Here is a 57671-nt window from a genome sequence, read left to right as displayed (position 1 = left end):
CAGTTGCAGGTTACTATCTGTTCTTGTCCGTTGTTCAGCAAAGTCACCTCGGTGTTATCAGCATTGTGCACAATACTTTGCAGGGTAGTGTTCCAGTATACTGGGCAACAGTTTAGGGTAAGGTAGTCCAGCAGTACGCGTTCGTTTTTGCTTTGCGGGTACATAAACACATACGGAAACGGCGTTAAACCTACGCCTGCTTTGCTCAGCGATAGTTCGGCCGCCGGTTTGCCCCAGATGTGTATAGCTGCTCCTGCGGCTGGTTTACCTTCGCTGACTACCCGATCTGCAAGGCCCATTTGCCGGTATATTTCCATAGAGCGGGCCTGTACCGCCAAAGCCTTGGACTGGTTGGTTGGCCCTTGTTTGGCATCAACAATAACCGGGATGATGCCATAACGCAGCAGCTGCGCCGCCATCATCAATCCTGATGGACCGGCGCCTATTATCAGCACGCTGGCATTTGCGGGTAGGGTCATGCAATTATTTATCCATGAAAGAGCAGGAAGATAGCCGGACGCTTACGTAAGTCGGGCACTTCTTTTTTCCAGGCAGCAATGGTTTTTGTTTTGATGAATTCGGTAGCTGCTGTAATATCACAGGCGATACACAATTTTGTTTGCGGCTTGCAGGTTTTCAGCACATCATCCAGCATGCTGTCGTTACGGAAAGGTGTCTCAATAAACAACTGCGTTTGCTTGGCTTTTTCTGTAGCGCTTTCCAGCTCTTTGATCTTTTGATTGCGGTCAGTTTTATTTATGGGCAAATAACCGTGAAAGGTAAAGCTTTGTCCGTTAAAGCCCGATGCCATCAGCGCTAGCAAAATAGAGCTTGGCCCAACCAGCGGTACTACGGTAATGCCCTTGCGGTGTGCTTCAGCAACTATATCGGCGCCAGGGTCGGCTATGCCGGGACAGCCTGCCTCACTCATCAGGCCCACATCTGTGCCTGCCAGCAGGCCTTTAAACAGCTCTGCCATGTTAGGGCTTTCACGGTGGTGTTTGCCATAGTCGTGAATGATCAGTTCGCTCTGCGGCGTTTTAAGCCCGGCTTCCTTTAAAAAACGCCTTGCTGTTTTTTCGTTCTCAACAATATACTCTTTAATGCTGTTAATCGTATTAACAAGATAGGGCGTGAATGACTTAGCCGCGGCATCATCGGCAAGTGGTACAGGTATTAAAAAAAGCGTTCCGTAACTCATTATGCAAATTGACGTTTTTTATTTAATTTAAGCTATCACTAAATTGATTTAAGTATGGCATCACTAGGCATAAATTGGTTTATAGAGGGCCGGATAGATTTTGAGCATAAGAAATACATCCTGCTGGATTACCTGCAAGAAATAAACCGGCATTTTGATAAGAGCCGCTTATACCCCAACCTGAGCGATCTTATTTTTCACTACAACAACTTACTAGATTTCAAGAACAATAAATCGGCCCTGCAGCAGGCGTTCCCTCAACGTCTCACTAAAGCAGATATAGAGGCGGTGAAACTCACCTATAAGAAGATTGTGGAAGATGATGAATCTATGAAAGAAATAGAAAGCATCATCTACTACGCGTTGGGTAAGATTAACCCGGCGATACAAACTGGCAAGGAGATCTACGATTTTGTGGAAAGCCGCCTGAACATTGACCCGGTGGGTGTGGTGCCATTGCTGCCTTACCACGGCTACTTTTCTTTACGAAACGGCAATCTTACCACCAATTACGTATACGAGTACCAGGTAAGTATTTTTGAGAATAAGGATGATAAATTCAGGGGAATAAATGTGCAATTTGTAGAAACTTACGAGCAGAGCATCAGCCATACACCCGAAGCGGTAAAGCTTGACCTGATCCGCCGCCGCAGGCACCTGCCTAACCCGGCATTATATCATGTAAGCAGCGACATTACTTTCCCGCTAGAGCAAACCTTGTTGCCGGTTGCAAAGCGGAGTTTGATAAAGTATATATCCAGCGCGGCTTAGTAAAGGGACTTAGAAGGTTGGTCGACTGTTTCGCTTCTGTTTGTTTCGCTTTAGGGCTTTAAAGACAATAGAATTTTTAAGCCATGTAAGATCAAGTGTTTACCTTTTTTAGCTAAAGTTTTTGTAGTGTTTTGGGTTGTTTCGCTTCGTTTTGGTAAAGCTTGGTAAACAGCTACTTAGGTAAAAATACTGTTTCGGGTGTTTCGCTTTACACAACCGAAACAGTACTTATATTATAGGCTTAGCTTAGCTTTTGCAAAGCAGCTTTAACCCTTGGCAATAAAGCCTCAATATCCTGCAGAGTACTTGCACCCACAGATGCTCTGAACCAGGCAACATCTTCACCTGTACCAAAAGCTGAAAACGGTACGAACGCTGCACCGGCTTCTTTGATAAGGTAGAAGTTTACATCTGCTGAATTGTTCAGAACAGTGCCATGCGGTGTGGTTTTACCGATGCAGTCAACTTTGATGGTAAGATAAATGGCACCCATAGGCTCAATGGAGTCAACGTTTAAACCTTCGGCCTTCATTTGCTGAAAACCCTGGTGCAGTGTGTTTAAGCTCGCCTGTATGTTGGACTTTAGCTGCTCCAGATAGGTGTCTACTGATGCTTCGTCTTTCAGGTATTCCGCCATAGCTACCTGTTCGGCTTTAGGTGCCCAGGCACCCATGTGACCTACAATAGCTTTCATATTATTGATGATAGCTGCAGGGCCAAATCCCCAGCCAACACGTACACCGGTAGCTGCAAAGCATTTAGAACCGCCGTCAACAAAAACAGTATAATCCTTAAGTTCCGGGCGGAGTGTTACCGGGTTGTAATGCTCGTGCTCACCAAACGTTAGCTGAGAGTATATCTGATCGTACAGTAAATACAATGGTTTTTGATCTGCTGAACGGCTTTTGTTTTCTTCAATCACCAGATCACAAATTTCCTCCAGGTCTTTCCTGCTGAACATGGTACCCGTTGGGTTTAACGGCGAGCAAAGTGCGAGCAGTGTAGCACCTTTTAAGTGCGGCCTTAACTCTTCTGCGGTAGGCATGAAGTTGTTTTCGGCACGTGTTTCTACAATGATGGGTTCGGCGCCGGTAAGATCACAATAGTGGTTATTGTTCCATGATGGTGCCGGGAAAACCACCCAGTCACCGGGATCAACCAATGCTAAATATGCCGAATAGATGAGTGGCCTTGAACCACCTGAGATTAGTATTTGGTTGGCAGCATACTCCAGGCACATACGGCTTTTTAGAAAGCCGAAAACGCTTTCGCGCAGGTTCAAGATGCCATCTGCAGGAGGGTAGTTGGTTTGGTTTTGATTATAGGCATTAACAATACCATCCTTTAGTTCGGCAGGAATAGGGTAGATATTGGAGTCAAAATCACCTATAGTTAGGTTAGCAATGTTCTGGCCCTGTTTTTTGAGTTCGTTTATCTCGCCTGCTATCTTTATGATCTCTGAGCCGCTTAAATTCTGCGCCAATATGGATACTTTCATCTGTAGAAATTTAGAGGGGCAAATATAGTATTTAGAATTAAGAGGCAGCCCATTAACAAAAAAGCCGGCATGAATTAACATGACGGCTTTAAAATATTTTGCATCCTGATTTCTAGGAGACGTAAGCTTTTCGCAGGCGTATGATCCGCATCCAGTGCATCATTTTCATTACTGGATATACCGGGTCTATCTCGAACCATTTAGCACCGAAGTTTGCGTTGTTCGGGCGCTTATGGTGATTATTCTGGAACAACTCGCCGAGCATTAAAAAGTCAAAAGGTGTTGTGTTTTTTGATTTGTCGTTATTATCAAAGTTTGCATAGCCATACTTGTGACCACACCAGTTTACAACCGCTCCGTGAATTGGACCCATCAATAAATGGATAGGCAGCAAAAGGAACATCCACCATTCAGTAGCAAATTGGACGTAAAAGGCGATGTACAAACCACCGAATATTAAACGTGATATAACCGAAGATCCTACATAGTCCAGAAATTTCCATTCCGGATAATTTCCTTTGAAGCGTTCCTCAGGGTCTTTCAGTCTTTTTTCATGCATTTTGTAGCTGATTGCTGTATACCACATCATCTGGAAAACATCCTTAAAAAAATGCGGTGAGTGCGGGTCTTTTTCGGTGTCACTATAAGCGTGGTGCTCTCTGTGCATAATTGCATAGGCACGTGGGTTCAAAAATGAGGACCCCTGGAAAACATAAGTCATTACATAAAAGGTGCGCTCGAAGAACTTATTAGTAGTGAACATTTTATGCGAGGCATACCTGTGCAGGAAAAATGTTTGAAAGAACAACGAGAAGAACCAGTGGCAAAGGAAAAAAATCAGTATGATCACAGTATGGGTATTTGGTAGTAGTTATTTATAATGATTACAAATATAACGATAAAAGCGGCGCAGTAGTTTCATAAACTTCAATTCTAATAAATAAAAAAGCCGCTCCGTATTAGGAGCGGCTTTTATTTATTAGATCAGAGCTGATTATACCTGTGCGTCGCGAAGTGCCTTAATGGTATCATGACCTTCGTTAATCAATTGTTGCTGTTGTGCAAGCAAGTGGCTGTGCTCTGGTAGTAAGCCGTTGTTTTCTGTTAATGCATCACGGTATGCTTTTTTGATAGCATCCTCGCCGCGTTCGCATTCTTCAAGAATTGATTTACGATCATGGCCGCTGAAAGTAGCTTTCACGTCCAACCAGGTACGGTGGATTGTACCAGTTACTGAGTTACCGGTTTCCAGTTCGCCACCAATTTGGCCAACTGCCTGGCTAAGCTCCTGTACAAAACGGCGGCTATCACCTGCAAAGCTTTCAAATACGGTTTTCAGATCGGCATCGCCTTCACCCAGGTCTTTAGACGCGCGGGTAAAGCCATCTACACGGTCATTATTAATCTCTATAAGGTCATTTAGTACTTCAACTGATTTTTCTGTAGTTTCCATGGTAGTTTATGTTGTTTGATGATTGTTATGCAACCACCATGCCATAATTAATTTGGAGTTAAATTAATTAAGAAAAACTTACTCCCGCAAGCTTTTACAAAGTGCAAACTCAAGTTAGAGCTTAACCAAAATAAGTGGTGCTGCGCGGCTTTAAAATGGGTTATCAGGAATGACCAGCAGTCCGATTTTGTTCAAAAGTGTTCAGCTTTTTTTGTTTCGAACGTATTTTGAACGCTTTATGAACACTTGTTAGCGGTAACCGAAAAACTGTGTAAACAGCATCAATATGCTTGTTTTTGGCCGATAATCTATACAGGATGCTTTAAAAACCACACCATTTCACAACGCTAAATGAAAATAAATTTGCAACCAATAGGGTAAGTTACAGGTGTAAAATCAATCTGCTGGAAACAAAAAACGGACGCCCGATAATGGCGTCCGTTTGATATTATATTGCTCGAGTTACGGCCTGCCGGGACGACCCGGGCGCTGGCCTTGCGACTGTTGTTGTTGCTGGCGCTGCTGCTCCTGTTGCTGGCGCTGTTGCTCTTGCTGCTGTTGCCTCTGCTGCTCTTGTTGCTGGCGCTGCTGATCCTGTTGTTGACGCTGTTGCTCTTGCTGCTGGCGTTGTTGATCTTGTTGTTGCCTTTGTTGCTCCTGCTGCTGGCGTTGCTGGTCACGCTGTTGTTGCATCTGCTGGCGTTGCTGCTCTTGTTGCTGCCTTTGCTGCTCGCGCTGTTGTTGCATCTGCTGCCTTTGCTGTTCCTGTTGTTGCTGGCGGGCTTGGTCTTGCTGCTGGCGTTGTACCTGCTGCTGTTGCATTTGGTCGCGCTGTTGTTGCATCTGCTGCCTTTGCTGTTCGCGTTGTTGCTGCATTTGCTGGCGTTGTTGATCCTGTTGCTGGCCTTGCTGCCCCTGCTGCTGGCGTTGTTGTTGGCGCTGCTGCTGCCATTGTTGCCTTTGCTGTTGTTGCTGCTGGCGTTGTTCGTCCGTTACCTGTCCACCCTGTTGCTGGCGTTGTTGCTGCCATTGCTGGCGCTGCTGCTCGCGCGCTTGTTGCTGTTGCTGGCGCTGCTGGTCGGTTTGTTGGCCTGGCTGTCCCTGCTGGCCCTGCTGCTGGCGTTGTTGTTCGCGCTGCTGCCGCCATTGTTGTGTTTGCTGTTGCTGCTGCTGGCGCTGTTCATCTGTAAGCTGGCCGCCTTGTTGCTGGCGTTGCTGCTGCCATTGTTGGCGCTGTTGCTCACGAGCCTGTTGTTGCTGTTGGCGCTGCTGGTCTGTTTGCTGGTTGTTCGTATTGTCGCCCGGGCGGCTGTTGCGGTATGTGCCCCCTTGCTGGCCGTTACCGTTGTTCATGCCGGGGCGGTTTATGTTGCCCGGGCTAGCCATTCCCCTGCGATCATTATTGATCCTGACATACCTGCTGTCCGGGTTGTTAGACCGTGCGTCGTTTGCCAGCCTTTGTGCGTTCTGGCCCTGTGTTACGGCTCCGAAGCGGCCGTCGTTCCGGCCAATACGCTGACCCGGATTCTGCTGGCGGTAAGCTGCTCCGTCCACTACTCGTGTTGGGCGTGCATTGCCGTTGGTGCGGATGTTAGGCCGGTAAAAATTAACCGAATTGTTGTTAATAACAGTACTGCCAGGGCGGTTAACGTTGGTTACATTGTACATACGTACCGGCCTGTTGGTGCGGCGTTGTATATCCTCACGGCGCGGCCCGCTAAAGAACTGACGGTTATTGTACCTGTAGGTGTCATGTATATAGCTGGAGCGTGCGTATATGGTACGTACCCTGGTATAAGGCACACAGTAGTTGTATACGTTAGGGGAGTTAATGTACGCGTACGGTGCAAACGACCAGTAATTGTCTGGTATATAATAGTTACTGCTATAAGCCAGATCAAAGCTTACCTGTGGTGTAAGCGGTGCCCATCCATAGTAGCCCTCGCTTTCGCGCCAGTCTACCCAGGCAGGTGCCCATTCGTTACCCGGTATCCATTCCCAGCCGTAATAGTCGTCATAGGTCCAGCGGCCGTAGTGGAACGCTGCCCAGCCCCAGTCATAGTCAGACACCCAGGTGTTACCATATTCGGTATACACCCAATGCCCGTTTGTTGCATACGGCCGAAAGTCCTGGTCTACATCAGGTACCCAAACATCGCCATACCTGGCATCATTAACCCATGTGCCGTAGGGCGATAGCTCATCGTAAAATTCCTGGTTAGATATATATCCGTTATTTTGGGTTTGGTATTCATCGTCCTGCGCCATGGTAACCGCAGGCGAGCAGGAAGAGAGCGCTAACGCTACAATGCCAAGTCCCAGTAATTTATTTAAGTATTTCATAATAGTATCTCGATAATAGAAGGTTTACAACATTAGGACTTAACTAACCTTAAAACGTTTAAACAATAAATAGTTTTCGGCCTTATTATCAGGAAGAAACAAACACCGGGTAAATTTTAAGATATTTCCCTGTCATCCGTATTTAAATTGAATATTTTTGCAAGCATAAATCTGATATCATGAGTACTGTAAACATTCCGCGCCTTGATCTGAACACCTACATCAACGGCTCTGCCGAAGAAAAGAAACAATTTTCTGATGCTATTGGCAAAGCCTTTAATGAAACCGGCTTTGTTACCATCACCAACCATGGCTTAAGCAAAGAGCTGATCGATAAATTGTACGAGCAGGTTAAAGCGTTATTTGCCTTACCCGAGGAAACTAAATTGCAGTATGAAGTACCAGAACTGGCAGGACAGCGCGGCTATACCGGTAAAAACAAAGAGACCGCTAAGGGCTTTAAAGTGCCTGATTTGAAAGAGTTTTGGCAGATAGGCCAGTTTTTGCCCGATGATGCTCCTGAAAAGGCAAGCTACCCGGATAATATGCAGGTGAAAGAATTACCTGATTTTAATACGATTACCGAAGAGGTTTATAAAAAGCTGGAAGCAGCAGGCAAGCACCTGTTGCGTGCTATTGCGGTGTACCTGGGTTTAAGCGAGAATTACTTTGATGATAAGGTGGAGCACGGCAACTCGATATTGCGTACGCTGCACTACTTCCCAATAACAGATCCGGATAGCCTGCCCGATGATGCCGTACGCGCCGGAGCGCACGAGGATATAAACCTCATAACCTTATTGATAGGTGCAAGTGCCGACGGGCTGGAGCTGCTTACCCGCGATAATACCTGGTTTCCGGTTACTGCCTTTGGCGAGGACTTGGTAGTGAACGTTGGCGATATGCTGCAAAGGCTCACTAACAACAAGCTAAAATCTACCACGCACAGGGTGGTGAACCCGCCACGCGAGCAGATGAAGAATTCGAGATTTTCTGTTCCGTTTTTCCTGCACCCAAAATCAGGTATGGACCTTACCTGCCTACCGTCGACAATTGATGCCAACCACCCAAAAATGTACGAAGATATTACTGCCGGCGAATACCTTGACGAGCGCCTGAGGGAGATAGGATTAAAGAAGTAAAAACAATATGATATTTGTAAGCCGGCCTACCAGCCGGCTTTTTTTATGAACATACTTTTACGGAGCAGCTATGTTCAGTAAAGTATTTGGCAGGTAAACCCCTAGAAATACTTGTCCAGTGTGAGCCCGTAGGTGAAGTTGAGGTTATCACTCCGCGTAATGTTCATTTTATTATAGTTGAGCGATGTGGTCAGGCTTATCCATTTACGCAGCTTAATGCCCAGCGTAGTGGTGGACCGTATGATGTAATCGTCGCCATTGGACAGTGAGCTTTGCAGGAAACTGCTTTCATCAAAGGTGAGCAAGTCTTTAAGCTGTAGGTGAAACTGCAGCCGGAGCGAATTGCGGTAAGTGTGGTAGATCAGGTCTGCAAGCAAATTGCTTTTATCGTACAGGATACCGTCGCTTAGGTTAAGATAGAGGTCTTTCTTGTCTATAATCTTATAGGCAATACCTGCCCCTGCTAAAAACTGGTTGTTAATGCCTAACGAGTAGCTTGTATTATAGTTAACCAGCCCCCAGTAGTAGAAATGCGGAAAGGTTTTGTACAGGTCGAAGTTTAAGGACGAAGAGAAATCGTTGTTGGTAAGCTCCCTGTTTTGTTTGCCATAAATCCAGGTGCTGCTTGAGTTTAAGACGATGCTTTTCTTTTTTACGCCGAAACCAAAGGAATTATTAAGCAGGTAGGCTCTGTCGTTATTGGTTTTGTTGATAGAACCTGTAGAAGCCAGAATAGCGTGATAGTAGGTGGAATCGTTGAATTGGGCATAAACCGCAGGGCACCAAAAAATGAACAGAGCCATTATCAACACCTTACTTGCCCGGCCCCTGCATACGTCTGCTTTAGTCATATAAGGGGTAACGCACGTTTATCGTGTCTGTTTGTAAACATCCTAAATGTACATTGGGCCGTATACCGTTAACGGCCTTAAATAATAAACCCGGGTTGCCGCAATGCAGCCCGGGTTTATAGGATGATGAGTGTTCCCGAACGATTAACTTTGAAAATACGTTCCGTTTTCCAAGTCTTCTAACAATGATACATGGGTAGGCTCCCAACCCAATGTATGTTTTGTTTTCTGGAACGAAGTAGGGTTGTCAATAGCAACAAAGTGTGCTATCCAGTCGAAATGCGCCGCGGCTTCTTCGGGTGTTTGCGATACCGCAGGCACGTTAAGGTGTTTGCTTATAACCTCCGCTATTTCACGCATGGGTACACCTTCTTCAGCAGCACCATGATATATTGCATTGGCAGCGCCTTTTTCCAGCGCCAGCCGGTATAAACGGGCAGCATCAAGGCGGTGCACAGCCGGCCAGCGGTTAGCGCCCTCGTTAACATAGGCTACAATACCTTTTTCCCTGGCAATATTAATAAGCGTAGGTACAAATCCGTGGTCGCCATCGCCGTGTACAGATGGCGACAAGCGCACTACTGATACGTTTACGCCGCGTGCCGCTACTACCGCGGCAGCTTCATCAGAAGCAAGGCGCGGGATGATGTCAGAAGTAACCGCCGGCTTGCTGTCTTCCGTAGCAATACCGTTGCCTGCTACTAAAGCGGTACCTGATGTAACAATAAGTGGGCGTTGTGAACCCTCTAATACCGAGCCCATGGCAATGATGATGTGGCGGTCGGCCTCGCAATTGGCCTTGTACTTAGAAAAATCGTGATTGAAAGCGGTGTGGATAACGCCATCGCATTGTGCTGCCCCTTGTTTTAGGCTTTCCAGGTCATCGATGTCTCCCCGGTGCGCATCTGCGCCCGCTGCAATAAGCGCCTGTGCAGAGGCATCTGAACGGGCAAGGCCAAGTACCTGGTGCCCTGCCGCTATAAGTTCCTGAACAACGGCTGAGCCTACAAAGCCCGAAGCGCCGGTTACAAATACTCGCATGTTTAATGTTTTTAGTTTAACAGATAAATTACCATGCAAAGGTGCGCTATGGCAGGTGCTATAGCGAGGACATTTGTCACCGTTTTAAATTACCGTTTAACTTGCGCGTTGCGGACGCGGCTTAAGGTTTCGCGCGATAAACCAAGGTAACTTGCTACCATATGGAGAGGTACGCGTGCAAATACGCCGGGGTGGGTACTGATGAATTCGTCGTATTTTTCTTCGGCAGATGAACTGATGGCACTGAAGATACGCTGCCTGCTGATACTAAGGCTGGCCGATTTAACTTTTTCTGAAAAGAGCTTGAGCTCTGGCATTACAGATAAAAACTCGTCAAAATCCTTTTTGGTCCACAGCAAAATACGGCTGTCTTCCAGCGCATCTACAATATAGTTTGATGGCGTTCGGTTTTCATAGCTTTCCGGATCGGTGGTCCAGTGGTTCTCGGGTGAAAACTGTATGATGTATTCCGTACCGTCCTCTTTGGTGCGATAGGTACGCAGTAGCCCTTTAATTACAAGTATCTTATAGCGGCAGATCTCGCCTTTACCCAGGATGATTTCCTTTTTACGCACAATGCGTTCCGTTGCACGGGAATACAAAAGCTCCAGCTCACTTTCAGAAAGCTCGGCATGGGTTTTCATGTACGATAGAAATTCATCAAACATCATGTCAAAAATACAGGCTTTTAGCTGCTCTTTTTAAACAATCTGGTAAGAAAGTTCCCCTCATCGCTTTTTTTCTCCCGCGGCGGACCAATCAGGAAACCAATATCATTTAATGGCTCGCAGTTGTCGCAAACGATCTTGAAGATGCCCAATAAAGGCACGGCTACCACCATGCCGGCTATCCCCCAAACTTCCTCGCCGACGACAATTATGAGAATGGTAAAGACGGGATTAATGTTGAGCCTGTCGCCCACCACTAACGGTTCCAGTATATAGGTCTGCAACAGCTGTACGCACCCATAGGTGATGAGAATGCCAGCAATAGTGCCGGAATCGCCACCCTGTGCAAGTGACATTAACACCGTAATGGATGTGCCTGTAACGTTACCGGCAAACGGAACCAGCTCCAGTATACCGCATAAAATAGCAAAGAAAATGGCATTCTTCACGCCAACAATAGAAAAGCCGATGCCGTACATTACCCACAACATCACAATCATGAGGCCCAAGCCGCCAAGGTAACTTTGTGTAACCGAGCTTGCATTTTGCAGTACATCTTTTGCGGTTTCGCGGTTACTGCGGCTTAGCAGGCGCAGTATAAACGCTTTAAAATGAGCACGGAAGTAAATGAACAAAAAGGTATAAACCAGCACCAGTATCGCATCGATCAGTATACCGGCGAATGAACCTACAAGGGTAGTAATAAGCCCGGTTACACGTTCCATACCGCCACCCTGCTGCTCTTTTATCATCTTTTGCTGCTCGGCTTTGGATATGCCGAAGCTGTTTTGAATGTAGCTTTTTACCCCTTCAATAAGAGATGCAACCCGTTTCTCAATTTTAGAGAGGTCCTGCAACAGGTCACTCAACTGTGTTTCCAGCAGGAAAATCACGCCGCTGATCAGCAAAAGCAGGCAGATAACACTTAAAAGAGAGGCTATACCATTATTAACACCCCGGCGCTGCAGCCAATGGCAAACAGGCAGCAGCAGCATAGCCAGTATGGCACCAAATGTTAGCGGTATAAATACCGGCGCCCCCAAGTACAGTATCCCAAAAACCAATACAAAGAGCAGTAGAATGCGGAGCGTTTGGTTAAAGTTGTTTACGGTAGTCAAAGTACTGGCAAATAAGTGTGGGATGAAATGAATAACACCTTAATCCTGCGCGCGCAGGCTGCAAGATTAAGGTGTGAATATGATCGGGCTGTTAGCCCAGAATCCTTTTTTTAATGTAATCTACGGCTGAGTCCGGAAGGTCGTTACCAGCGGTTTGCACCAATGTGCCGTCTTGCTGTAAGGTAAGCTCGGCGGTGATGTTGTCGTCTATACAAACGTTAAACTTGTCTTGTTCCTTTACTACGGTGCACGACAACTCGCGACCGGAATAGTGTATCATAAACTCGTATTTACCGTCTTTTTCTGCAGGAGCGGTGTCTTTTTCGTCAATCATAGGTTTGGTATTTTAGTTATAACACCAAATGTGCCTTCATGTTTTTAAACAAAAAAAGAGAAAACCGGGAGGTCTTCTCTTTTATGCTTTTTACTGATCTTATTATTAAATCATAAAGAACGTTAGGTTTATAACTGGTTTAATAATATTACAAATATAATGTCTATAGGATTACAGGGTTAACACTATTTGTTAACAAAGCTCACGTATTTAACATTTGCTCAATTTTTTTTGATGTATTTGCTTCTGAGTTGTTGTAAAAGGCGTATACCGCGCTGCAGTAAAGAACCCTTTCGGTTCTTAAGAAAGTATTTGATAGCGTTATAAGCCGGTATATTTTCCTGAATAATATCCGGAAAATATTTAACGGGCTGCTTAGCTATTTGTACCGTGTAGGTACTTTCTATGTTGGAATGTGTGCCGCTGCCATCGTGCCCGATGTTGTGCACCAGCGAATGTGAAGGATTTAGGGTAAGCCCGCCTTTTAAAAACACGGAAGCATACCACCGTATAGCCCACGAGTTGTTTTTGCCTGCTTTAAAATCTTCCATTTGTCTCCAGAAGTTCATACTGTGCTCAATAGAAAACTGGTTGATCTTTTCTTTATCAAACTGCCGCATCAGTTTATCTACATCCGGTTCAAAGTTGTCCCAGGCGCGTTTCCAGGTGGCCCAGCCCCAGCTAAATGCAGCACGAAAGAAAAAGGTCTCAGGCAGGGTTTTATCCGGAAGGTTAAACATATATGCGCCAATGTGCATCACCTTGTCTTCATTTACATAACGATCAAGCGCATCGTTAAAGAACTGCAGCGTATATGGTGAGGAAAGCAGGTCGTCTTCATACACTATTACTTTGCCATAATCATTTACCAAGTGTGTTACTCCGCTGATGATAGAATTTGCCAGCCCAAGGTTTTGCGGCCGCTCTATTACTTTAACAGATTTAAACCCGGTAGTTTGGGCAGCAATTTCACGTACCTGCTGTACGCTGGCGTTATCTGCATCTGTCTTTGGCCCGTCGCAGAAAATGAACAACCGGGATTCATCTGCCAACAGGTTTTTTTGTAAATAGCTTATTGTCCGCCGGGTGTGTTCCGGGCGGTTGTAAACAAATAGCGCTATAGGGGCAAGGGTCGACAATTAACAAAGATGTGGATAGTTCGAACTAAAATATATTTGCCTGTTTACCTGTTTTGCTGCAAAGCACTGTGTAGGCATTGGCGTAACGCTCGGTAGCTTTTTCGCCGCCAAGCTTACTCAGGGTGCCTTTCACTGCAAATTCCGCAGCAATTTTGAGGTCGGTTACAAGGCTTTTTGATTTCTTTTGGTTGATGTAAGTATTAAACTTAGTTACCTCCGGTTCAATCATCGAAGTAAGATCTTTTTCCACTTCGTACCCTTCTGTTTTAAGCAGGTACCGCAGTGAGGTTGGTGTATATACATTAATGTGCCCATAAGCCAGGAAATGGTTTATACGCTTATCTACACCAGGTTTATAATCCAGCGGAATTTCTATAACGAAGTTTTTAGCCACGCGTTTAAGCTCCCTTAGTAGCAGGCGCTCGTGTTCTACGTGTTCTAATACATGGGAGAGGATGATGAGATCAAAACTGTCATCTTCAAACGGGAGATGATAACCATCAAATTCCTGTACGGATGCAAGCCCTTTTATATCTCTTGCTTGTATATGCGCTACACCGCTTGCTGATATTTCTACAGCATGGTACTCCGGGGCAAAGTTTGCGTCGGCAAGATATTTTAGTATACTGCCGTCACCTGCACCAACTTCCAGCACCTTTTTAAACGTTTTACCAGCACAAACCTCAATAATATGCTGAGCCTTGTATTTGGCACCCAGCATGCGCCAGGCTTCGTCATGTTTTTGATAGAATTCGTCGTATGCGGTTTTTACGTTACCGCTTAATTTGTCATCAGCCATAATTATATATCAAGGCAGTTTTCAGCTTTGTAGAATATGGATGTGGATTTACGATAGAACAAACCAGGCGAAATACCGCTGAAGGAGAGTTCCCGGTAGCCGGCCGCTCTTAAGAAATCACCGCCTTCTTTATAAATACTGCGTTCCGAGTCGTCCAGTACCACTACACCATCGGGGTTAAGTGCCGCCAGCGATTGCTTACAGCAATTTACCCTATCGCGACCATCAACTATAATAATGTCAAATTTTTTATTAAGCGTTAAGGGCATGCGGCAATACTCACCATCTTTTTGCAACGCTGAAAAGATGATCTCCGAATTTTTGGTTCGCTTTGGTGAGTTTTTTATCTTGTTGTACCATTCTTTGTCGTGCTCTACCGAAACAACGTCGCCGGCAAGCCGCGCATAAAAGTAAGTGGAGTTGCCAGAGCCAAATTCAAAAACCGATAGCTTCTTGTTTAGCCTGCCTTCTATAAAATCGATGAAGGAGTAAGTTACCCATGGAATAGGACGGCCTTCCCCATCTACCGGAGATTTGCTGTCGAAAGCTTTGAACCAGCCTATCTGAGCCAGGTAGCCCTTGTTACCAAATGATAGCAACGAACGCAAATGCGACGGCTTGGACAGTACTTTTATTAATGACGAAAATGTGCTCAACGGTTTGTTAGTTTTTGAAAAAGTGAAATTAAAAATAATGATCGTAACATCATTACTCCCTGCTGCCTTGTTTTTGGGATAAGTATAATAAAAAACGTAGCCACACCATAAGCTATAAGCGTAGCGTAAGCTGCGCCAATAATGCCATATGCGGGTATAAGAAAGATATTTAATACGATATTAACCACAGCCCCGATACCGGTGCGAAGCATAGAAAGTTTAAAATAACCTTCGGCAATTAAATATTGCCCGCTTGCGCTTCCCAGGAAAACGAATACACCAGCCCATACATGTACTGATAGCACAGGCGCTCCGGGCCAATAAGCCGGCTTATACAGCAGGTGGAAGATCAGGTTAGAACCCAGACTCATTACCAGTGCTATGCCTACGCTAAGTACAATCATCAGATCATACATGTTCTGGAGGCGTTTATGATAGCGCTCCGGATCTGTTTTGCGGGCATGTATCAGGGCAGGGAACACAGAAGATACTATTGCCACCGGAATAAAGTACCAGTTCTCACTTAAAGCAGCGGCGTTTACATAAACGCCTAGTTCACTCGCTTTGGTAAACATGGGTATCATTACCTGGTCTATTTTCATGTATATAGTTACCAGGATGGCCGAGAATGCGAGCGGCCACGAATGTTTAAGCAAGTAGCCCGTGATGCGCTTATCGTATCGCCATTCGCTGATGCTGTTGCCATTTCTTTTATATAGCACCAGGTAGCCTAATGCCAATAATGCGGTATCAAACAACAGCGACCAGATAAACCAGATCAGTGACAGCTTAAGTACGATGAACACAAGCTTGATTAAAGCGGAAATAATATTTCCGGATACCTGCACATACATAATGTTTTTTCCCTGCACCCGGGACTGGAAAAAGCTGTCGACAATGTTTACGGACTGCACTGCCGAGGAACAGGCAACTATTAATACATAGGTAAGCGGAGTTTCCAGCGGCTTAGCTAAGGATAGCAGTAGGTAAACAACATACACCAGCGGCAGGGTTAATATACCGGCTGTAAGCCGCATCCAAAAAGCTGTGCCTAACAGGGTGTTTTTACGTTCAGGATGGTTCAGCAGTTCGCGGGTGATGAAACCGTCGAGTCCAAGGGCGGCAATAGCCATTGTAAAGGTTACAATAGCCATAGGGTAATTTAAGATGCCAAACTGTTCAGTACTTAAATACCTGGACAGCAACACGCTGTTGATTAGAAACTTGACCACCATGCTGCCCACCCTGGCAATCAGCAGCCAACCTGTATTCTTAAAATACTTTTCTAAAGCTTGCTGATCAAAACCGGGAATGCTTGGTATGCGCATGGTAGCTGGCAAAGATAGTAATTAGGGGGCATTGATTAGTGTACAGAGGCTGGGTGGTTTTGCAAACACCGGGTACAAAAAAGGCATCCGTAAAACGAATGCCTTTTATATTTAAGTAAGATCCAATTACTGGCTCTGGAACTTTTTAGCGTTTATTTTACGCTCGTTCTCGTTAAGGTATATCTTACGCATACGGATGCTTTGCGGGGTTACCTCAATGTATTCATCTGCCTGGATGTACTCCATTGATTCTTCAAGCGAGAATTTGATAGCAGGTGCTATACGTACGTTGGTATCGCTACCTGATGCGCGCATGTTGGTTAACTGCTTGCCTTTAGTAAGGTTGATAACCAAATCGTTATCACGAATATGCTCGCCAAGTACCTGTCCTTCGTAGATATCTACACCCGGATCGATAAAGAAACGGCCGCGATCCTGTAATTTGTCAATTGCAAAAGCAGTGGTTTTGCCGGTATCCATAGAAACCAGTACACCATTTAAGCGGCCCGGGATCTGGCCTTTCCAAGGCTCATATGCTTTAAAGCGGTGAGCCATAATTGCCTCGCCACCAGTGGCAGTAAGTACGTTGTTACGTAAACCGATAATACCACGTGCAGGGATATCAAACTCTAAGTGCTGTAAATCGCCTTTTGGTTCCATTACAAGCAGGTCGCCTTTACGCTGTGTAACCAGCTCAATAACCTTACCTGCAACATCGCCCGGTACGTCAACAATCAGTGTTTCAACCGGCTCGCATTTTACACCATTTATTTCTTTGATGATAACCTGCGGCTGGCCAACCTGTAACTCGTATCCTTCGCGACGCATGGTCTCGATCAATACTGACAAGTGAAGAATACCGCGACCGTACACCAGGTAAGAATCAGGAGATTCGGTCTCAACTATCTTCAGTGCCAGGTTCTTCTCCATCTCTTTGTACAAACGATCGCGCAGGTGGCGTGATGTTACAAACTTGCCCTCTTTACCAAAGAAAGGTGAGGTGTTGATAGTGAAGAGCATGTTCATGGTAGGCTCGTCAATTTTAATTACCTCTAATTGCTCAGGGTTTTCAAAATCAGCAATGGTATCACCAATGTCAAAGCCATCTATACCTACAACAGCGCAAATATCACCGGCACTTACCGATGTAGCTTTAACTTTACCCAAGCCTTCGAAAGTGTAAAGTTCTTTAATACGTGATTTTTGGATAGTTCCATCGCGTTTTACTAAAGATACCGGCTGGTTTTCTTTGATAACACCGCGGGCAACACGGCCAATTGCGATACGACCTACGAAAGATGAATAATCTAACGAGGTGATCTGCATTTGCAAAGTACCTTCATTGATAGGCGCTGGTGGGATGTTCGCTAAAATTGCATCCATCAACGGGAAAATATCTTCCGTTGGTTTTTTATAATCGGTGCTCATCCAGCCTTGTTTAGACGAACCGTAGATAACCGGGAAATCCAGCTGCTCTTCGGTAGCTTCAAGGTTGAAGAAAAGTTCAAATATCTGTTCGTAAACTTCTTCAGGGCGGCAGTTTTCTTTATCTACTTTGTTTACAACCACAATAGGTTTCAAGCCAAGTGCCAGAGCTTTTTGGGTAACAAAGCGGGTTTGAGGCATAGCGCCTTCAAATGCATCGCAAAGTAATAGTACGCCATCCGCCATTTTTAACACACGCTCAACCTCACCGCCAAAGTCGGCGTGACCAGGGGTATCAATAATGTTGATCTTAACGTCTTTGTACTTAACTGATACGTTTTTAGATACGATAGTGATACCACGCTCACGTTCAAGGTCGTTGTTGTCAAGTATCAATTCACCAGTTTCCTGGCCATCGCGAAAGATCTCGCAGCTGTGTAAAATTTTGTCAACCAAAGTGGTTTTACCGTGGTCAACGTGTGCGATGATCGCAATATTTCTTATTTTTTGCATAAAATGCGGACTCTAAATTTTGCGCAAAGGTACGGTTATTAACTGGGATTAAAAAACGCCAACTGGTTTTTACAATTGTTTGATGGAGAGTTAATTCCAACTTAATGTATCCGCTACCTTGCGGTTATATCAGCTTTTGTAGATTTAAGCCGGTTTTCCATTAAAACCCTCTAAACCATGGCCTGTGTACCAATGGTGAAAAAGCCCAGGGAATAGAGCTCAGGATTACTAATAATCCGATGCTGAACCAAATGGCCTGCGTGCGAAACTTTTCAAGATCTTTAGCCTTACGTTTAGCTTTAGATGAGCCTATAGTGATGAGTGTAATGGCAATAAACATCATGGTGACATGCTCCATACCAAAAAATCGTACATCGCGCATCCGAACTGCCGTGCCGAAGTTGTGTATAAAATAAGTGGTAATAGGGCTAACCACATACAGCCACAGGCCAACAACAAATTGTATATGGGAAATGGTTGCTGTTGTATGCCTCACCTTATCTTCAAAGCGGGAGTACTTTTTTTTGCCAAGCCAGCCATAATAAGAACGGTAAATAGCAAAAAGCAAACTAGCCAGCACCAGCCAGCGGACAAGCGAGTGAAGAGGAAGAATTAGGTTGTACATGTAAGCTTAAAGACGAACAGACAAAGAAAACATTTTAAAGCAGAAAAGATAATTTCCCGCTTATGTCTATCTATTTTCCAAACGCCCAGCACAGGAACTTCGGCATAGCTTTTCCCCAGGTTTCTGTATCGTGTTTACCGCCTACTACTTCCAGGTACTGTATGTCTGCAGGCCGGGTATAACCTTTTTTTTCGAGCTCTATAATAATGTCAATAGTATCATCTATCGAATCAATAATGCCGTTTTTGTTCCGGTCGGCAGTTTCGTCTCTGGTACCCGTTTGCAGCCAGAACTTTAATTCAGGTTTGCCCTCAGTAGCTTTAATAACGCTGTGCATCAAACGGTCGTCAGCAGTATAACCTTTTGCCAGGTCCTTACTCCGCCACCAGAAGGACGCAGAAAAAGCACCTACTTTATCAAAAAGATCCGGGTTATTCCAGGCAACGTCAAACGCGGTTAACCCGCCGAGGGAGCATCCCGCGAAAGCGGTGCTTTCAAAATGTTCTATGCCGGTCTCCTGGTATATCCCCGGCAAAAGTTCGTTAACAACAAATTGAGTGTACAGGTCGGCCTTATCGCCGCGGTTTTTATAATCTGGTCTACCTGCTATGCCGTATTCCTGCAGGCGATCTTCACCTGCATGTATAGCAACCACAAGTACCGGACGTAAACAATTGCGCTCATACAGGTTTTCCATGGTGTCCACCAGTTTTAAGTTGCCCAGTTCCTGCCCGTCGTTTAATAATAACAGGTGCATAGGCTCCATTACACCCTCGTCAGATGGCAGCAACAGGGTGCAGGTGACATCGCGCCCGAGTACGTCAGAGTTTATTATTAATTCCTGTGTGGTAATAGTCATTTTAGTAGTTGTACTGTATAGGTACATATAGTTTAACAATTAAGGGGCACAAAGGTAAGCGTACTTTTCATTAAAATGTGAAGGCACAATTATTTGGCATGATATTGACATTTACTCACTATCCTGCTATCTTACCATCTTAATAGAAATACTTTGACAGAGCAATATCACCGCTGGCATTCACCTAATTTAAATCTGGATATGGAAATGCTGGTATTTGGCGACCGGGGTTATCCTTTGATCCTCTTTCCTACTACCAAAGGCCGTTTTTATCAGAACAAAGATCAGGGCCTGATAGACAGCGTTGCCTGGTTTATTAACGAGGGGCTGGTGAAAATATATTGCCCCGATACCATTGATGACCGCAGCTGGTATGATAAAGGCATCCATCCGGCAGACCGCGCCCGCAATTACGCGTGGTATGATAAAATGCTTACCGATGAGCTGATCCCCTGGGCGCAGCATGAAACAGGTGTTGGCAGGGTAGCTGTAGCAGGATGCAGCTTTGGCGGTTATCATGCGGCAAACTTTGCCTTTAAGCACCCGGAAAAAGTAGCGCACCTGTTCACCATGGGTGGCGCATTTGACATTAAAATGTTTACGGATGGCTACCATGACGAGAATGTATACTATAACAATCCGGTAGATTTTGTCCCAGGGAGCAATAACGAGTGGCTGTGGCGCATGAATATCATTCTCGGTACATCAGACTATGATATCTGTAAAGATTACAACATCAATATGTCAAACATTCTGCGCGAAAAGAACATTAATCATTGGTTGGACATTCGACCGTTTGCTATGCACGATTGGCCAATCTGGAAGGAGATGTTTCCACACTATTTATCAACCATAAAATAATTGAGAGTTAAAATATTACGAACGAACAACGACAACTACTTAACCATACTACCATGAAAAAAATAGGCATATTGTTTGGGCAGGAGAACTCCTTTCCGCAGGCTTTTGTAGATAGAATTAACGAGAAGGCGGAAAAAAACATTTCGGCAGAGTTTGTTCGTATTGACAAAATGATACAGGGTGAGTCACTGGGCTACTCGGTTATTGTGGACCGTATTTCGCAGGATGTACCTTTTTACCGGGCTTCTTTAAAAAACGCTGCAATAAGCGGCACTGCGGTTATTAACAACCCTTTTTGGTGGAGCGCCGATGAGAAGTTTTTTAATAACGCGCTTGCAGTTAAGTTGGGTGTGCCGGTGCCCAAAACTGTGTTGTTGCCTTCAAAGGATCATCCCGATGGCACAACTGACCGTTCTTTTCGCAACCTGGCTTTTCCTTTAGATTGGGATGCTATATTTGATTATGTTGGATTTCCCGCTTACATGAAACCATTTGATGGTGGAGGCTGGCGCGACGTATATAAGATAAGCGATAAAGAAGATCTTTGGGAAAAATTTGCCCAAACCAAACAACTGGTAATGCTGCTGCAGGAGGAGATCATATTTGATGACTATTTCCGCTGCTATTGCATAGGTGGTAAGCATGTACGTATTATGCAGTACGAACCCCGTAACCCGCACCATCTGCGTTACGAGCACGGCAAAGCACCGGCTGAGAAAAAGATGCTGGACACCATTACAGATTATGTTTTAAAGTTGAACCAGTACCTGGGATATGATTTTAACACGGTAGAATTTGCCGTACGTGACGGTATACCATATGCTATTGATTTTTGTAACCCCGCGCCGGATGCAGAAGTAACCAGCGTTGGACAGGATAATTTTGAATGGGTGGTAGAAACCGCCGCCGATTATGCCATCGAGCGTGCAAAAACACAAAAAGAAAACCAGGATAACCTTACGTGGGGAGAGTTTGTAAGATCTGGCACAACTGGTAAACCACTGATAGCTGCTGCTAAATCAAAGGCTTCTAAAATAAAGGATGTAACAGTAAGCACAGTAGATCACCCGATAGAAGAAGAACCAAAGTTGAGGCCTAAGAAAGCAAAAGCGGCCGCTGAGCCTAAAGCTAAAAAGCCTGGAGCAAAGAAATAAATGCAACCTAACCACTAACCAATTATGAACGAGTTCACCCTAGGTGTTGAAGAAGAATTCATGGTGATAGACCCTGTAACCAGGGAGCTAAAGTCGCACGAACAAAAGATTGTTGATAGCGCGCAAAAGATCCATGAAGACCAGGTAAAAGCCGAAATGCACCAGGCAGTGGTAGAGGTGGGCACCCACATTTGCCGCAATACCGCCGAAGCACGTGCCGAGGTGACAAAGCTTAGGGGTACCGTGGCTCAGCTTGCAGGAGATCTTGGGTTGCGCATAGGTGCTGCTGGTACGCACCCCTTCTCGCACTGGCAGCATCAGTTGATAACAGATCACCCAAGGTATTTCGAAATCGTAGACGAATTACAGGAAGCGGCACGGTCTAACCTCATCTTCGGCTTGCATGTGCATGTAGGCATACAGTCGCGCGATATGGCGATACACATCGCCAACCAGGCAAGGTATTTTCTGCCGCATGTGTATGCATTGTCAACTAACTCACCGTTTTGGGAGGGCAGGAATACCGGTTATAAATCATTCCGTACAAAGGTTTTTGATAAGTTTCCACGCACCGGCATACCTGATTACTTTGCCAGTATTGAAGATTACGACAACTATATTAAGCTGCTGGTAAAAACCAATTGTATAGACAATGCGAAAAAGATATGGTGGGACCTGCGCGTGCACCCGTTCTTTGAGACGATTGAGTTCCGCATTTGCGACTGCCCAATGCTGGTGGATGAAACAATGGTTTTTGTAGCGTTGTTCCAGGCAATTTGCGCCAAGCTGTACAAGCTTCGTCAGCAAAATATGAAGTTTATCACTTACAATCGTGCACTTATTAACGAGAATAAGTGGCGTGCAGCCCGGTATGGTATAGACGGCAAAATGATTGATTTTGGCAAAGAGCTTGAAGTGAACACACGTGCATTGATACTGGAACTACTGGATTTTATAGACGATGTAGTTGATGACCTGGGTTGCCGGGAAGACCTGCAATATATACACAAAATTTTAGAGCACGGTACAGGAGCCGACAGGCAACTAGCTGTTTACAATCAAAATAATAACTTTGCAGATGTAGTGGATTACATTACATCACAAACTTTAAAAGGAGTATAGCCGGGCATTTGCTTAAGGGTAATACAGAGATAAATAATGAACACAGATAAACCGGAAATAAGGATCGCCATACTTGACTTGTACGATGGTATTGCAAACGAGGGGATGCGTGGTTTCCGTAATATACTGGAGCGCTATAAGGCAGAGCATGGCCTTAATTTAACCTACGAAGTATTTGATGTACGCCGCAAAGCACAGGTGCCGGGCGTGAACTTTGATGCATATATTTCCAGTGGCGGCCCAGGTAGCCCATTGGACAGTGAAGGCAGCGAATGGGAGAAGAAGTACTTTCGGTTGATTGATAAACTTGAAGATCATAACTTAAGTAACAGGACGGATAAGAAGCACGTTTTCTTTGTTTGCCATTCTTTTCAGCTGATGTGCCGCAAATACAAACTTGGAGAAATAAACATGCGCAAGTCGCCGTCTTTTGGGATATTGCCTGTACACTTTACAGCCGGGGCACAGCATGAGCAGGTATTTGAAGGATTGCCAGACCCGTTTTACACGGTAGACTCGCGCAGTTGGCAGGTAATCAACTCTGATTATAAACGTTTTGATGATTTGGGCATGAAGCTATTGGCATTGGAGAAGGAACGCCCGTATGTAGACCTTCCGCGTGCGATGATGGCCATACGCTTTACGCCTGAGTTCTTTGCAACACAGTTTCACCCGGAAGCAGATCCTGTTGGCATCAAAAGCATGCTGTTGCGTGAAGACAAAAAAGACGAGGTGATAAACGAGCACGGCGAAGCCAAGTATAAAGAGATGCTGGAGCGATTGGATGACCCTGACAAAATTGCACTTACCCAAAAAACAATCATTCCGAACTTTTTGAATGAAGCGATACTGGGAGTAGAAAGAGTAGTTTAAAGCCGCGCTGTGCTATTATTCAGCATCATTAATTGGATTTTATAAATAGCTACCATTATGAACCCATTGCTGAGAAAAGCCTTCAATGAGAACTTTACCGAAGATAAGTACGCAGAGTTCCTTTTGTCTCTTAATGCCGGCTTGCAGAAACCTATAGAATTTCGAATTGCCGAGTCGCCGGTGTTTCTTACTGATGACTTTCGTGATAAGCTGATCCAGGCAGGAGAGGAGATCATCGACACCATATTGCAGCCTGGGTTTAAAGAACTTACCGACAGGGCTATTCCTGAAAAGTGGAAGGTAGCAAACGAGAGGGGGCATCCGCACTTTATAGCACTGGATTTTGGCATCTGCAAAGACGAAGCAGGAAATGTTGTTCCTAAGCTGATCGAATTACAAGGCTTCCCGTCGCTGTATGGCTTCCAGGTACACCTTGCAGAAAACTACAGGCACACGTTTAATATTCACGGTAACCAAACCATCTTCTTTAACGGATTAGACAAGGCATCGTACTTGCAGCTGTTAAAAGAAACCATCCTCGGTCCTTACAGCCCGGAGGAGGTAGTGCTAATGGATGTGAATGCTCACAATCAAAAAACCGCTGTCGATTTTTACGTAACTCAAAAATATTTAGGAACACCGATAGTTGCTCTTGAAGAACTGATACAGGAAGGTGATCAGCTTTTTTATATGATGGGTGAGGAGAAAAAACGCATTCGCCGCATCTACAATAGGTTGATATTCGACGAAATAGATAACGATCCTGAAATTTTCAATAAAGCGCCGGATATCCGGCAGCCGCTGGATGTAGAGTGGATAACTCACCCCAACTGGTTCTACCGCATAAGTAAGTTTACAATGCCTTTTCTTAAAGGTGATTATGTGCCCAAAACTCAGTTCTTGCATGAAGTTAAGGAGCTGCCTGAAGACCTGCACAACTATGTGTTAAAGCCGCTCTTTAGTTTCGCCGGCCAGGGCGTGATCATAGATATAATGGATGGCGACATTGAAAATATTACAGATCCGGAAAACTGGATATTGCAGGAAAAGGTAAGCTATGAGCCGGTGGTGGAGTCGCCTGACGGGGGCGTTAAGGTGGAGGTTCGCCTGCTTTACCTTTGGCCTGATAAAGACGAAAAGCCTACTCTCGCCATCAACCTGGCGCGTTTAAGCCGCGGCAAGATGATTGGTGTGCGTTATAACAAAAATTTTGATTGGGTAGGCGGCACAACTGCATTCATGCATAAATAATAGTATACTTTTTTAACGCTAGTTGCGTATATATAAAAGTATTAATTTTGCACCGATGAATATACAGGCCATCATTATAGTAGTATTATTTGCAGCAGCTGTATTTTACGTTGGCCGTATGGTTTACAAGCAGCTGTTTACCAAAAAAAGCTGTGGCAGCAACTGTAAATGTGGCGTCGATTTTTCAAACGTTCAGCCGCACAAGCAGTAATATAATAAGTGCATTGTTTTTGTCTTTGCAGTATCCTATCGTTATAAGAAGTTTTCATGTCCAATAAACAGGTCTTTCAGGCTGATCATCCCGGCAGGTGGAACCGGTTTAAATGGATCAGCCGGTTCTTTATTGTCGTAATTATTGTGGGCGGCATAGCTGCGGCCATAACTATTACTTCTACCGAGTATCCGCTGCTCCCCAACCTTGACCCTGTCCCCAAAAAAATTTCTAAAGAGGACCTCGATGCACTTAAAAAATCTAAGCGCTATAAAGATTTTAAAGTCGAGAAAGCTGTTATAGAAGAACTGGCGCGTGCCCGCCGGCACCATCAGCTTAAGCACCCTAATAATGCAAATCGCCTAAACGTTGCTTTTTACCGTCCGTGGGAGCCGCAGGCTTATAACTCCCTGCAGCAATACCTCAAACATCTGGACATGGTAGTTACAGAGGGTTTCGGCTTTAGTCAGCATGCAGATACTTTAAAAACCCAGCTGGATACCGGCCTCATCAACCTTAATAAACGTTGGAAGAAGCAGGTTTTGGTTACGCTATCCAATTATGATAACGTTAAGGGCGGTTATGACGTAGATGAAGTAGAGCATATTTTTGGCAGTAAACCGCTGCGCACCGCTTTTATAGATAGCCTGGTAAGTAAACTTAAGCACTATAAGTTCAACGGAATAAACGTAGATCTTGACGATGTAAAAGATCGTAATGGAAAGAACTATATAGCTTTCCAGAAGGAATTATATGCCACTATGCACGCTAATGGCCTGCTGGTTACCCAGAATGTTGTTCCGGAAGACGAAGCTTATGATCTTAAACGTTTGCAGCACGTAAACGACTATCTTTTTGTGATGGCAATAGACCAGCACTATGATGGTAGTAACGCCGGGGAGGTGAGCAACCAGCATTGGGTGGAAGAAATACTCGACGAAGTTTGCAACCAAATACCTAGTGAAAAAGTAATACTAACATTTGCCGGAGGCGGGTACGATTGGCCTGAAAACAGCATTGGCGTATCAGCAGGCTATCAACAAGCAATAAGTACAGCTCACGAGAAAAAGAAAACTGTTGTGTTTGATCCGGTATCGGCCAACCTGCACTTTAGCTACCTGGGTAACGATGGGTTCAACCACACTATTTATTTTGCCGACGCAGCAACAAACTTTAACATCATCCGCATGGCGGACGATTGGGCCACCGGCGGTGTAGCGCTTTGGAGGCTTGGTGCAGAAGACCCACGCTTATGGACGTTCTTCCAAAAGAACCTTTCTGTTGACTCGTTAAAGAAGACCGGGGTAGACATAAGGCACCTGACAACCGTTGGCTTAAATGATAAGATAGATTATGCAGGGGAAGGCGGCGAGGTGCTCGACTTAATAACAGTGCCGCGTGCGGGAGAGATTCGCGTGAAGATGGACCCCAACAATTTTGTAATTACTGGTCAGGATTACATTAAGCTTCCTACCAAGTATGTGATACGCCGGTACGGGCAAAAAAGGGGGAAAGTTGTACTGACTTTTGATGACGGCCCCGACCCGGAATTTACGCCGCGTATATTGGACATCCTTAAAAAGGAAAAAGTGCCGGCCTCATTCTTTGTGGTTGGGTCAATGGCCGAGAAAAATATTCCGCTGCTTAAACGAATCTATGACGAAGGTTATGAGATAGGTAACCACACGTTCTTCCACCCGGATATATCTACAATCAGCCTGGATAGGGTAATTTTGGAATTGAATGCCACCCGCAAACTTATTGAGTCGGTAACGGGGCGCAGCACCATACTGTTTCGGCCCCCATTCAACGCGGATGCCGAGCCTCAGACGCTTGCAGAAGTAATACCCGTGGCCGAGAGTCGCAAGCAAAGCTATATCACCATTGGAGAGTCCATAGATCCCTGGGATTGGCAGCCTGGTGTAACAGCAGATAGCATTGTTGCGCGTACCATAAGGCAAAAGGATAATGGATCGATGATATTGCTGCATGATGCAGGTGGCGATACACGCGAGGAAACCGTAAAGGCATTGCCGGAGATCATCCACTACTTTAAGAGCCATGGTTACCAGTTTACAACCATTGCGGATGTGCTGGATAAGACGAAGGATGACCTGATGCCGCCACCAACTTCTGACGATAAAACTTTTTGGGGTAGATTTTATGACGTAGTTATTGTTGGATTTTTCCTGGGTAACAAGTTTATTTTTTACCTATTCCTTTCTGCAATATTCCTTGCTATCGGGCGCATAGTTCTTATTGGGATACTTGCGGTAAGGCAGTTTTTCGAAGATAAAAAGCAAACACCTGAACCTGTAACGTTGCCACCTGTAAGTATTATTGTTCCCGCTTACAACGAGGAGGTTACCGCTACTGCTACCATTGACAGCCTCCTAAAGCTGGAGTACCCTAATTTCGAGATCATATTTGTAGACGACGGCTCAAAGGATCGTACTTACCAGGTAGTAAAAGACGCGTATGCCGATCACCCCTTAGTAAAAGTACTTACCAAGCCAAACGGCGGAAAAGCATCGGCACTTAATTTTGGTATATCGCACGCGCAGAGTGATTTTGTAGTTTGTATTGATGCTGACACCCAACTGCGAAGCGATGCCATTTACCAACTGATGATCTATTTTACCGATGAGGAAATAGGTGCTGTTGCAGGTACGGTGAAAGTGGCTAATGAGACAAACATCATCACGCGCTGGCAATCTATAGAGTACATAACCGCGCAAAATATGGATCGTCGCGCATTTGATTTAATTAACAGCATTACGGTTGTGCCGGGTGCGATAGGGGCGTTCCGTAAATCTGCCATCTTCAGGGCAGGCGGTTTCACCTACGATACTTTGGCGGAGGATTGCGATTTAACGATGCGTATTCTTAAGCAAGGCTATATTGTAAGAAACAGTGCCGAGGCTGTGGCTTATACCGAAGCTCCAGAAACAATACACATGCTGCTGAAACAACGCTTTCGTTGGAGCTTTGGCGTGATGCAAAGTTTTTGGAAGAACAAGGATGCGCTGTTCAACAAAAAGTATAACTTTTTTGGGATGGTAGGGATGCCAAATATTCTCATCTTCCAGATCATACTTCCGCTGTTCTCACCACTGGCAGATCTAATGATGATATTCGGCTTGTTAGGCGATAAACCCTGGAAGATACTTACCTATTACCTGGTGTTTGTTTTGGTGGATATGCTGGTAGCTGTTGTTGCCTTTAAAATGGAAAAAGAGAGCTATAAAAAGCTTATCTACATTATACCTCAGCGTTTCCTCTGGAGGCAGCTTATGTACTACATCCTGTTTAAATCTATCCGCAAGGCGCTCAAAGGAGAACTTAGCAGTTGGGGTGTATTAAAACGTACCGGTAATGTAACCATATCCAAGCAGGCCCTGGTAGGCGACGAACCACCCGAGTAGTGGGCTTGCGTACAGTTTATATAAGTTAAACCATTATAACAAAGCGGCGTTATTCAATTAATTGCCGCTTTTTTATTGATTTTGTTAACTTGCAATCAATAAACCCGGAAAGAATAATGAAGAGATTATTATTGATAGTAGCACTACTATCGCCTGTTATTGTATTAGCACAAAAAACAATGCCCAAAACTTTTGATCTTGTAGTTGGAGCTTACACAAAAGGCAGCAGCAAAGGTATAGCTGTTTATCGCTTTTATGCCGAGACGGGTCGCGTTGCATACCTGAGTCAGATTGATGGCGTAAGCAACCCCTCGTACTTATGCATATCCAGCAACAATAAATTTGTATACGCCGTAAACGAAAATGATGAGGGAGAGGTGAGTGCCTTTTCATTCGAACCAAAAACAGGCGCGTTAAAGTTTATTAATAAAGTGTCTACTTTAGGCGGTGCGCCATGTTATGTGTCTATTGATAAAGCTCAAAAGAGTTTGTTCGTGGCTAATTACAGCGGTGGTAACATTGCAGTACTGCCATTAAATGAAGATGGTTCTATTGCACCTGCTGTACAAACCATTCGCGACCCGGGGCATGGGCCCAATGCTGCTCGCCAGGAGAAAGCGCATGTACACACCGCTGTGTTATCCCCCGACGAAAAGTACGTTTTTTACACAGACCTTGGCACCGACAAAATTAATGTTACGAAGTACAAAGCAAAGAAAGATAATCCGCTTACTCCCGCAAAACCGGCATTTTACAGCATAGCACCTGGTGGCGGCCCAAGGCATATCGATTTTTCTGCAGACAAAAAGCACCTTTACCTAATACAGGAAATGGGCAGCGCTGTAACGGTGTTTGACTATGATAATGGTAAGCTTACCCAAAAACAAACCGTAACGCTTTTACCCGACGGCTTCACCGGTTCTACAGGTGCAGCAGACATACATGTTTCTCCGGACGGGCGTTTCCTCTATGCTTCTAACCGTGGTGACGCAAATGATATTACCGTTTTCTCTATTAACCAGGAGAATGGCGAACTTACGTTTATTGACCGTAAGCCAAGTGGTGGTAAAAGCCCGCGGAATTTTGTTATTGACCCAACCGGCAGCTTCCTGCTGGTAGCTAATCAAAACAGCGACAATGTATTTGTTTACAGGATAGACAAGAACACAGGAAAGCTGATGCAGGCTGTATCCAGATTGGATATTGGCAGCCCGGTTTGCCTTAAGTTTGCTCCAGCTCAGTAACCATTACAATGATAAAAAAACAAGAAAGCCCTCATCGAACGACGAGGGCTTTCTTGTTAAATGAAGTTTATAAAGTATCTTATTGTTTGGTAAAGGTGTAAACAACATAACCGGTACCGCTGCCCACCGCAACTGGTGAAGTTAAGGTCATGCCGGTATCGCTTACAGAAGAGATATTTAAACGGTATCCTTCAGCTACGTTCTTAGCTTTATCACCTTCATAAAGCTTTTTGAATTGAAACTGTGTGCCGGTGCTGCCACCGTTGTAAACAGACCAGAAGATGGTTTGTGACTGCCCATTAGTGAGGGTATATAGTCCGTTACCACTATTGGTAAGTTTCCAGGTACTGCCGATGAATGCTGCTGGTGCTGCCTGATCAAACACGTTTTGTACAGCGTTTGGAACCAAGCCATCATAACTTACGTTTGTCAGCGTCCATGTGCCAACAAATTTACCACGGGATACGCTTGCAGATGTTGAACCATCGGCAGTAGTGCTCTTAGTGCTGGAGCATGCAGTAAATACCAAAGCTATAGCTAAAATGGCAAGGGATGAGGATAATATCTTTTTCATGATTGTTGTATGTTTTTGTTCTGCTATTAACATACTTCATGCCAAAAGGTTGCAAACTATTTATGCCTGCTGTTTGCTAAGCGCAATAATCTCCTCGTAGTAGCTCTCATAAATTGGCATTATATTGCTTAATTCAAACGTTTTTGCACGGGCCAGCGCATTTTCTTTGAATTGCGCTAAACGGGCATCATCCTCTAAAATGTAGATCGCCTTTTCGGCCATTCCCTGTACGTCACCAATGTCTTTCAGGAAACCGGTAACACCATCCACGTTCAATTCTGGCAAGCCGCCTGTGTTTGTGCTTATTACCGGCACTTTGCAAGCCATAGCTTCCAGTGCCGCCAAACCAAAGCTTTCTGATTTAGATGGCATCAGGAAGAGGTCTGCAACTGAAAGTATTTCTTCGATAGCGTCTTGCTTACCGAGGAAACGTACATGCTCATTAATGCCCAGATCGCGGCTTAGCTGCTCACAAAGCGAGCGTTCGCCGCCATCACCAACCATCAATAGCTTGGAAGGAATGGTTTTTACCACTTCGGCAAATATCTTCACGACGTCCTCGGTGCGTTTTACCTTACGGAAGTTAGAGGTATGCACCAGCACACGTTCTCCGTTTGGTGCAATGGCTTTCTTAAAGTGATCCTTAGGTTTAAGGCTAAACCTATTGAGGTCGATAAAGTTAGGGATCACTTTTATGTCCTTTTCTATATCGAAATATTTGTAAGTATCGTCTCGTAAATGCGCTGATACTGCAGTTACACCGTCAGATTTATTAATGGAAAATGTTACCACCGGTTTGTAGGTGCGATCTTGCCCTACGAGAGTGATATCCGTACCGTGCAGCGTTGTTATTACGGGAATGGTAATACCGTAGGTAAGCAGGATCTGCTTGGCCATAAACGCTGCAGATGCGTGTGGGATGGCATAATGTACATGCAGTACATCCAGCTGTTCAAAGCGTACTACATCAACCAGTCGGCTGGCTAATGCAAGTTCATAAGGCGGAAAGTCAAACAGCGGGTAATTACTTACGGCAACCTCGTGGTAGAACAGGTTCTCTGAAAAAAGATCAAGACGAGCCGGCTGATTATAAGTGACAAAATGAACCTGGTGACCCCTGTCGGCAAGGGCCTTACCTAATTCCGTGGCTACTACCCCGCTACCGCCAAATGTGGGGTAACATACAATTCCGATCTTCATTTATGCTGATACGATTTAAGCTGAAAATGATCTTTCGCGACACACTGCGCAATTGATTAACAGCGTGCAAGTTTAACAGCATTTTATGATAAATGTGTTAGCGCTTTGTAAAGATTATATGGGGAAAGGAACGGAGCTTAAACTATGCTATACCGGCAACCCAGTTCACAATAGAAGCGTCCAGTATGTTATTTATAGCATCCAGTGCAGCCTTGCTCTTTGATACCCGTTCAACATCTTTTTTATAAAAGAAATGGTTAACGCCAAGTACCTTTAACAAACCATCTATTTGGGTGTGCTCGTGACTTTTATAACAGCAGATTTTTATATTACGGTAAAACGGATTTGAGCTAAGTCGGCGCAGCACATTCTCGAGGTTAGCACCCATATGATCATGATCAAAAAGGATTACATCGGGTTTAAACTCGTAAATACAAGGGAAAATTGTGCCCGGAGCAGAGACCTGCCGTACGGTATTGTAACCGGATAGTTGCTTTTCGGGAAATGCTTTTGGTGCAACCAATAGCACTCTTTTAGAACGCGTACGGATCATGCTCAAATCAATTAAGGTATTGTAAAGGTAAAAGGTACTTTTTACAATGTCAAGCCTGATTTTCAGTTAGTAATACAACCACTTAAACACCGCTAGCCTAATGTTGCGGTGTAGCGTGACCTGTAGGATTTACATTGCCTTTACTGCTCGAGTCTTTACGGCTGGAGTCCTGTGCCGAATTGCTGGTGTCGGGCTTAGCGCCTGAATTTAAAGAATCATTACCACTGCCAAGCGTTGCATTATTCCTTTTAGGATCGCAGGCAGCGAAAGTTAGGGCTATGAGGGTAGTTATTGCAAATGCTTTGAGGGTCTTCATGGTATTAATTTAAAGTTCATAATATTAACCCATGTATTTTAATCTTGTTTTAAAAATAAAAAGCAGGGCTTTTAGCCCTGCTTTTTAATGTATTTAGTTGATATTACTTGATCTCGAATACGGCGTTTATCTGGAAGCTAAGCTTTATTTTCTTAAAGTCTACGTCAGATTCTGGAGCTGCTGCATCGGCCATTGATGCTTTAGCCATGTACATAACGTTGCGCGGACTAGGGAAACTGCTGTTGTCGTTTTCTACAATGTTCAGTGCACTGCCAAGTTTATCGCCTAAGCCGTTCACTAGGAATGCAGCCTTATCACGCGCGGCAAGCAATGCTTTGAGTTTCAAGTCATTTTTAACTGTATTGATCTTAGAATAATCGTAGCTATCAATATTGGTGTACTGGATACCCTTTGCATCAACCTTGCTTAATATTTGATCGAACTTGTTCAAATCGCGGAACTTGATGCCATAAGTTTTGCTGGCCAAAAAGTCGGGATTCTTCTTTTTTTCAGTAGCGTAATTCCATGAAGATAAGCTGTTTATGGTGAAATCTTCTTTTGCTATGCCAGCTTCAGCAACCGCTTTTTCCAGCTGATTTTCAAGTTGTGATATGGTCACTTTCTTCTTGCCATCCAGGTACTCTTTAAGTGAGATGGATACATTAATAATGTCTGGGGTAACCTCCTGCTCGGCTATGCCGGTAACCTCTATTTTACGGCGCAGATCTACCGTTTGGGCAAATGTTGTTGCGGTTGATGCGATGAGCGCGGCTAGTACAATTAACTTTTTCATGTGAGTGTCTTTAATTACTTTGTAGATGAGTTTACGCTGCTAAGGTTTAATATGTAACAGCGATGAAACATTTAGATGTAAACTCAAACTGCCATCAAGTGTTTTTTAGACGCAAAATATTGGTCGCTGGTACTTTGCTTTAAAGTTAACCATAGGGGCAAATGCGTGGACAAAAACCTGCAAAAACCACATTTTTGTGCAGTCGAAAGTTGTTGCTAGGCGCGTCTGTATAAAACAAGCTAAATTGTGCACGCTTTTGCAGGTAACCCCTAATAAGGTACCTGTTTTTTGCATACGGAATGGGTGATTATGCCGGCCTTTGGTTGTAGTTGTCACCTCCTCGGTTGGCACGAGTTTCATAATGCGGGCTGGTATTTTGTACTTGTTGTTTGGTGTTCCTTAGCTCGGCGCGGCGGTTGCGCATAAGGCGCTGGCGACGGCGTTTCAGTACGTACCGGGAACTCCAATGATCGAACGTGCCGGTGACGGCTAATATGCCACCGACGACAAAACCGGCGATCATAAGAATGATGAATATATGGAGCGCGTTTGACAGCAGATCTTTCATAGTAAATTATTAAGTGTATAGGCTATGGCAATAGCCATGCCTATTTTCCTTCTTAAAACTTCTCTTTGTTTTAATTTACTCTTCCGCTTACCATATTACGCTAAAACCTACGTAGGTATTTCGCCGCTACCAGCTCACCATAAGGCACATCTGCAGTTTCTGATAAACTGAACCATGGCGAACCATTTTGCAGTACTTGTATGTTTTGCGCAGGCATAAAACTCTGTGCCAACATAAACATCTTCTGATGCGATGCATTCTCTGCAACATCAACCACAATAAAGCAGTGCCCCGGCGAGCCGCCGTGTATGAAGATATCACCGGGCTGCAGCGCTGCTGTATTCTGAACAGCTTTTAGTTCCTTCTCCAGGGATATAGTGCCGGCGTAGCTAAATACCAGGGTTAGGTAACGCATAAAGCTGCCGTAGCTGTAATCTTTGCCCGTTTTTAACCCAGCGCTCACTGCTGTACCGGTAGCCATCTGCATAATGTACAAAGTCGCATTTAAAGCCGCTGGTGAAGTTAAAGGCAATTGCCTTGTAATTGTTTTGTTTGTACAGGTACTCTGCACGCAGGCGTATAACGGCGTCTGCGCATTGCTGCAGGTCCTGTGTGCCGATGCTTAAGTCTACCACCGCCGCGGTATAAGCGTCTGTGCGGACAGTTGCACCCTTGTATGTTTTGGTTTGCGTGCCGGCGGGTTTAAGCGGTAACGATTGCAGGTAAGCGCCAAAGCTACCCGCAGGAGCTGCAACCCTGTGGTAACCTGCAGGTGGGTTAAAACGGGTGCTGATTACGTCGGCTGGTTTAAAAGCCGTGTTAATAAGCAGCAGAAGTATTAAGGCAAGGTGTTTCATTTAGTGATTGCGCTTTTAAGTTGGGTGTAAGGATTGAAGGGCGCGGGTATATCATCGGCTAATTTAAAGGCCGAAAAGTGCAGGTGCGTGGGCGAGCGTTTTTGGTAGGCGTTAAAACCTGTGCGACCCACCTCTGCTATTTTCTGGCCTTCCTGTACATTATCACCAGGCTTAACAAATATTTGCCGGTTGTGCGCATAGTAGGTGAAGAATCCTTCTGGATGATAGATCCAGATGTACCTGCCACCCCGCATATTGCCCTGTGCATCCCACTGGTTGGTACATGCAACAACAATCCCCGCTTTAACTGCTAATACGTTTACAGGCTTGAGCATGTGGTCATCCATACAGTCCTGGTTTTTGTCGCTGATGAAAATGTCATGTGCGGGGTGTGCACCATGTTTGTTGCCATCAAGATAACGGAAGCCTTTGTCGGAGTAGCCGTTGCCGTTGGTGCCGCCTACTGCCTTGTAGCTGTAGCCTTCAAGAGGAAATGCCCAGTTGGCGCCATTGCCGCTGCCGGTGGATGCCGATTGTTTTAAAAGAAAAGCTTTAAACTCCTTAAATTTCTTTTGTGCATCTGCTTTGGTAACCTTACCCTTTAATACCTGGTTGTTAAATGTGTTGAATTTATCATAAACAGTACTGTCGGCTTGCGCAAGTGCAGCGTCAGCAATAAACAAAAAGACAATAAAGGCTAAAAGCTTTTTCATAAACAGATGATGTAAGGTAGGTAAAAAGCAGAATATATACGCCTTAAAGCAAGACCAAGCACGTATTACGTCTCGTGCTTGTAGTAGTCGAAACACACCCCTGCCCCTCTCAAGAGGGGATAAGATGCATTCAGGATCTTTGGAATTATAATAATATCATTCCGCCCAAACCCGCTCTTCTTCCCTTATACGTACTGTAAGCATAACAGCATTCAGAAGGGTAAATATTATAGCGGTGAGGTATAGGCCGAAAACCATAGGAATGACGATGATCTCGCAGATCACAATAAAGTAATTGGGGTGCTTAAAGTATTTATATGGGCCTTTTTTTATGAATATAGAATTAGGTATGCGCAGGATTTTGGTGTTCCAGTATTTGCCCAGGGAGGAAAGCGCCCATATTTTAAGTGAAATAAGCAACAGGAATAAGATCAGGAAAACAAGGCTGAAGCTGCCGCCCCAACTAAAGTACTCCACAATCATGGAGATAATGAAGCACGTATGCAGCGCAACAATAAACGGGTAATGGCCTTGCCCGTATTCGACAGCCCCCTGGCTGCGTGCCCAGGCTTCATTGCGTTTCGCAACAACCAACTCCAGCAGGCGTTGGGCGATTACGAAAACAATAAAGATGATAAAAGCCATATTTAATTGTTCTTCATTTCCAGTAATACCATTTCGCTGCTAAAGCCAGGCCCCATAGCCAGCATCAGGCCATAACCATCCTCAAAACCATCGGTTATAAATTTATCCAGCACGTACAAAACAGTAACGCTGCTCATATTACCGTTTTCGTTCATCACCTGGCGGGTGTTCTTCAAAAAGTCGCCTTCTGCCTGCAAAGTGTCCTCATAAGCGTCAAGTACTTTTTTGCCGCCAGGGTGAAAAATAAAGTTCTTAATATCCTTCAGCTCCAGGTTTTGTTTGGCCAAAAACGCGTCGATATCTCCCCGAATGTTTTGGTGAATAAATGTAGGAATATCTTTACTGAAAAGTACCTTAAAGCCGGTGTCTTTAAAGTCCCAGCCCATTACTTCAAGTGAGTCATAGTACAACTTACTGCTGGACGCTACGGGCTTTACGCCTGTATTGTTGGTGTGGTTGTCGCCTTTAAGAATAACAGCTGCAACCCCATCGCTAAATAAGCTGCTGCCGATAAAGTTGCTCTTGCTGTAGTCGTTGTTGATCAGCGTGAGCGAACACAGCTCCACCGCTACCAGCAGCACTATCGCATCCGGATTGGCTTTGGCCAGTGTATTGGCTTTGGCCATGCCGCTCACGCCACCGCCGCAGCCCAGGCCCCAAACCGGTATACGGTTGATGTGCGGATCGAGCCGCATTTTATTGATAATGAGCGCATCTATACTTGGTGTTGCCAAGCCGGTGGTCGAAACAAAAACCAGGTCGGTAATTTCCTCGTTGTTGATGCCCGCTTTTGCAACGCATTCCTCAATTGCCTGAATACTGTACTCCAAAGCATTGCTGATGTAGTCGTCATTACGCTGCTCAAAGGTGTTGGGTTCTGCGTAGTAGCTGATGGGCTTGCAGAAGTTACGGGTGACAATCTCCGTATTGTCGAAGGCCGGCATCAGCCTGTCTACCTGCGGAAAGTTTGGCGCAAATAAAGCCCGTGCCTGCGCTTTAACTTCAGCCTGTGGTACTTTATAAGGGAGGGCAATACCCGATACGGATGCAATAGATGGCATAAACTGGATTAATGGCAGTGTAACCTGCGTTAGAAACTATAATACGGTAACAGCTGAAATTGTTTGTGATTGCCAGGTGTTGGTCACCAATAATTTACACAGCTACAATGCCGTAATTACGCATTAATGAAGCAGACGGTTGCCGATAGGCAATTAAAACATCAGCCGGTTATCCGCAAGCTATATTTTTCCAACAGCCCGGGCAGCCCGTGGACAGAAAAGCGCGCGTTTTTAACTACATTATCATCCGGGTCGATAGTGAAGTTGTAGGACGTACGCAGGTCGGCGTTCCTGAGGATGGTTTGGCTAAACGCCGCACGATGAAGGTCGCAGTTGACAAACTTGGCGTCTGTAAGGTCAGTATCCGAAAAGTCGGCTTCGCGCAGAGAGCAGTCCGTAAAGTTGGCTTTTTTATTCTTCTTTCGGTGAAAAACAGCATGATCCAGCACGCATCCTTCAAAATTAACAGCAAACAGGAAATCGAGACCTTTACTAAAGTTTACCTCATTTAACCGGCAGTTCTTGAACACAGCGTTCTGCAGACCTGAATTCCCAATATCGGCTTGTGTCAGGTCGCACTCTTCAAATACACAGTCGATGAAAATGAAACCGTTAAGGTAAGCCTTAGGCCATAAGCAAGCTTTGAAAGTGCAGTTCTCGTAAGTGCCGGCTGCTTTCAGGTCTGCTACAGCCAGGCTGGTAAAGGTTTTATCTTCGATGGTGTTTGCCATGTGGCGAAGATAAGGAGGAAGCGTTAATCCAGATGTTGAGCTTTTTGAAAAAACTACATATTCCTCCGGTATTGCCCGCCAACTTCGTACAAAGCGTGGCTAATTTGACCAAGGCTACAATACTTGCATACTTCCATCAGTTCGGCAAATATGTTTTCGCCTGCAATTGCTGTTTGCTGTAAACGTTTTAGCAGTTCGCCTGCTTTGGCTGCATTCCGCTGCTGAAAAGCGTCCAGGTTTTTAATCTGCGCCTGCTTCTCTTCTTCGGTAGCGCGGATCACTTCGGCAGGGATGATAGTAGGTGAGCCTTTTTGATTTAAAAAAGTATTTACGCCAACTATAGGGTACTCGCCGGTATGCTTAAGGGTTTCGTAATAGAGCGATTCCTCTTGTATTTTGCTGCGCTGGTACATGGTCTCCATAGCGCCAAGCACGCCGCCACGGTCGTTAATGGCTTTAAATTCTGTAAGTACAGCCTGCTCTACCAGGTCGGTCAGTTCCTCTATGATGAACGATCCCTGGATGGGGTTTTCATTTTTAGCAAGGCCCAATTCCCTATTGATGATGAGCTGTATAGCCATAGCCCGTCGTACCGACTCTTCGGTAGGGGTGGTGATCGCCTCATCATAAGCATTGGTGTGCAGCGAGTTGCAATTATCGTAAATAGCATAGAGCGCTTGCAAGGTGGTGCGAATGTCGTTAAAGTCTATCTCCTGCGCGTGCAGCGAGCGTCCGCTGGTTTGGATATGGTACTTGAGTTTTTGAGAGCGCTCGTTCCCTTTGTATTTGTTTTTAATCGCTTTGGCCCAAATGCGGCGTGCTACCCGGCCGATCACTGAATACTCCGGGTCGATACCATTGCTGAAGAAGAACGATAGGTTTGGCGCAAAATCATCTATACGCATACCGCGGCTTAAGTAGTACTCCACATAAGTAAAGCCATTGCTTAAAGTAAATGCCAGTTGTGTTATGGGGTTGGCGCCGGCTTCTGCAATGTGATAGCCCGATATGGAGACCGAATAGAAGTTGCGTATTTTATTGCGGATGAAGTATTGCTGCATATCGCCCATCATCCGCAAAGCAAATTCTGTAGAGAATATGCAGGTGTTTTGTGCCTGGTCCTCTTTAAGGATATCTGCCTGTACGGTACCCCTTACTTTGGAAATAGCGGATGCCTTAATTTTTTCGTATACCTCGGCAGGCAGCACCTCGTCGCCGGTAATGCCAAGCAGCATTAATCCAAGGCCATTGTTGGCACCTTGTAATCCTCCTGCCGAACCGGCAATTTTAGCAAAGGTTTCTTCAAAATTTGCGTAAGCAGGCCGTTGCTTGCCCTTATCATCGTACTGTCCTTTCAATTTAGCCTCAACCAAATGCTCCAGTTTGTTCTTGCGGATGTACAGCTCGCACTGCTGGTCAATAGCGGCGTTCATGAAAAAGCCCAGCAGCATAGGTGCAGGCCCGTTTATGGTCATGCTTACCGATGTGGACGGATTACAAAGATCAAACCCGGAATAAAGTTTTTTAGCATCGTCCAATGTGGCAATACTCACTCCCGAATTGCCGATTTTACCATATATATCAGGCCGGATGTGCGGGTCTTCGCCGTAAAGGGTTACCGAGTCAAAGGCCGTGGATAGGCGCTGCGCCGGCTGTCCCATAGAAACATAATGGAAGCGCTTGTTGGTCCTCTCTGGCCCGCCTTCGCCGGCAAACATTCGCGTAGGGTCTTCACCCTCCTGCTTAAGCGGGAAAACGCCTGCCGCAAACGGGAACTCGCCGGGCACATTTTCTGTAAGCAGCCAGCGCAGCACATCGCCCCAGGCCTCGTATTTTGGCAGCGCAATCTTGGAGATCTGTAATCCTGCGAGTGAAGTATACTTCAATGACTGCCTAAACTCCTTGTCGCGCACTTTATATACAAATTCATCGCCTTTGTAGCGGTTAACTTTACCAGGCCACTCCTTTAACAAACGTTTGCAATCCGGGTGCAGGTGGCTCTCCAGGTGGGTGTAAGCATCTTGTAGAGATTCCCCGGTAGTATTTTCTCCCTGATAAACGCCCGGCGTGTGTTTTTCTAATACCTCCATGGCACCTTTAACCTGGAACATCTGCTGGGCTATACGGCATTGCTCATTTACCCATTCTGTATATGCAGCGCTGCTTTCCGCTATCTCAGCAAGGTAGCGTACCCGGTCAGGCGGAATGATGTATATCTTTTCAGATTCGCCTTCAGTGGCGAATAATGTTGTATTTTCTTTTATTAAACTAACGCCGGTTTTCTCCTGTACTTTCCGCATGATGGCGGCAAAGAGGGTGTTCATACCCGGATCGTTAAACTGCGAAGCCATAGTGCCGTATACCGGCAGGTCGTCGTCCTTAGCATCAAACAGCTGGTGGTTGCGTTTGTACTGCTTTCGAACATCTCTCAGCGCGTCCAGCGCACCACGTTTATCAAATTTATTGAGTGCTACCAGATCGGCAAAGTCCAGCATGTCTATTTTCTCCAACTGGGTAGCCGCGCCAAATTCAGGTGTCATCACGTAAAGCGAAACATCGCAGTAATCAGTGATCATCGTGTCCGACTGTCCAATACCGGAAGTTTCCACAATCACCATGTCATAGCCAGCCTGCCTGCAAATGTCGATTGCCTCCTGTACATGCTTGCTCAAGGCCAGGTTTGCCTGCCGTGTAGCCAACGAACGCATGTATACCCTTGAACTGTTAATGGCGTTCATCCTGATGCGGTCGCCAAGGAGGGCGCCGCCGGTCTTGCGTTTACTGGGGTCTACAGAAATAATAGCAAGCGTCTTATCCGTTTGCATCAGGTATCTGCGTACAAACTCATCTACCAGCGACGATTTTCCCGAACCGCCAGTGCCGGTAATGCCCAGCACTGGTGGACTAAGTGTAGTGTTGTGAGTAATGGGTGGTTGTGCACTGCCCAGTTCCGCTGCAGTTATGCTGCGCGCGATAGAAACAGCATTATTCGCCTCGTCCTGTGCGGATAGGGTTGGGGTGAGGTAATCACATTCCTGCATCATGTGGTTTATCATACCCTGCAGGCCCATGTGTCGGCCGTCATCCGGTGTGTAAATGCGGGTAATGCCATAACTGTGCAGTTCCTGTATCTCGTCAGGCAGGAACACGCCACCACCACCGCCAAAAATTTTTATGCGTGCTGCCCCACGCTCGTTGAGCAGATCGCGCATGTATTTAAAGTATTCTAAATGCCCGCCCTGGTAACTTGTAAGCGCAATACCCTGTACATCTTCCTGCATGGCGCAGGTAACCACCTCTTCCACGCTGCGGTTGTGCCCAAGGTGTATCACCTCGGCACCGGTGCTTTGCAGTATGCGGCGCATAATGTTAATAGTAGCATCATGCCCGTCGAACAATGCGGCGGCGGTAACAAAACGTATTTTATGCGTGGGGTTATATGGTGGAATACTTTCCATGCAGGGCTATTGGTTAGGGGTGCAAATCTAAATAAATAAACTATGCATGCATAGTTATTGTTCGTGGTAAAAGGCTTATAATTTATGAGTTCTGGCTGCTGTTACTCCGCCTTGCGCACAAACATGCTCCTGTAGTATTTCCACCAGCCTAAGCCTAAGAGCAGATTGGGCACTATCAGGAAAACGCCCATCAGCCAGCCTTCAGGTGCAAGCAGGGTATGGAATAGCAGTACGTTAAGGCTTATCGGGAACAACACCACAGCAGCTATCGGCGCATACCGGTTAATGAGTAAGCTTAAACCGCCTAATACCTGTATGGTTTTTTGCATGGGGTAAAAGTAGCCTGCCGCCATTAACCCTGCTTTGAAGATACCCGCATTGCCCGGGTGCAAAGGTGGTTGGTAGGGTATAAAATGCAGAAAGTAGTCCAGCCCGAATACCAGGTACAAAAAGCCCAGCAGCAGGCGCGAGATAAGTATTGTGAGTTTCACGAAAATGCTTCTTTCTGTAAAGGTGAAAAAATACCCCACTGATTACTGCATTAACAAGCAAATTTTTACAACTATGATGATATAAAAGCTTGCATGTGTATATGAAGAAAATTATTCCTAATCTAGCTTAATATAACATGAAGCAATCCATTATCCATATTTCTCTTATTGTTAGAGACTACGACGAGGCAATAAGCTTCTATGTAAATAAACTGAACTTTAACTTAGTAGAGGATACACAGCTAAACAGCTTCAAACGGTGGGTGCTTGTTCAGCCGAAAGGTGGTGCAGGCTGTTGCCTGCTGCTGGCGAAAGCGACTAACAATCAGCAATTGGCCGCTGTTGGTAATCAAAGCGGTGGAAGGGTGTTCATGTTTCTGGAAACAGATGACTTTAATCGTGATTATAACAACATGCTGGCCAATAACATCACCTTTGTGCGGAAACCAGTAGTCGAAAGCTACGGAACGGTCGCGGTTTTTCAAGATCTGTATGGAAATCTATGGGACTTAATTCAGCGCTCAGCGTGACGACGTGTAACAATTAAAGATAATAAACTTACATGTTAAAAACTGTTGCCTCCTACTGCGATTATCGCAACATTGCAACGCTTGTTACTGCCGGACTATTTTTGCCGATTTTCCGCACACTACTATGAAGACGCGTATTAACATGCTTAACTACGGCAAACTTAACTACTCTTGTTATCAAGTTGAATTGCAAAAAATAGGGGTTGAATATATTATATTAGCGACATAAACCGATTAAGCGCATGTCCCTATCCTTACGAAACCTAATTGAGCAAAAAGTTGAAATCACTAGAAGCCAAACATCTAGACAAAAAGTTGAAAATACCTTAACAGAAGAAATAATAATTGGAATTTGTGCTCCGATAGGATCAATGAGGGAAGAAGTAATCCAATCATTGAAACACCAAATGAGCGACGCATATAATTATGAAGTTCAGGTTATTAAATTGAGTAATTTTATTTCTGAGTATAATAACATCGAGCTTATTGAAAAACCTGGTCAAACACGACAGTTTACTGAATTAATGAATAAAATAGAGGGTGGGGACCAGTTACGTAAAAAAACCAATAGTAATTCTTGTCTTGTTGAGTTTGCAATAATGCAAATATTGAATGAACGATTTGGAAGAGATGTCGTTAATACTGACCAAGATATAAATGAACTCATAATAGAGTTGAAAACGCGCCGCAAATGTTACATTATAGACTCGCTTAAAAACAAAGAAGAGCTTGATTTACTGAGAGCAGTATACGGTGGAATTTTCTATTGCATTAGCGTGTTTTCTCCTGATTTTGAAAAAAGAAATATATTGGCTCGAAAAAATCTTTCACATACAGAAATTGATAAACTGATATCAACCGATGAGTACGAAAATAACACACATGGTCAAAATGTAAGAAACACTTTCATAGAGGGAGATTTTTTTATAAGAGTGTCAGAAGCTAACAAGCATAATGTCAATACAAAACTTTCTAGATTTTTAAATATTATTTTTGAAAGTGAAATAGTCACTCCAGCACCTGATGAAATTGCGATGTATGAAGCCAAATCAGCTGCTGGTAATTCAGCTTGTCTGTCAAGGCAAGTTGGAGCATCTATAACCAATGACAAAGGAGAAATTATTTCTAGAGGGTGGAATGATGTTCCAAAGTTTGGTGGAAATCTTTATAAAGATGGCGATCAGGAAGACCATCGTTGCATAACTACAAAATTATGCAGTAATGATTTAAAGAAGGATGATTTGACTGAAGATATAGCAAAAAATATTCTTTCAAATACTACCCTGCATCAAATGCTTTTTGCTAGCAAAACCCAACTAGAGATAAGGGAAATAACCGAAACGTTGAAAAAGACCATCCGTTCTAATTCAAAGGTGAAAGATTTGATAGAATTTTCTCGTTCTGTGCATGCTGAGATGCATGCCATTATTATTGGGAGTCAGTTAGCCGGACGGAGAATGATAGGTGGAAAGTTATTTTGTACAACATATCCTTGTCATAATTGTGCTCGACATATAATTGTTGCAGGTATAAAGGAGATATTTTACATTGAACCATACAAAAAAAGTTTAGGAACAATTTTACATGAAGATGCGCTCACAGAAGACGAAAATAGCAATGAAAACAAAACGAAAATTTTGATGTTCGACGGAGTAGCGCCTAGACGTTACCTGGAATTTTTCACATTGAAAAGTCCAAGAAAGGGAATTGATGGAAAAGTAATTGTTATCGATAAAAAGAAAATATATCCTAAATCTAGATTAACTTTGCAGGCACTACCTACTTTAGAAATGCAATCAGTACATTCGTTAACAGAGTCAGGAATTTTATAATTCATACATCATGAAAAATAATGAGAACAATAATGGGAAGCAGCTGAAGCTGAATTTCCCTGCCAAAGCTGTAGAAAGTACTCGGTTTGATAATGGCAGAGTTGTGAATTTAAATCATTATTCCCTCAGAAAGTTTGCAACATTTATTGTGAAGAACTCGAAGAGTTTCTAATTACACTTCTATATCACTTTTACGGAAAACCTATATTATAATGTAGATGATAACGATTACCGCAATCGTTATCATCTATCAGTTTGAGCCGCTTCTCACTCTAATAGGTACCCGGCCAATCAAAATCCGTATCTTTGCATTAATGCAGCAGAACGATACCATAGCGCCAACCTGGGAGAAAGGTTACAACAACTACGGCCCTTGGCTTAAGGAGAAGTACCCCGGGCACAGGGTATTTAAGGTTATTGTGGATGGCGGCTTTACCTGCCCCAACCGCGATGGTAGCAAGGGCTATGGCGGCTGTACATACTGCAATGTAGATTCGTTTACGCCTTCTGTTAGCCGCAACGCGCCTACCGTTCGCCAGCAAGTGATTGAGGGTATGGAACGTGCCCGCCGGGGCAACAAAGCGGATAAGTTTATTATTTACTTTCAGCCCAATACCAACACCTACGCACCGGCACATTACCTTAAAATGCTGTACGACGAAGCACTTAGCTATGGCACTGAAGACATAGTAGGCCTGAGTGTTGGCACTCGTCCGGATTGTATAGATGCAGAAAAAATAGCTTTGCTCGAGAGCTATACCGATAGGTTCGATGTGGACCTGGAAATGGGTATGGAGAGCATTTATAACGATACGCTCGCCATGATAAACCGTGGCTGCACGCATGACGAACTGGTAAAAGCCCTGGCACTGGTAGAGAACAGCAAACTGGATGTTTGCGTTCACACCATTTTTGGATTGCCGGGCGAGTCGCGCGAAATGATGCTGGCCTATGCCAACGAGATAAACCGTTTTAAGCAGATAAAATTTGTAAAGTTCCACCACCTGCACATTGTAGAAGGCAGTGTGATGGGCGTAAAATATAAACGCGAACCTTTTAAGCTGTTCAGCCTGGAAGAGTACGCCGATTTCCTATGCGACCTGCTGCCGCTGGTACGTCCGGACATTATCATTCAACGCCTTTTTGGCCTTAGCGACCGTGAATTGCTCATTGCTCCAAACTGGGGTCTAAAAAAAAGTGAGATACAGTACTTTATAGACCAACGCATCTTGCAGCGTGGCGTGGTTCAAGGCAGCGGGTTATAGTTTACTCGCCCAACATGCTTCGCTGTCGACTCTCTCTCCGCCGCGTGCAAAAAGGGTTGTAAGCATTCACGCTGAAGCGGGCCGGCGCAATCATAGACATGCTTGGGGCGACCATTTTATTTGGAAATTGCTTTCTTCATCGCAATAATGTAGCCTCAAAATTAATACCTTGACACGGAACTTACAGACTATATATTCCTAATCATCATCAACTAAAATAACTAAATTTGTAGCCCATGCATTTGCAGCAGCTATCCTTTTTAAATTTCAAGAACTATACCGAAGCGGGCATTACACTAAGTGAAGGCGTTAACGCTTTTGTAGGTAACAATGGCGCAGGTAAAACCAACCTGCTGGATGCCGTGCATTATCTGTCGCTGTGTAAAAGTTATTTCAATCCAATTGATAGCCAACAGATTAAGCAGGGTGCTGACTTCTTTATGATTAACGGCGTATTTGTTAAAAACGGTCAAAAAGAAGTAGTTGCCTGCAGTATTAAGCGTAACCAAAAAAAGCAGTTCAAGCGCAACAAAAAGGACTACCAGCGGCTAGCGGATCATATTGGTCTATTGCCCCTGGTGATGGTTTCTCCTTACGATATCAGCATTATTATAGAAGGAAGCGAAGAGCGGCGTAAGTTTATAGATAATGTAATCTCTCAAACCGATAACCAATACCTGGATGAGCTGATCGCTTACAACCGTGTGCTGCTAAACCGCAATACCCTGTTGAAGCAAATTTCGGATACCGGCCGTTACGACCCCGACCTGATGGCTGTGCTTGATGAGCAGCTTGCTTTATCGGGCACGCGGATATTTGAAAAGCGACGTGGGTTTATGGAAGTGTTCACGCCTATATTTAACCAGCATTACAATTTTATAAGCGATGGCGCTGAAGAAGTGGAGCTTGTTTACGAATCGCAACTGCTGAAAGACAAGCTGGAAGTTCTGCTAAATAAAAACCTGGAGCGCGACAGGATACTAGAGCGTACCACGGCAGGTATTCATAAAGATGATTTGAGCTTTAACATACATACACTGCCGATGAAGAAGTTTGGGTCGCAAGGGCAGCAAAAATCCTTTTTAATTGCACTTAAACTGGCACAATACACCTTTTTAACACAAAAGAATGGGTTTAAGCCGTTGCTTTTACTTGATGATATTTTTGACAAGCTGGATGAAGGCCGTGTTACAAAATTAATGCAAATGGTGAGCAATAATGATTTTGGGCAGGTATTAATAACCGACACCAGCGTAGCTCGGGTGGAGGGTATTTTTAAGGCGATTGACGTTGAGGTGCAGTTATTTAAAGTAGCCGGAGGAAATATTGATGCGTAAAACAAACGACAAATCCATTAAAGAAGCTATTGAGCAGATGCTTAATGTTTACAAGCTGAAGCGCCGGTACGATGAAACAGGAATAACCACTTTATGGCCAAAGCTGGTTGGGAAAGCGGTTGCCAACCGTACAAAAGAAATTTATATACGTGATAAAAAGCTTTTTGTAAGAATGGAATCAAGCGTAATTAAAAACGAATTGGTTATGATGCGCACACAAATAATCGCCGGCATTAACGAGGAAGCCAAAACCCAATTGGTAGAGGAAATTATTTTTCTCTAACCTACCTGCGTCCTAATCGCAAGCGTGAAGATATGCCTTTCATGGCATCGTCCATTATACTTGAAAAGGCCAGCAGAAATATGCCCGGGAAAATGAAAGCGAACTGCGCTTCGGGGTGAAAGCGGTACACATCTAAAGCAAGTAATAAAAGCACAACTATTATAACAGAGTAAATTGTGTATCTAATTAGCAGCTTCATAATCTTAACTTTATCGGGTGGAAAATTGGGTAACTAAGTAAAGCTAGTAAACTTATTTACAAACCGCAAAGAACAGGGCATAAAAAATCCGGTTGCAACTTTTATTACAACCGGGCAGAGTATGTTGATTACTAGAACCTTTCGAATCCGTTAAAGAAAAAGTTGCCTTCTATTTCGGCATTTTCGTCAGAATCTGATCCGTGTACAGCATTTGCTTCTATTGATTTTGCAAACAGGTTACGTATAGTACCTTCATCAGCCTTAGTAGGGTCAGTAGCGCCAATAAGCGTACGGAAATCAGCTACAGCATTTTCTTTTTCGAGAATAGCAGCTACAATCGGGCCTGAAGTCATGAAGCTTACCAGATCATTAAAAAAGCCGCGTTCCTGGTGCACTGCGTAAAATTCGCCTGCTTTTTCTTTTGTAAGAGCGGTATATTTAAGGGCTATAATTTTAAAACCAGCTTTGGTTATCTTGTCTAAAATTGCGCCGATATGCCCGTTTGCAACAGCATCAGGCTTTATCATTGTAAATGTTCTGTTCGTTTTCATTTTGTATTTAAAAATTGGTGCAAAAGTAGGCTTTTACATCTGAAACATAAAGCTTTTACGCTTAAATAAGCCACTTGTATTTAATTAATTTATTTAGCTTTGCACCTCGTTTTATAATTGATGTTGGATTTAGCCTCGCTTAAAGAACTTTTAGCCCAGCCCCAAAAAATAGTTATCACCACCCATCATAAACCTGATGGAGATGCTATGGGTTCGTCATTAGGATTGTACAATTACCTGGTACAGCTTGGCCACCATGCGAAGGTTATTGCCCCTACCGATTACCCCGACTTTTTAAGTTGGATGCCCGGTAATGAAGAGGTGATCATCTATACGGAAAATACCGAAGAGGCAGCGTTACTGGTTGCCGAAGCTGCCATTATTTTTTGCCTTGACTTTAATCACCTTAGCCGCATCAATCAATTGGGCGAACTGGTGGGCGCAAGCAAAGCTTACAAGGTAATGATAGACCATCATCTGGAGCCGCAGGATTTTGATGATTACCGCTGCTGGAACATAAACGCATGTGCTACCGCACAACTGGTTTACGGGTTTATTATTAACGAGCTTGGCTATAAAGAGTACATCAACAAAGACGTTGCTAGTTGCCTTTATGCCGGCATTTTAACCGATTCGGCTTCGTTCAGGTTGCCCAACACCACTGCAGAGGTGCACCGCATAGTAGCCGACTTGATAGATGCAGGCGCGGTTAACTGGCGCATACACGATCTTATTTATAATAGCTCATCAGAAAACAGGTTGCGCTTCCTTGGCTACTGCTTGGCAAATAAGCTTGAAATATTACCTGAATACAATACTGCCATTATTTACGTTAGTAAAGCCGACATACAACAGTTTAACGTAAACACCGGCGATACAGAAGGTATTGTTAATTACGCGCTTTCTATTGCCAGCATAAGGCTTGCTGCTTTCATTGTGGAGCGGAAAGATATGGTAAAGCTTTCGCTGCGTTCTAAGGGAGAGTTTCCGGCTAATGAAATATGCAAGAAATACTTCAGCGGTGGCGGTCACCGCAACGCGTCGGGCGGGCAATCAAACAAAAGCCTTGACGAGGTCGTGGCAGAATTTAAATCGATACTACCAGAATATAAAAAACTATTAATACAGTAAACTTTAAAATGAGAAAAAACTTAGTGATTATAGCGCTTGCTGCCGCTGGCCTGGCAAGCTGTAAAGGCGGATTTAAGCAGGCCGAAGGCGGGTTGCTTTACGATATACATACCGATAAGTCGGGCACCAACATTAAAGCAGGCGACTTTTTAAACGTGAACCTGGTACTTAAAACAGAAGGTGATTCTGTTATCTACAGCACCTACGAGCAAGGCCGTCCATCTCCAAGCGTTATGCCGCCAAATTCTAAAAAAGGTGATATTGCCAGCGGTTTATTACTGCTGAGTGAAGGCGACAGCGCTACCTTCAAAATGAATATCGACTCGGTATTCAAAAAGGGCCAGCCAAAGCCACCAGGCTTAAAAGGCAAATACCTGGTGTATGATATTAAAGTAGAAAAGGTGATTCCTCGCGGCAGCCTTACTGATGTTGTTTTCCAGGGCAGAATATCTGAGTATATGAAAGGCCAGATTGAAGCAGTTAAGAAAGCTGAACCTGCCAGAATTAAAAAGTATGCAGATGACAACAAGCTTAAACTGCAAACTACAGCATCTGGTTTACAATACCAGATAGACAAGCCGGGATCAGGCCCTAACATTGTTGCCGGCGATACTGCCGTTGTAAATTACACAGGCAAATTGCTTAACGGGAAAATTTTTGATACCAGCGTTAAAGAAGATGCTGAGAAACAAGCTAAAGACAGCAAAATGCCGGTTGACCCGCGTCGCCAATACCAGCCAATCCGTATCCCGGTAGGTGAGGGCAAAGTTATTAAAGGCTGGGACGAAGGCTTGCAGCTGCTGAACAAGGGAGCAAAGGCTACTTTTATTATTCCGTCAGGTCTTGCTTTTGGCGAGCAGGGCGCTCCGCCGATGATTCCAGCGCTTGCGCCAATCACTTTCACGTTAGAAGTAGTGGATATTGTGAAAGCTAACCCTAATGCACCTAAAACAACTGCACCGCAGCCACCTGCGATGAGATAATTAAGAAATGATATACAGCCTCCTGCTTTGCGGGAGGCTTTTTTATGAGCGATAAGATGAAGAAGATTGTTTATACGCTGTTTATAGCAGCATTTGCAGGTAATGCGGCTAGCGCACAGGAGACCAAAACGCTGGCTGGTGGTGTACAATGCAAGATTGTAGCCAAAGGTACCGGAGAAAAAGTTAAGCTTAATGATGTGATTACTTTTAATGTTACCCAGCGTACTGATAAGGATTCGCTGCTGTTTAGCACTTATGCGCAGGGTAGTCCGGTAAAAGCGCAGGTGCAGGCATCACGGAACCCAAGCGACCTTATGGAAGTTTTTCAGCTACTGTCTGTACAGGATAGCGCGGTGGTTAAAGTACCGGTAGACAGTGTGTTTAAAGGGCATGAAACAGATATCCCTGCTTTCTTGAAAAAAGGCGGTTACATTAATTATACCGTTAAAATTGATAAGGTGCAAAGCCTTAATGATGCCATTGCAGAACGTAACACTGCCATGGCCAAATACAAAGCCGATGAACTAGCGGTTGGCGATGCGTATATAAAAGACCATAAGCTTGCAGTTACTCCTACAGCTTCCGGGCTTAAATATGTGGTAACTAAACATGGGGCAGGCATAAAGCCGCTAAGAGGCGACAGCGTTTACGTAAACTATGTAGGCCGTACCGCACGTGGTAAGGTGTTTGATACCAGCATCCAAACAGAGGCGAAAGCCGCAGGGATAGAAATGTCCGGCCGCCCATATGAACCGATAAAGTTTATAGTAGGTGCAGGTAACGTTATCCCCGGCTGGGACGAAGGTTTGCTGCTGCTGAACCAGGGTTCGAAAGCAACATTTGTTATCCCTTCAGACCTGGGTTATGGTGAGAAGGGGGCAGGGGAAGATATTAAACCTTTTAACACCCTTGTGTTTGATGTGGAACTTGTAAAGGTTATCCGTGCCAAGAAAGCGGTTGCAAATACTCCGAAGGGCGCTGCTAAAGCACCTGTAAGGAAACGACCTGCTGCTAAAAAGAAAAATTGACACTTAAAAGCCTTCCGCAAACGAAGGCTTTTTTATTTTTGCCCCATGGTGCTTACCGATACGCATACCCACCTGTATTACGAAACCGACGAGAGTAAACGTGCAGCTTTAATGCAGCGTTGTTTTGATGCCGGTGTAAGCAGGCTATTTCTGCCCAATGTAGATAGCGCTTCTATGCCGCTGATGGATGACCTGCTGAAAGCTTATCCGGATAATTGCTACGCGATGATAGGCCTGCACCCATGCTCAGTTAAAGAGAACTGGGAACATGAACTGCTGTTAATGCAGCCAGTAATACACAAGCACCAGGTATATGCCATAGGCGAGATAGGTATAGACCTTTATTGGGACAAAACCTTTTTGGATGAACAGATACAAGCTTTCCGCCTGCAGATAAAATGGGCCAAGCAACTTCGCCTGCCAATTGTAATACATTGCCGCGATGCTTTTAACGAGGTTTACGAAGTTTTGCAGCAGGAGAAGAACGAACTGCTGCGCGGCATATTTCATTGCTTTACAGGCTCACTGGAGCAGGCGCAAGAGATTACTGACCTTGGCTTTTACCTGGGCATAGGTGGCGTGGTAACTTATAAGAACGGCGGGTTAGACAAAGTGATACCGGAAATTGATTTAAAGCATATAGTTTTAGAAACTGATTCTCCGTATCTTACACCTGTTCCGTACCGCGGTAAACCTAACGAAAGCTCTTATTTAACGTACATAGCCCAGCGCGTAGCGGAACTTAAAAACACGACCATTGCCGACGTGGCACACATCACTACCGAAAACTCTGTTAAAGTTTTTGGCGTATAACCGTATTAACGATAAACCTGCGTAATGAGCCAAATACTCATCATATATACCGGCGGTACCATAGGTATGATGGCCGACCCGGTTACTAAAGTGCTGATCCCAATCAATTTTGAGCAGATAATGGACAACGTGCCCGAACTGGAGAAGCTTAATTGCAAAATTAAGGTACACTCGTTCGAGCAGATCATCGATTCCTCCAACATGAACCCTGAGGTATGGAGCGAACTTGCCGGGCTTATTGAAGCTAATTACGACAGTGTGGACGGCTTTGTTATCCTGCATGGGTCAGACACTATGGCTTTTACTGCTTCTGCGCTGAGCTTTATGCTGCAGAACCTGTCTAAACCGGTAGTTTTCACCGGGTCACAGCTGCCTATTAGTGCTATACGTACAGATGCTAAGGAAAACCTCATGACCGCCATTGAGATTGCCAAGTCGAAAAAGAACGAGCATGCCCGTGTGCCCGAGGTTTGTATCTACTTTGATTACAAGCTCTTCCGCGGTAACCGTGCGTTTAAATACAACTCCAGCAAGTTCGAGGCGTTCCGGTCGCCGAATTACCCTATACTAGCAGAATCAGGTGTGCACCTGCGTTTTAGCGCTAACGACATCCGCCAGCCGGGTGAGGGCCCGTTAAAGGTACACAGCAACCTGGTGAGCGACGTAGCCGTACTTAAGCTTTACCCCGGCATAAGCCCTAAAGTGGTAGAAACCATCCTTAATGCCGACGTGCGTGGTATTATTATGGAAACTTTTGGCGCAGGCAACACCACTACAGATCAATGGTTTATAGACCTGCTAAAGACCGCCATAGACAACGGCAAGGTAGTGCTGGACATCTCCCAATGTAAGGTGGGCACTGTAGAACTTGGCCGCTATGAAACCAGTAAGCAACTAAAAGATATTGGCGTAGCTAATGGGTACGACATGACCTACGAGGCCGCTGTTACTAAAATGATGTACCTCCTCGGCGAGATAGATGACCCCAAAGAGGTGAAACGCTGCTTGGAAATGGACCTCCGCGGCGAGCTCACCGAGTCGTAAGAAAGGTGTTCAAGTGTTCAGCGTTTTTTGTGCCGGTGGCAAATTGAACACTTTTTTGCCGAGGGTGCTCTGCGGGCAAAAAACGTTTAAATTAACGCTGAAGTGCAGTTTTTTGCAAAAAACCTGATGCGTAATCTTTAAAAATCACACAAATTTACCGGCTATTTTCAAATAAATTTGCAAGTAATAGGGTAAACCACAGGTTAAAACCGGCGTCAATTTTCCAATGTTTTTAATCGCTGATTTTGGCGCAGGCATGCAAATTTACACGCCAAACTGCCGCAGGTGATGGTCTATATGTTTGTAGGCAATTTGGCCGGCCTGTTCGGCGGTGAGCTTACCAAAGAACGGGTGAACAAAGCCCTGCCCGGGTGTTCGGCCCTGCTGTTGCAGCAGGGCTATCCAGCGCTGCTTCTCGGCCTCCGTGTCGCCCGTATCTTTAATCTTAAACGACGGTACAGTAGGCAGGCTCGGCTTCAACGGCTTGTCGCTTAACATATCCTTCAGCGCTATCCGGCCGAACAGCCTGCCCATGAACGATTGCTTATACACCGTTTGGCCCAGCACCATCTCTTCCCACATGCGGCAATGTTTCAGCATCTGGTAAACCGTCATTTTGCCCCATTTGGGCGTACTGTTGGTATTAAGTTGTTCTATGCGCAGGATCAGCGCAAGGCGGGCATCCTTATCAAGTGTAGTGTTCATAAATGGCTGGTATGCAGCAAATATACGTCGCTTTTTAATATTCAAAGGCGGCAATTGCGGCAGATGGAGAGGGCAATAGCGACATCGGGCCTGATGGCTAAGTTGCATGCTATCGTGTTGTCATTGTGAGCCTGTAAAACCACTAGCGAGGCGCACAGGTCTTCAACAAGCTCAGACTGACAGGAGCGAATGTTTGATGGTAGTGAAATGTCTTGGCGAGCCTGTCGAACCATTAGCAAAGCGTACAGGTCTTCGACAAGTTCGGACTAACAGATCAATCAAAACAACCGCTTATTTATCACCGCCATGAACCCGTCGCGGAACTTTTCGGATATGGGGATCTGTTTGCTGCCGGTGTGGATGTGGTTGTCCTGCACTTTGCTGAGCAATTGGGTGTTTACAATGTAGGAGTTATGTACACGCACAAAAGGGTGGGCCAGCTGGCTTTCAATGTCCTTTAGCCGGCGGTACACCAGCAATTCTTCGGCAGAGGTAACCAGGCGAACGTATTCCTTTTCGCCCTCAAAGTACAGTATGTCATTCAGCAATACGCGGCGCAGGGTTTTGCCTGTCTTTACAAAAAAGTGTCCTGCGTCGGGCTCCGCTGCAGTTGGCGATGGTATTGGCGCGGTAACAGGCAACTGAGCGAATGCGGCTTCTATCTTTTGGGTAGCTGCTACAAATCGTTTAAGGGTAATAGGTTTTAGCAGGTAGTCGATAGTTTGATAGGTGTAGCTTTCCGCGGCGTGTTCGGCATAGGCAGTAGTGAACACGATCTTTGTTTCGCGCGGCAGCAATGCGGCCAGTTCCATGCCGGTAAGGTGCGGCATGTTTATATCCAGGAACAGGAAGTCGACAGTGTTCTTCTTCAGGAAATCCATTGCTTCCAGCGCGTTGTAGCACTTGCCCAGCAGCTGCCACTGTGTAGTTTGTACTATCAGCATTTCCAGCAGGCTTACGGCATTTGGCTCGTCATCTATAATAAGGCACCTGAGGTTCATGCTGTAGGTATGTTTAAGCTGGCGGTATAAATGTCGGCATTTTTTTGGGTGATCAGTTCAAAGTCGGTGCCGTACAAAAGCGCCAGCCGCCTTCGCAGGTTGGCTATTCCGAAGCCGGATGCAGCGGTAAGGGCAGGCTGCTGTGGCAACGTGTTTTCGGCAGTAAAGGTAAGTCGCCCGTCGGCCTCCGTCAGCACCAGGCGAACCTGGTTTTGCGGGCTGCTCTTATCAATACCGTGCTTAAAAATGTTTTCTACAAAGGTCATGAGCAGCATAGGCGGGATAGCGAGGGCGGTATTGCAGTTTTTGGTAAAGCTGATATCTACCGGGTAACGAATGCGAATCTTTTCCAGCGCGATGTAGTTGTCGATGAATTGCACTTCGCTGGCGATGGAAACGAGTTGTTTGGGGCTCTCATCCACAAAGTAGCGCATAATGTCGCTGAGGCGTTCTATTAATGCAGCCGTGCGCGGCGCTTCTTTGTAGGCTTCGTAATAAATGTTGTTAAGCGTATTAAACAGGAAGTGAGGTTGCACCTGCGATTTCAGCAGGTTGAGCTCGGCATGGGTGCGCTGGGCTATAATCTCGTCCTGCTGCTTTTTAAGCGTAAAATAAGCCAGCGCAATGCGAAACACAAAGCTGAACAGGAAAATGACCACCCCGCCCGTTACCACACTGAAGATGATCTTTACCGTCAGCGGCTCGTGCTTCATGGCAAAAAAGCTGTTGTAAATGGTATAGATGACCAAGCCACGTATTACGCCAACCGCCACCAGGAAGAGTATAGCGGCAAAAACATAAGCCACTATATGCCCGCGCTGATACAGTTTAGGAAACAGCCAGCTGATGTTGCCGTAAACAATGATGGCGTAAAAACCGGTTGTCAGCAGGGAATAGGCAAAAGCTTGTACGGGGCTGTCGTTCTGCAGCAGCGTAAGCATAATTACAACCAAGAAGAAGACCCACGCCATCCACTGCATTTGTACGATGCTGAGCTTTCCGCCAAACCATTTCATGCCCTAAAGTACAAAGGATTTCTTACGGAGGCTGCCGGTTTAAACATCGCTGGCAAAATATTCAACCAATACCGCTTTCTGTTAAACGGATGCGCTATAGAGGCAATAAAAAGCGATTGTTGAAGCGGAGCGCCAATCTGCTAAATACTTACGGCCTGTGGTTGAAGTTTTTTTACCAGAGCATAATGACGCTGCACATTTGCCATCAAGTAATTAAACCCATAACCATCATGAAAGCAAACTGCACCTTACCACTAATAGCCGCGCTGCTTGCGGCGCTGTTCCTGTCCTCTACACCCCAGGTTGCCTCGGCACAGGTAGATACCATTCGCCTTAAAGACAAACGCCTTAATACCGCTACGCTGAAACCCGGTATGCGCCAGTACCTGGTTTATTTCCAGAACCCGGCCAGCCCTAAGGTGCTGCGCTTCTGGCTTTGGCTACGCGATACCCGGATAACGACGCGTGACGGCCAAAAGGTATTTGCCACCACGCAACATTGGTATGGCGGTGATACCATCAGCTACAGGTCGGGTTACTCCATCAATAAAGTAAGCGATTTCTCGCCGGTATATCATTCGGAAACAGTAGCAGGCAAGAACAAGTCCTTTAATTGGAGCAACAGCCGCATTGCCGGTGCCGACACTGTTGCGGGTAATACTCAAAAGGATATGAAAATGGAATTTACGTCGCCATGCTACAACTGGAATCTGGATATAGAAACATTTGAGATGCTGCCGCTCGCCGCGGGCAAAACATTCGCCATTAACTTTTATGACGCAGGTTTTGGCAAGCCGGAGTACATCATCTATAAAGTTACCGGGAGCGAAGTAATAACAACGCTGGATAATCAAAGGGTAGACTGCTGGAAACTCTTTAACGAAAGCGACAACGGCGGTCGCCACGCTACCGAAACATTCTGGATTAGCAAAAAGAATCATGAATTTCTAAAAGAAGAAGACGCTTTTGGCGGCATGCGCCGCTACAAAGTAAAGCTACCTGCAGCCGCGCCAAACCTGCTGGTAAATCTGGCGAAGTAAGGTTATATCATTAATTTATAAAATAGCGATAAGCCTCTCAGGCTTGTCGCTATTTTAATTTGCTGGTCAATTACGTTGTATGACATACTGCTCTTACACACTTACAAACCCTACACAGTTTCGGAATACTTGTTCTGGTGGCTTAAATTTTGCACATCTTACGCAATAAATTATCTTAGGCACACCAATAATAAGTTACAGTTTTGTCGCAAAAACCTCTTCTAAACTATATACCGGCACTTACAGGGGTGCGCGCATTGGCTGCATACCTGGTTTTCATTTCGCACTACGCTTACGCCTTTGATGAAAATTTTCCTCAAGCCGTGCAACGATTTCTAAACGAGTTCCACATTGGCGTTACCATTTTCTTTGTGCTTTCGGGATTTTTAATCGCGTTCAGATATTTTGATACTTTTCAGCTTACAGGCGACTGGTTTAAGCAGTACCTTAAGAACAGGGTTGCACGTATATACCCCATGTATTTCCTGCTTACGCTGGCGGCTTTTGTGGCTTATTATTTTACGCACGATCAAAAAGTTACCAATGGCTTTGCCAACCCTATCGGGTTGTTCTTTATGCACATCACCTTTGTGCGCGGCTTTTTTGATCAGCTTAAGTTTACCGGCATTGCCCAGGGCTGGAGTCTTACGGTAGAGGAGCTGTTTTACTTTTCGGCCCCGTTCATCTTCTTTTTCGCGCAGAAGTATAAAAAGTTCTACATACAGCCTATCATAATTACGGGCGTTGGTGCTATACTGGTGCTTATCTTCCGCAATGTAAACTGGTACGGGTTCTTTGGCAATTTTACTTTCATGATGCTGTACACCTTCCTGGGGCGTTGCTTTGAGTTCTTTGTGGGGATACAACTGGCGCTTATTGTGCGCAAAAAACAACTGGATGGCTCACAAAAGAACAACGCTACTTACGCAGGCTTCATTATGATATTTGTATGTGTATGGTTCATGAGCACACTACCTATACCAAAGGGCGAAGTTGCCGGCCTGCACAATCCGCTGGGTATTATTACTAACAACTATTTGTTGTCTAC

At 44.9% G+C, this 57671-nt stretch carries 57 protein-coding genes and 1 pseudogene (2 of these 58 cut by a window edge); 22 read left to right on the top strand and 36 right to left on the bottom strand.

Features of this window, described 5'->3' with window-relative positions; all coding sequences use genetic code 11:
• Together DYU05_RS18130 and DYU05_RS18125 are read right to left on the bottom strand one after the other, a co-directional pair.
• Positions 1-479, bottom strand: the 5' end (the start) of a protein-coding gene (locus DYU05_RS18130; RefSeq protein ID WP_117384563.1) for an FAD-dependent monooxygenase. 1132 nt of this gene lie to the left of the window's left edge; only the first 479 of its 1611 coding nucleotides appear in the window; the start codon lies at positions 477-479; the stop codon falls past the left edge of the window.
• A gap of 8 nt (positions 480-487) precedes the next feature.
• The gene (locus DYU05_RS18125) at positions 488-1201 is read right to left on the bottom strand and encodes an SAM-dependent methyltransferase (RefSeq protein WP_117384562.1); all 714 of its coding nucleotides are present in this window, start codon (positions 1199-1201) and stop codon (positions 488-490) included.
• A 54-nt stretch (positions 1202-1255) separates the two neighbouring features.
• On the opposite strand from DYU05_RS18125, the gene DYU05_RS18120 reads away from it, so the two are divergent.
• A complete protein-coding gene (locus DYU05_RS18120; RefSeq protein WP_117384561.1) occupies positions 1256-1972 on the top strand; it encodes a hypothetical protein in 717 nt (238 codons plus the stop codon).
• A gap of 241 nt (positions 1973-2213) precedes the next feature.
• Here the strand turns inward: DYU05_RS18120 and DYU05_RS18115 are convergent, their stop codons facing one another.
• The 4 genes from DYU05_RS18115 to DYU05_RS18100 form a co-directional block, all read right to left on the bottom strand.
• On the bottom strand, positions 2214-3470 hold the full coding sequence (locus DYU05_RS18115; protein WP_117384560.1) for a pyridoxal phosphate-dependent aminotransferase: 1257 nt from the start codon (positions 3468-3470) through the stop codon (positions 2214-2216).
• A gap of 112 nt (positions 3471-3582) precedes the next feature.
• Entirely contained in the window at positions 3583-4320 is a 738-nt protein-coding gene (locus DYU05_RS18110) for an acyl-CoA desaturase (RefSeq protein WP_117384559.1), read from the bottom strand.
• A gap of 144 nt (positions 4321-4464) precedes the next feature.
• Positions 4465-4923 carry a ferritin-like domain-containing protein gene (locus DYU05_RS18105; RefSeq protein ID WP_117384558.1) on the bottom strand — a complete coding sequence of 153 codons (459 nt, stop codon included), beginning with the start codon at positions 4921-4923 and terminating at the stop codon, positions 4465-4467.
• 462 nt (positions 4924-5385) lie between these two features.
• A complete protein-coding gene (locus tag DYU05_RS18100; RefSeq protein WP_117384557.1) occupies positions 5386-7266 on the bottom strand; it encodes a DUF6600 domain-containing protein in 1881 nt (626 codons plus the stop codon).
• Between the two features lie 179 nt (positions 7267-7445).
• On the opposite strand from DYU05_RS18100, the gene DYU05_RS18095 reads away from it, so the two are divergent.
• Positions 7446-8408, top strand: coding sequence for an isopenicillin N synthase family dioxygenase (locus tag DYU05_RS18095; RefSeq protein WP_117384556.1), 963 nt, complete (start codon positions 7446-7448; stop codon positions 8406-8408).
• Between the two features lie 101 nt (positions 8409-8509).
• On the opposite strand, the gene DYU05_RS18090 is transcribed toward DYU05_RS18095, so the two are convergent.
• From DYU05_RS18090 to DYU05_RS18035, 12 genes are all read right to left on the bottom strand, one after another.
• Complete coding sequence (locus DYU05_RS18090) at positions 8510-9259, bottom strand: DUF481 domain-containing protein (RefSeq protein WP_235854054.1); 750 nt, start codon at positions 9257-9259, stop codon at positions 8510-8512.
• A gap of 144 nt (positions 9260-9403) precedes the next feature.
• Positions 9404-10300, bottom strand: a complete 897-nt coding sequence (locus DYU05_RS18085; protein ID WP_117384555.1) for an SDR family oxidoreductase — start codon at positions 10298-10300, stop codon at positions 9404-9406.
• An 89-nt stretch (positions 10301-10389) separates the two neighbouring features.
• The gene (locus DYU05_RS18080; protein WP_235854053.1) at positions 10390-10944 is read right to left on the bottom strand and encodes a Crp/Fnr family transcriptional regulator; all 555 of its coding nucleotides are present in this window, start codon (positions 10942-10944) and stop codon (positions 10390-10392) included.
• A 44-nt stretch (positions 10945-10988) separates the two neighbouring features.
• The gene (locus DYU05_RS18075; RefSeq protein ID WP_165852104.1) at positions 10989-12086 is read right to left on the bottom strand and encodes an AI-2E family transporter; all 1098 of its coding nucleotides are present in this window, start codon (positions 12084-12086) and stop codon (positions 10989-10991) included.
• Positions 12087-12177: 91 nt separating this feature from the next.
• Entirely contained in the window at positions 12178-12420 is a 243-nt protein-coding gene (locus DYU05_RS18070; protein ID WP_117384552.1) for a hypothetical protein, read from the bottom strand.
• Between the two features lie 221 nt (positions 12421-12641).
• The gene (locus tag DYU05_RS18065) at positions 12642-13559 is read right to left on the bottom strand and encodes a glycosyltransferase (RefSeq protein WP_117384551.1); all 918 of its coding nucleotides are present in this window, start codon (positions 13557-13559) and stop codon (positions 12642-12644) included.
• 25 nt (positions 13560-13584) lie between these two features.
• Positions 13585-14358 (bottom strand): class I SAM-dependent methyltransferase, encoded by a 774-nt coding sequence (locus DYU05_RS18060; RefSeq protein WP_117384550.1) that lies wholly within the window; start codon positions 14356-14358, stop codon positions 13585-13587.
• A gap of 2 nt (positions 14359-14360) precedes the next feature.
• Complete coding sequence (locus DYU05_RS18055; RefSeq protein WP_117384549.1) at positions 14361-15014, bottom strand: class I SAM-dependent methyltransferase; 654 nt, start codon at positions 15012-15014, stop codon at positions 14361-14363.
• Positions 15011-16342: a flippase gene (locus DYU05_RS18050; RefSeq protein ID WP_117384548.1), complete on the bottom strand. Its 1332-nt coding sequence runs from the start codon at positions 16340-16342 to the stop codon at positions 15011-15013. Before DYU05_RS18050 ends, DYU05_RS18055 begins: the two co-directional genes overlap by 4 nt.
• A 126-nt stretch (positions 16343-16468) precedes the next feature.
• A complete protein-coding gene (typA, locus tag DYU05_RS18045; protein WP_117384547.1) occupies positions 16469-18280 on the bottom strand; it encodes a translational GTPase TypA in 1812 nt (603 codons plus the stop codon).
• Positions 18281-18440: 160 nt separating this feature from the next.
• Positions 18441-18905, bottom strand: a complete 465-nt coding sequence (locus DYU05_RS18040; protein WP_117384546.1) for a hypothetical protein — start codon at positions 18903-18905, stop codon at positions 18441-18443.
• Positions 18906-18975: 70 nt separating this feature from the next.
• On the bottom strand, positions 18976-19764 hold the full coding sequence (locus tag DYU05_RS18035) for an alpha/beta hydrolase (RefSeq protein WP_235854052.1): 789 nt from the start codon (positions 19762-19764) through the stop codon (positions 18976-18978).
• Between the two features lie 153 nt (positions 19765-19917).
• On the opposite strand from DYU05_RS18035, the gene DYU05_RS18030 reads away from it, so the two are divergent.
• The 8 genes from DYU05_RS18030 to DYU05_RS17995 all read left to right on the top strand — a co-directional run bounded on the left by DYU05_RS18030 (position 19918) and on the right by DYU05_RS17995 (position 29905).
• Positions 19918-20625 carry an esterase family protein gene (locus tag DYU05_RS18030; protein WP_117384544.1) on the top strand — a complete coding sequence of 236 codons (708 nt, stop codon included), beginning with the start codon at positions 19918-19920 and terminating at the stop codon, positions 20623-20625.
• A gap of 53 nt (positions 20626-20678) precedes the next feature.
• On the top strand, positions 20679-21779 hold the full coding sequence (locus tag DYU05_RS18025; protein ID WP_117384543.1) for an ATP-grasp domain-containing protein: 1101 nt from the start codon (positions 20679-20681) through the stop codon (positions 21777-21779).
• A 24-nt stretch (positions 21780-21803) separates the two neighbouring features.
• Positions 21804-22901, top strand: coding sequence for a carboxylate-amine ligase (locus DYU05_RS18020; protein WP_117384542.1), 1098 nt, complete (start codon positions 21804-21806; stop codon positions 22899-22901).
• Between the two features lie 36 nt (positions 22902-22937).
• Positions 22938-23774, top strand: a complete 837-nt coding sequence (locus DYU05_RS18015) for a type 1 glutamine amidotransferase (protein WP_117384541.1) — start codon at positions 22938-22940, stop codon at positions 23772-23774.
• Positions 23775-23831: 57 nt separating this feature from the next.
• Positions 23832-25025, top strand: coding sequence for a hypothetical protein (locus tag DYU05_RS18010; RefSeq protein WP_117384540.1), 1194 nt, complete (start codon positions 23832-23834; stop codon positions 25023-25025).
• A 55-nt stretch (positions 25026-25080) separates the two neighbouring features.
• Positions 25081-25236, top strand: a complete 156-nt coding sequence (locus DYU05_RS18005) for a FeoB-associated Cys-rich membrane protein (protein WP_117384539.1) — start codon at positions 25081-25083, stop codon at positions 25234-25236.
• A gap of 56 nt (positions 25237-25292) precedes the next feature.
• Positions 25293-28661: a glycosyltransferase gene (locus DYU05_RS18000; RefSeq protein ID WP_117384538.1), complete on the top strand. Its 3369-nt coding sequence runs from the start codon at positions 25293-25295 to the stop codon at positions 28659-28661.
• 116 nt (positions 28662-28777) lie between these two features.
• On the top strand, positions 28778-29905 hold the full coding sequence (locus tag DYU05_RS17995; protein ID WP_117384537.1) for a lactonase family protein: 1128 nt from the start codon (positions 28778-28780) through the stop codon (positions 29903-29905).
• A 79-nt stretch (positions 29906-29984) separates the two neighbouring features.
• On the opposite strand, the gene DYU05_RS17990 is transcribed toward DYU05_RS17995, so the two are convergent.
• From DYU05_RS17990 to DYU05_RS17925, 13 genes and pseudogenes are all read right to left on the bottom strand, one after another.
• A complete protein-coding gene (locus tag DYU05_RS17990; RefSeq protein ID WP_117384689.1) occupies positions 29985-30479 on the bottom strand; it encodes a hypothetical protein in 495 nt (164 codons plus the stop codon).
• 60 nt (positions 30480-30539) lie between these two features.
• Positions 30540-31679, bottom strand: a complete 1140-nt coding sequence (gene bshA, locus DYU05_RS17985) for an N-acetyl-alpha-D-glucosaminyl L-malate synthase BshA (RefSeq protein ID WP_117384536.1) — start codon at positions 31677-31679, stop codon at positions 30540-30542.
• Positions 31680-31821: 142 nt separating this feature from the next.
• Positions 31822-32232, bottom strand: coding sequence for a hypothetical protein (locus tag DYU05_RS17980; protein ID WP_117384535.1), 411 nt, complete (start codon positions 32230-32232; stop codon positions 31822-31824).
• Between the two features lie 97 nt (positions 32233-32329).
• Entirely contained in the window at positions 32330-32548 is a 219-nt protein-coding gene (locus tag DYU05_RS17975) for a hypothetical protein (RefSeq protein WP_117384534.1), read from the bottom strand.
• A 103-nt stretch (positions 32549-32651) separates the two neighbouring features.
• Positions 32652-33341 carry an SIMPL domain-containing protein gene (locus DYU05_RS17970; protein WP_117384533.1) on the bottom strand — a complete coding sequence of 230 codons (690 nt, stop codon included), beginning with the start codon at positions 33339-33341 and terminating at the stop codon, positions 32652-32654.
• 307 nt (positions 33342-33648) lie between these two features.
• Positions 33649-33909 (bottom strand): hypothetical protein, encoded by a 261-nt coding sequence (locus DYU05_RS17965; RefSeq protein WP_117384532.1) that lies wholly within the window; start codon positions 33907-33909, stop codon positions 33649-33651.
• A 100-nt stretch (positions 33910-34009) separates the two neighbouring features.
• Positions 34010-34766 (bottom strand): annotated as a pseudogene (locus DYU05_RS21355) (DUF4846 domain-containing protein).
• A complete protein-coding gene (locus DYU05_RS17950) occupies positions 34763-35479 on the bottom strand; it encodes a M23 family metallopeptidase (protein WP_117384529.1) in 717 nt (238 codons plus the stop codon). Before DYU05_RS17950 ends, DYU05_RS21355 begins: the two are co-directional and overlap by 4 nt.
• A 156-nt stretch (positions 35480-35635) precedes the next feature.
• Positions 35636-36124, bottom strand: a complete 489-nt coding sequence (locus tag DYU05_RS17945; RefSeq protein ID WP_117384528.1) for an isoprenylcysteine carboxyl methyltransferase family protein — start codon at positions 36122-36124, stop codon at positions 35636-35638.
• A 2-nt stretch (positions 36125-36126) separates the two neighbouring features.
• Complete coding sequence (locus tag DYU05_RS17940; RefSeq protein WP_117384527.1) at positions 36127-37185, bottom strand: type III polyketide synthase; 1059 nt, start codon at positions 37183-37185, stop codon at positions 36127-36129.
• Positions 37186-37346: 161 nt separating this feature from the next.
• Positions 37347-37916 carry a pentapeptide repeat-containing protein gene (locus DYU05_RS17935; RefSeq protein ID WP_117384526.1) on the bottom strand — a complete coding sequence of 190 codons (570 nt, stop codon included), beginning with the start codon at positions 37914-37916 and terminating at the stop codon, positions 37347-37349.
• 53 nt (positions 37917-37969) lie between these two features.
• Positions 37970-41374 (bottom strand): methylmalonyl-CoA mutase family protein, encoded by a 3405-nt coding sequence (locus tag DYU05_RS17930; RefSeq protein WP_117384525.1) that lies wholly within the window; start codon positions 41372-41374, stop codon positions 37970-37972.
• Between the two features lie 101 nt (positions 41375-41475).
• Positions 41476-41865 (bottom strand): DoxX family membrane protein, encoded by a 390-nt coding sequence (locus tag DYU05_RS17925; RefSeq protein ID WP_165852102.1) that lies wholly within the window; start codon positions 41863-41865, stop codon positions 41476-41478.
• Between the two features lie 137 nt (positions 41866-42002).
• Between DYU05_RS17925 and DYU05_RS17920 the strand changes: the two genes are divergently transcribed.
• The 5 genes from DYU05_RS17920 to DYU05_RS17900 all read left to right on the top strand — a co-directional run bounded on the left by DYU05_RS17920 (position 42003) and on the right by DYU05_RS17900 (position 47112).
• Positions 42003-42395 (top strand): VOC family protein, encoded by a 393-nt coding sequence (locus DYU05_RS17920; RefSeq protein WP_117384523.1) that lies wholly within the window; start codon positions 42003-42005, stop codon positions 42393-42395.
• 242 nt (positions 42396-42637) lie between these two features.
• Complete coding sequence (locus DYU05_RS17915) at positions 42638-44227, top strand: anti-phage dCTP deaminase (RefSeq protein ID WP_117384522.1); 1590 nt, start codon at positions 42638-42640, stop codon at positions 44225-44227.
• Between the two features lie 314 nt (positions 44228-44541).
• Entirely contained in the window at positions 44542-45492 is a 951-nt protein-coding gene (locus DYU05_RS17910; protein ID WP_117384688.1) for a TIGR01212 family radical SAM protein, read from the top strand.
• 236 nt (positions 45493-45728) lie between these two features.
• Complete coding sequence (gene recF / locus DYU05_RS17905) at positions 45729-46829, top strand: DNA replication/repair protein RecF (RefSeq protein WP_117384521.1); 1101 nt, start codon at positions 45729-45731, stop codon at positions 46827-46829.
• The gene (locus tag DYU05_RS17900; RefSeq protein WP_117384520.1) at positions 46822-47112 is read left to right on the top strand and encodes a DUF721 domain-containing protein; all 291 of its coding nucleotides are present in this window, start codon (positions 46822-46824) and stop codon (positions 47110-47112) included. Before recF ends, DYU05_RS17900 begins: the two co-directional genes overlap by 8 nt.
• Position 47113: 1 nt before the next feature.
• On the opposite strand, the gene DYU05_RS17895 is transcribed toward DYU05_RS17900, so the two are convergent.
• The gene (locus tag DYU05_RS17895) at positions 47114-47311 is read right to left on the bottom strand and encodes a hypothetical protein (protein ID WP_117384519.1); all 198 of its coding nucleotides are present in this window, start codon (positions 47309-47311) and stop codon (positions 47114-47116) included.
• Between the two features lie 131 nt (positions 47312-47442).
• Positions 47443-47862: a nucleoside-diphosphate kinase gene (locus DYU05_RS17890; RefSeq protein WP_117384518.1), complete on the bottom strand. Its 420-nt coding sequence runs from the start codon at positions 47860-47862 to the stop codon at positions 47443-47445.
• Positions 47863-47982: 120 nt separating this feature from the next.
• Here DYU05_RS17890 and DYU05_RS17885 point away from each other — a divergent pair, with 120 nt between their 5' ends.
• The 5 genes from DYU05_RS17885 to DYU05_RS17865 are packed head-to-tail and all read left to right on the top strand — an operon-like array spanning position 47983 to position 52861.
• Positions 47983-48993, top strand: a complete 1011-nt coding sequence (locus tag DYU05_RS17885) for a DHH family phosphoesterase (protein WP_117384517.1) — start codon at positions 47983-47985, stop codon at positions 48991-48993.
• Positions 48994-49001: 8 nt separating this feature from the next.
• Entirely contained in the window at positions 49002-49976 is a 975-nt protein-coding gene (locus DYU05_RS17880; protein WP_117384516.1) for an FKBP-type peptidyl-prolyl cis-trans isomerase, read from the top strand.
• 44 nt (positions 49977-50020) lie between these two features.
• Positions 50021-51004 (top strand): FKBP-type peptidyl-prolyl cis-trans isomerase, encoded by a 984-nt coding sequence (locus DYU05_RS17875; RefSeq protein ID WP_235854051.1) that lies wholly within the window; start codon positions 50021-50023, stop codon positions 51002-51004.
• A gap of 45 nt (positions 51005-51049) precedes the next feature.
• Positions 51050-51817: a TatD family hydrolase gene (locus tag DYU05_RS17870; protein WP_117384515.1), complete on the top strand. Its 768-nt coding sequence runs from the start codon at positions 51050-51052 to the stop codon at positions 51815-51817.
• A 24-nt stretch (positions 51818-51841) separates the two neighbouring features.
• Complete coding sequence (locus DYU05_RS17865) at positions 51842-52861, top strand: asparaginase (protein ID WP_117384514.1); 1020 nt, start codon at positions 51842-51844, stop codon at positions 52859-52861.
• A gap of 264 nt (positions 52862-53125) precedes the next feature.
• Here DYU05_RS17865 and DYU05_RS17860 read toward each other — a convergent pair whose 3' ends face one another.
• The 3 genes from DYU05_RS17860 to DYU05_RS17850 form a co-directional block, all read right to left on the bottom strand.
• On the bottom strand, positions 53126-53566 hold the full coding sequence (locus tag DYU05_RS17860) for a DUF1569 domain-containing protein (RefSeq protein WP_117384513.1): 441 nt from the start codon (positions 53564-53566) through the stop codon (positions 53126-53128).
• Positions 53567-53844: 278 nt separating this feature from the next.
• On the bottom strand, positions 53845-54567 hold the full coding sequence (locus DYU05_RS17855) for a LytR/AlgR family response regulator transcription factor (RefSeq protein WP_117384512.1): 723 nt from the start codon (positions 54565-54567) through the stop codon (positions 53845-53847).
• A complete protein-coding gene (locus DYU05_RS17850; protein ID WP_117384511.1) occupies positions 54564-55583 on the bottom strand; it encodes a sensor histidine kinase in 1020 nt (339 codons plus the stop codon). Before DYU05_RS17850 ends, DYU05_RS17855 begins: the two co-directional genes overlap by 4 nt.
• Positions 55584-55813: 230 nt before the next feature.
• On the opposite strand from DYU05_RS17850, the gene DYU05_RS17845 reads away from it, so the two are divergent.
• Positions 55814-56623, top strand: a complete 810-nt coding sequence (locus DYU05_RS17845) for a DUF3108 domain-containing protein (RefSeq protein ID WP_133300259.1) — start codon at positions 55814-55816, stop codon at positions 56621-56623.
• Positions 56624-56826: 203 nt separating this feature from the next.
• Positions 56827-57671: the 5' portion of an acyltransferase family protein gene (locus DYU05_RS17840; protein ID WP_117384509.1), read on the top strand. The gene runs 370 nt beyond the window's last position; 845 of the gene's 1215 nt are visible here — the first part of the coding sequence; its start codon is at positions 56827-56829; the stop codon falls past the right edge of the window.

The sequence above is a fragment of the Mucilaginibacter terrenus genome (assembly GCF_003432065.1).
Taxonomy (GTDB): Bacteria; Bacteroidota; Bacteroidia; order Sphingobacteriales; family Sphingobacteriaceae; genus Mucilaginibacter; species Mucilaginibacter terrenus.
This window is presented reverse-complemented; position numbering and strand designations above follow the sequence as displayed.

Excerpts from the sequence above, each read along its gene's own strand:
- DYU05_RS18125 (WP_117384562.1), bottom strand. The coding sequence starts at position 1,201 with ATGAGTTACGGAACGCTTTTTTTAATACCTGTACCACTTGCCGATGAT.
- DYU05_RS18120 (WP_117384561.1), top strand. The coding sequence starts at position 1,256 with ATGGCATCACTAGGCATAAATTGGTTTATAGAGGGCCGGATAGATTTT.
- DYU05_RS18115 (WP_117384560.1), bottom strand. The coding sequence starts at position 3,470 with ATGAAAGTATCCATATTGGCGCAGAATTTAAGCGGCTCAGAGATCATA.
- DYU05_RS18105 (WP_117384558.1), bottom strand. The coding sequence starts at position 4,923 with ATGGAAACTACAGAAAAATCAGTTGAAGTACTAAATGACCTTATAGAG.
- DYU05_RS18100 (WP_117384557.1), bottom strand. The coding sequence starts at position 7,266 with ATGAAATACTTAAATAAATTACTGGGACTTGGCATTGTAGCGTTAGCG.
- DYU05_RS18095 (WP_117384556.1), top strand. The coding sequence starts at position 7,446 with ATGAGTACTGTAAACATTCCGCGCCTTGATCTGAACACCTACATCAAC.
- DYU05_RS18090 (WP_235854054.1), bottom strand. The coding sequence starts at position 9,259 with ATGACTAAAGCAGACGTATGCAGGGGCCGGGCAAGTAAGGTGTTGATA.
- DYU05_RS18085 (WP_117384555.1), bottom strand. The coding sequence starts at position 10,300 with ATGCGAGTATTTGTAACCGGCGCTTCGGGCTTTGTAGGCTCAGCCGTT.
- DYU05_RS18080 (WP_235854053.1), bottom strand. The coding sequence starts at position 10,944 with ATGAAAACCCATGCCGAGCTTTCTGAAAGTGAGCTGGAGCTTTTGTAT.
- DYU05_RS18070 (WP_117384552.1), bottom strand. The coding sequence starts at position 12,420 with ATGATTGACGAAAAAGACACCGCTCCTGCAGAAAAAGACGGTAAATAC.
- DYU05_RS18060 (WP_117384550.1), bottom strand. The coding sequence starts at position 14,358 with ATGGCTGATGACAAATTAAGCGGTAACGTAAAAACCGCATACGACGAA.
- DYU05_RS18050 (WP_117384548.1), bottom strand. The coding sequence starts at position 16,342 with ATGCGCATACCAAGCATTCCCGGTTTTGATCAGCAAGCTTTAGAAAAG.
- typA (WP_117384547.1), bottom strand. The coding sequence starts at position 18,280 with ATGCAAAAAATAAGAAATATTGCGATCATCGCACACGTTGACCACGGT.
- DYU05_RS18040 (WP_117384546.1), bottom strand. The coding sequence starts at position 18,905 with ATGTACAACCTAATTCTTCCTCTTCACTCGCTTGTCCGCTGGCTGGTG.
- DYU05_RS18035 (WP_235854052.1), bottom strand. The coding sequence starts at position 19,764 with ATGACTATTACCACACAGGAATTAATAATAAACTCTGACGTACTCGGG.
- DYU05_RS18025 (WP_117384543.1), top strand. The coding sequence starts at position 20,679 with ATGAAAAAAATAGGCATATTGTTTGGGCAGGAGAACTCCTTTCCGCAG.
- DYU05_RS18020 (WP_117384542.1), top strand. The coding sequence starts at position 21,804 with ATGAACGAGTTCACCCTAGGTGTTGAAGAAGAATTCATGGTGATAGAC.
- DYU05_RS18015 (WP_117384541.1), top strand. The coding sequence starts at position 22,938 with ATGAACACAGATAAACCGGAAATAAGGATCGCCATACTTGACTTGTAC.
- DYU05_RS18010 (WP_117384540.1), top strand. The coding sequence starts at position 23,832 with ATGAACCCATTGCTGAGAAAAGCCTTCAATGAGAACTTTACCGAAGAT.
- DYU05_RS18005 (WP_117384539.1), top strand. The coding sequence starts at position 25,081 with ATGAATATACAGGCCATCATTATAGTAGTATTATTTGCAGCAGCTGTA.
- DYU05_RS18000 (WP_117384538.1), top strand. The coding sequence starts at position 25,293 with ATGTCCAATAAACAGGTCTTTCAGGCTGATCATCCCGGCAGGTGGAAC.
- DYU05_RS17995 (WP_117384537.1), top strand. The coding sequence starts at position 28,778 with ATGAAGAGATTATTATTGATAGTAGCACTACTATCGCCTGTTATTGTA.
- DYU05_RS17990 (WP_117384689.1), bottom strand. The coding sequence starts at position 30,479 with ATGAAAAAGATATTATCCTCATCCCTTGCCATTTTAGCTATAGCTTTG.
- bshA (WP_117384536.1), bottom strand. The coding sequence starts at position 31,679 with ATGAAGATCGGAATTGTATGTTACCCCACATTTGGCGGTAGCGGGGTA.
- DYU05_RS17980 (WP_117384535.1), bottom strand. The coding sequence starts at position 32,232 with ATGATCCGTACGCGTTCTAAAAGAGTGCTATTGGTTGCACCAAAAGCA.
- DYU05_RS17975 (WP_117384534.1), bottom strand. The coding sequence starts at position 32,548 with ATGAAGACCCTCAAAGCATTTGCAATAACTACCCTCATAGCCCTAACT.
- DYU05_RS17970 (WP_117384533.1), bottom strand. The coding sequence starts at position 33,341 with ATGAAAAAGTTAATTGTACTAGCCGCGCTCATCGCATCAACCGCAACA.
- DYU05_RS17965 (WP_117384532.1), bottom strand. The coding sequence starts at position 33,909 with ATGAAAGATCTGCTGTCAAACGCGCTCCATATATTCATCATTCTTATG.
- DYU05_RS17950 (WP_117384529.1), bottom strand. The coding sequence starts at position 35,479 with ATGAAAAAGCTTTTAGCCTTTATTGTCTTTTTGTTTATTGCTGACGCT.
- DYU05_RS17945 (WP_117384528.1), bottom strand. The coding sequence starts at position 36,124 with ATGGCTTTTATCATCTTTATTGTTTTCGTAATCGCCCAACGCCTGCTG.
- DYU05_RS17940 (WP_117384527.1), bottom strand. The coding sequence starts at position 37,185 with ATGCCATCTATTGCATCCGTATCGGGTATTGCCCTCCCTTATAAAGTA.
- DYU05_RS17935 (WP_117384526.1), bottom strand. The coding sequence starts at position 37,916 with ATGGCAAACACCATCGAAGATAAAACCTTTACCAGCCTGGCTGTAGCA.
- DYU05_RS17930 (WP_117384525.1), bottom strand. The coding sequence starts at position 41,374 with ATGGAAAGTATTCCACCATATAACCCCACGCATAAAATACGTTTTGTT.
- DYU05_RS17920 (WP_117384523.1), top strand. The coding sequence starts at position 42,003 with ATGAAGCAATCCATTATCCATATTTCTCTTATTGTTAGAGACTACGAC.
- DYU05_RS17915 (WP_117384522.1), top strand. The coding sequence starts at position 42,638 with ATGTCCCTATCCTTACGAAACCTAATTGAGCAAAAAGTTGAAATCACT.
- DYU05_RS17910 (WP_117384688.1), top strand. The coding sequence starts at position 44,542 with ATGCAGCAGAACGATACCATAGCGCCAACCTGGGAGAAAGGTTACAAC.
- recF (WP_117384521.1), top strand. The coding sequence starts at position 45,729 with ATGCATTTGCAGCAGCTATCCTTTTTAAATTTCAAGAACTATACCGAA.
- DYU05_RS17900 (WP_117384520.1), top strand. The coding sequence starts at position 46,822 with ATGCGTAAAACAAACGACAAATCCATTAAAGAAGCTATTGAGCAGATG.
- DYU05_RS17895 (WP_117384519.1), bottom strand. The coding sequence starts at position 47,311 with ATGAAGCTGCTAATTAGATACACAATTTACTCTGTTATAATAGTTGTG.
- DYU05_RS17890 (WP_117384518.1), bottom strand. The coding sequence starts at position 47,862 with ATGAAAACGAACAGAACATTTACAATGATAAAGCCTGATGCTGTTGCA.
- DYU05_RS17885 (WP_117384517.1), top strand. The coding sequence starts at position 47,983 with ATGTTGGATTTAGCCTCGCTTAAAGAACTTTTAGCCCAGCCCCAAAAA.
- DYU05_RS17880 (WP_117384516.1), top strand. The coding sequence starts at position 49,002 with ATGAGAAAAAACTTAGTGATTATAGCGCTTGCTGCCGCTGGCCTGGCA.
- DYU05_RS17875 (WP_235854051.1), top strand. The coding sequence starts at position 50,021 with ATGAGCGATAAGATGAAGAAGATTGTTTATACGCTGTTTATAGCAGCA.
- DYU05_RS17870 (WP_117384515.1), top strand. The coding sequence starts at position 51,050 with ATGGTGCTTACCGATACGCATACCCACCTGTATTACGAAACCGACGAG.
- DYU05_RS17865 (WP_117384514.1), top strand. The coding sequence starts at position 51,842 with ATGAGCCAAATACTCATCATATATACCGGCGGTACCATAGGTATGATG.
- DYU05_RS17860 (WP_117384513.1), bottom strand. The coding sequence starts at position 53,566 with ATGAACACTACACTTGATAAGGATGCCCGCCTTGCGCTGATCCTGCGC.
- DYU05_RS17855 (WP_117384512.1), bottom strand. The coding sequence starts at position 54,567 with ATGAACCTCAGGTGCCTTATTATAGATGACGAGCCAAATGCCGTAAGC.
- DYU05_RS17850 (WP_117384511.1), bottom strand. The coding sequence starts at position 55,583 with ATGAAATGGTTTGGCGGAAAGCTCAGCATCGTACAAATGCAGTGGATG.
- DYU05_RS17845 (WP_133300259.1), top strand. The coding sequence starts at position 55,814 with ATGAAAGCAAACTGCACCTTACCACTAATAGCCGCGCTGCTTGCGGCG.